Origin of the sequence: Enterobacter cloacae complex sp. P12RS (genome assembly GCF_014895875.1) — a bacterium.
Lineage (GTDB): Bacteria > Pseudomonadota > Gammaproteobacteria > Enterobacterales > Enterobacteriaceae > Enterobacter > Enterobacter bugandensis.
The window spans coordinates 286,142-343,491 of sequence record NZ_JADBQO010000009.1; the positions used below are offsets into that span (position 1 = coordinate 286,142).

The window sequence follows — 57,350 nt, forward strand, 5'->3', positions numbered from 1 at the left end:
CACCACCTCAGGATGTTTCTCGGCAAAGTCTTTGCGCACCACCCACACGTCGAGGGTCGGCGCGCCCCACTGGCCCACTTTCTCGGAGTCGGTCAGCACGGTGCCGTCTTTTTCCAGCTCGTTTACTGCCGGTGCCCACACGTAGGCCCCGTCAATATCCCCGCGCTGCCAGGCGGCGATAATCGCCGGCGGCTGAAGATTGATGATTTGCACCTGCCCCGGCTTGATGCCCCAGTGTTTGAGCGCCGCCAGCAGGCTGTAGTGGGTGGTGGAGATAAACGGCACGGCGATGCGTTTGCCGATCAGGTCTTCCGGTTTGGTGATGTTTTTCTTCACCACCAGCGCTTCGGAATTACCGAGCTGAGAGGCGAGGAGGAAAACCTCAATCGGCACCTGCTGGCTGGCCGCGACCGCCAGCGGGCTGGAGCCGATATTGCCAATCTGCACGTCGCCGGACGCTAACGCACGCACGACGGACGCGCCGCTATCGAACTTGCGCCAGTCGACTTTCGCGCCGCTCTCCTTCGCAAAGGTATTGTCCGCCTGCGCAACCTTCGCCGGCTCAGCCGAGGTTTGATACGCGACGGTAACGTCCACCGCCTGCGCCTGAAATGCCCACAGCGCCAGCGCGCCGAGAAGTGTGATTCGCGATGAAATTGCCATAGTGCCTGCTCCCCTGTTGTTATGAGGGCAGTATTTCCGGCGCGGGAATTTTGATAAAGGAATAAAAAAGAATCGCTAATGACGATTCGTTTTTAGAAAAAAAGCGGGAAAGGATAGTTGATTTTGTGCGGTTGGTTTGTGCCGGGTGGCGCCTGCGCCTTACCCGGCACAAACTCAGCGCTGCGCGTTCAGCTCTGCAATATCCTTCGGCGTGGTGCGACAACATCCGCCGATTAACTTCGCTCCAGCCGCCAGCCACTGCGGCAGATACCCCGCCAGCGTCTCGCACGCTTCGCCGTGGTGGTGCCAGGTTTTGGTTACCGCATCATAATGCTCGCCCGAGTTCGGGTAGACCACCAGCGGCAGCGGCGTCAGGCTATGCAACTGCTTCAGCGCCGCCGTGGTGTTTTCCAGCGCGATACAGTTGATGCCCAGCGCGACGATCTGCGGATAGTCCTCCAGAGAAGAAACCACCTCCCGCAGCGGCGTGCCGTCGCTCAGGTGCTCGCTGTTGCGCAGGGTGAAGGAGAACCACGCCCGTGCGCGGGGATACGCCGTCAGCAACGCGGCCAGCGCCTTTATTTCCGTGAACGACGGCAGCGTTTCGCAGGCCAGCAGGTCTGCCCCCGCGTCCAGCAGCGCTTCCACGCGCGGGCGATGGAATTCTGTGAATTCTTCGGCACTGCGCACGTAGTCGCCGCGATACTCTGAGCCATCTGCCAGATACGCGCCGTACGGCCCAACGGAGCCCGCTACCAGCAGCGTGCCCGCGTGCGGGTTTTCGGCCAGGTACGCTTCGCGCGCCTTACGCGCCAGCTCCACGCTTTTGCCAATCAGCGCGCGGGACTGCGCCTCATCCAGACCGCGTGCCGCAAAGCCCGCAGGCGTGGCCTGGTAGCTGGCGGTGATCGCCACCTGCGCGCCCGCGCGGTAGTAATCAAGATGCACTTTACGGATAAGATCCGGGTTTTCCACCAGCACTTTGGCCGACCAGAGGCTGTCAGCAAGGTTACAGCCGCGCGCTTCCAGCTCCGTTGCCATTGCGCCATCCAGCACTACAAACGGCTGTTTTTCAAGGATGGCGGTAAGCGGATTATTCTGCGACATGTTCAGGCTCCTGCGATGTCATATTTCGGGTCAGGTAGTAGGCACCATAACACAGGGCGACGAACGGAAGCCCGCAATAAAGGGCAATGCGCTGGCTGGGGTCAAACCACAGGCCGACGCAGGCCACCACGCAGAGGATAAAACCGAGCACCGGCACCAGCGGATACCACGGCGCGCGGTACTGCAGCGCAGAGAGCGGCTGGCCAGACTGCAGATGACGGCGACGGAAAACGAAGTGCGACGCGCAGATGCTGATCCACACCGCCACCACCGCAAAGCCAGAAATGGCCGAGAGTGCGACAAACACCGTGTCCGGGGCCACCACGCTTGAGAACAGCGCCAGCACGCCGCCGAGCATGGAAACCGAGAGCGCCGTCAGCGGCACGCCGTTTTTGTTCACGCGGGCAAAGCAGCGCGGGAGCGTTTTCTCATTCGAGAGCGACCACAGCATGCGCCCGGAGGCGTACAGCCCGGAGTTCGCCGCCGAGAGGATCGCCGTCAGGATCACGAAGTTAAAAATATCAGCGGCATAAGGAATACCGACCTTTTCAAACACCAGCACGAACGGGCTTTTTTCCACGCCCGCCTGCTGCATCGGGATCAGCGCCGCCAGCACAAACACGGTGCCGATAAAGAAGATGATCAGCCGCGCGATGGTGGTGCGGATCGCAACCGGAATGACCTTATGCGGATTTTCCGTTTCACCCGCTGCGATGCCGATAAGCTCGGTCCCGGAGAAGGCAAAGTTCACCGCCACCATGGTCATCAGGATCGGCAGGCCGCCGTGCGGGAACCAGCCCTCGGCGGTGAGGTTGCTTAAGCCCGGCGCGGGTGAACCGTCCTGCATCGGGATGAAACCAAAGACCGCCGCCCCGCCGAGGATGATAAAGGCGATGATGGTGATGACCTTCACCAGCGAGAACCAGAATTCCCCTTCGGCAAAGAAGCGCGTGGAGATGACGTTAAGGCCGAAAATCACTACGCAAAAGACCACGCACCACGCCCAGACGGGCACCTGCGGGAACCAGTACTGCATGCAGAACCCGGCGGCGGTAAAGCTCGAGCCGAGCGCCACCGTCCAGGTGAGCCAGTAGAGCCACGCCACGGTATAGCCCGTCGCCGGGCCGAGATAGCGGGCGGCATAGACGTGGAACGCGCCGGTTTCCGGCATCGCCACGGAGAGTTCGCCCAGACACTGCATCACCAGCCAGACCACAAGCGCGCCGATCAGGTACGCCAGCAGCGTGCCCGCCGCACCGGTGGTGGAAATGATGTATCCGGTATTGAAGAATAACCCTGTCCCAATCACGCCGCCCAGTGAGAGCATAATCAGGTGGCGTGTTTTCATGGTGCGCTTAAGCTGTCCATTTTCTTGTTGTGTTTGCATATTACCTTCTATACGTATGGACATCTAAACATCCAAAGAAGGTGTTATACCGCGATTGTTAATAAAAAGCTAGATGACCAGACGTAAACGGGCACGTCGCGCGCTGAGTCTGGGGTGGGTTGTGAGGATCACATAAAGAATGGGACGCCAGGCCATAAGCACCTCCGCAAGCAGATACTAACAGCATGGTGCGGGAACGTGCGATCTTCGGTCAGTCGAAAGTGCTATCCGTGAAGCGCAAATTCATACTGCGATATTGCTGAACTGGCCGCCGGGTTGGTAATTCTCGCAATCGGTTCTATAGTCGTCACAGTTTCTTAGTAACCAGGACTGACTGATGCGCTTTAACGGACTGACCAAAGGTTTCTTTATTTTCATTCTCGCCCTTGTGACCTGGGCCTTCTTCGACGTGCTGTCGCCCTACTTCTCCGCGATACTGTGGGCCGCTATTCTGACCGTCATTTTCAACCCGGTAAAAAACAAATTGCGCGCCGCGCTGGGGGATCGCAACGGGCTGGCCTCGCTGCTGACGATTGGCATTATCTGCCTGATCGTCTTCATCCCGCTGATGGTGATCCTCTCCTCGCTCGCCATTGAGCTGAACGTGGTTTACACGAAGCTTCAGGAGAACAACACCCAATTCCCGGAGGTAGTGGCGAGCATCTTCAACCACTTGCCGGACTGGGCCAGCGGCTTCCTGGCGGATCACAACCTGACCAACGCGGCGCAGATCCAGAAAAAACTCTCCGACGTTGCGCTGCAGGGCGGGCAGTATCTGGCAGGCAGCGCGTTCCTGATCGGCAAAGGCACGTTTGGCTTTGCGATTAGCTTCGGCATCATGCTTTATCTGCTGTTCTTCCTGCTGAAGGATGGACCGTATCTGGTACGCCAGATCCTCGACTCCCTGCCGCTGTCTGATTTTGTTAAACAGCACCTGTTCGCCAAGTTCGTCGGCGTCTCCCGGGCGACGGTGAAAGGGACGGCAGTGGTGGCCGTCGTTCAGGGCACGCTCGGCGGGATCGCGTTTGCCATCGTGGGCATCGACGGCAGCGTGCTCTGGGGCGCGCTGATGGCGTTCCTCTCGCTGGTTCCCGCCGTCGGCTCGGCGATTGTCTGGGTGCCAGCCGCCATTTACCTGTTCGCCACGCACCAGCTCTGGCAGGGGCTGTTTATTGTTGGCTTCTTCGTGATTATTGTCGGGCTGGTGGACAATATCCTGCGCCCGCTGCTGGTGGGGAAAGACACCAAAATGCCGGACTACCTGATTTTAATCACTACCCTCGGCGGTATGGAGCTGTACGGCATTAACGGCTTTGTGATTGGGCCGCTCATCGCCGCGCTGTTTATCGCCTGCTGGAACCTCTTCTCCGGCCGCGATCACGCGGGCAATGCCGAAGAGCTGGACGCCGAGTTCATCGAAGAGGGAAAAAACTCTCCAGATTTGTAGGGACGTGACGATAACGACCACATCAGGCGGCGCTGTGCCGCCTTTTTTTTCGCCTTAAATCATACGTTTTCTATAATTTGAAGAACGCCATCCTCTTTATGCGGTAAAAGGATCTCCAGGTGCGAATCGCGACAATAACCAACTGGGCCTACGGTGCCACGGTCTGCCTGACTATCGCCTCCGGCATTATCATGCTGATGGCCTCCGGTGCTGACACCGCCGAACGTCAGGCCATTGAACTACGTCAAAATTTTGATGAGCTTACAGAAAATATTGAAACCGACGCCTGGAAACAGTCCGATTTAGCGCGCCTGTATGTCATCAAAAAAAATCCGCAAATCCTGGATGAGTACAATGCGTCAGAGAAAAAACTGAAGAGCATCGAGCTGAAGCTGGAGAAACTGCAGGACACCGGCGCTTCAGATGACGAGCTGGCCCTGCTACATGATGGTTTAAAAATCATTGATGCACTGCAGGATGAGCAGCAGGCGGCACTGACGAGCGCGGCCCGGGGTGAAGATGCGCAGGCCGTTGCCCTGCTCTATGGCATGCCCTACGAGCAGGAGCTTGAGCGCGCACAAACCCAAATCGATCGCTTTCGCCAGATACTCGACAAACGTGTCATTGCCTCCGTGCGGGAGGCGACGAAAAAATCGAAAGCGCTGCGCACGGCTTCTGAAGTGATGGTTGGCCTGACCGCCCTGCTGTTCTTGTTTGTGCTCGGCTTTATATTAAAACGCCGCGTGCTGCGCCCGGTGGTACGCCTGAGCGACGTGGTTCACCGTCTGGCCTCTCAGGACTTCGCCGTTGAAACGCCCAACTTTAACCAGATTGATGAGATTGGCGATATGGCCCAGGCCATCCGCATCTTTCGTGAAAACGGCCTTGCGCGACAGCGTCTGGAAAAAGAGCGTGACGCCGACTGGGCCATCCGCGAGCTGCTGGCGCGCATGACGCAGCGGCTGCAGGGGTGTGAAAACTTTGACGATGTGATCAACGTGGCGGAGCTGTTTGCGCCCAATATCGCGCCGGGGATAGCGGGCCGGCTCTACGTTTTTGACCGCGATCCGTGGCAAATGCGCTGCGTCGCCCAGTGGCTTTCACCGGCAGATGATGAGGCCACGTTCCACCCCGATGCGTGCTGGGCCGTGCGTCGCGGTCAGAGCCACCCGCCGGTTAACGGTGAACCGGATGTCGCCTGCTATCATCTCCCGGAATCACAGGCGGAAAGCGCGCTGTGCGTACCGCTTATCGCCCAGGGCGAGGCCATTGGGTTGCTCTCGTTCCAGAACATCACCCCGGAAAATGCTCCTGCACGCGCGTATCTGGAACTGATGGCCGAGGCGCTCGGACTGGCGCTGGCGAATCAGCGCCTGCGCGACGCGCTGCTGGAAAAAGCCTTGTTTGACCCGCTTACCGCCCTGCGTAATCGTCATCATCTGGAAGACACCCTGCACACGCAAATGACGCAGGCCATGCGCAACGGCGAGCCGTTAAGCTGCATGATGATCGACATCGATCACTTTAAAAACATTAACGACCGCTTTGGTCACGAGGCCGGCGATCAGGTAATCAAAAACGTGGCGACGATTGTTCAGCGGGCCGCGCACGACGGCGGGCTGGCATTCCGCTACGGGGGCGAGGAGTTTCTGGTTCTGCTTCCCGGGGCCGGTGAAGCAGAAGCGCACGCCTGCGCGCAGAAGATTTACAACGGCGTGCATGCGCTATCGCTTCGCTATGGGCTGACCGAGATTGGGCCGGTGGATGTGTCGATTGGTATCGCCAGCTATCCAGAGCATGCTCAAAGTGACAACCTGCTGCGCGCCGCGGACGTGGCACTGTACCGGGCGAAAGAGCTGGGACGCTCGCGAATTGTGAGTTTTGGGATGCTGGAGGCGGGTTAAGAATAAGACACTTTTTTCATGACGGAGACACCCGCGTCATTGTTCCGTGGTCAGAAGATCGATCATGGCCCGGGTGGCAGCCGACTGACGCCGGTGAGGCGCATAAATCAGCGAGAAAGGCCGCGAACGTCCGCGCAGTTGCGGGAGCACCTCCACAAGCTGGCCGCGCTGTATCCGCTCACGAACGATAAATTCATAGCTCTGACAGATCCCCATCCCGCATTCAGCCAGCGATACCACGCCAAGAACATCATCTGACGTTTCGATGGTGGAAGCCGGCAGCCAGTCCACATCGCGTTCGCCCATGCGAAATACCCAGGGGGCAATACGGCCAGTACGCGGCATGATAAAAGGCAGACACATATGCTGCTGCAGTTCATCCAGCGTTTGCGGCATTCCCATCCGCTGAAGGTAAGCGGGTGAGGCGACCAAAAGCAGTGCCGCATCCTGCAGTTTACGCGCGACGAATCCACTATCAGGCATCTGACCCAGACGAATAGCCAGATCGAATCCTTCGGCGATCAGGTCTACGTTGCGATTGGTGATGTTCAACTCCACCTTAACGCGCGGATATTTTTGGGAAAAGCGAGCGAGCAAGGGCGGCAGACAATAGTGTCCGAACGTGGTCGGGACGCTGATCCGTACCCGTCCGGTCAGATCGCCCTCCTGCCCCCGGCCATCACGTTCAGCCTCATCAAGCAGGGAAAAAGCAGAACGCGCCTGCTCAAGATAAATCCGTCCGGCTTCCGTTAGCCCCACGCGACGTGTGGTGCGCTGTAATAGCTGTCGTCCAAGACGCACCTCAAGGCGGGACACCGCGCGGCTCAGGACTGAGGGGGTGGTTGAAAGAGCAACCGCAGCCGCGGTAAATGAGCCATGTTCAACGACAGTAATGAAGACTTCAACATCGCCGAGATAATCAAATTTTCTGCTCATTTTGCTCTTTCAGGAACAAATGTTTTTCAATTTCGCTAATTTATCTCCGATTGGGCGATGAGTAAAGTGACCGCACTTATCCCCAAAAGGCAAAAATTATGGATCTTCAACTCACTGGTAAGACCGCACTTGTCACTGGAGCTACCGCAGGAATTGGGCTGGCTATCGCCAGCACGCTGGCGCGCGAAGGCGTTGCCGTTACGATTACCGGACGCGATCGGGAAAAATTGCAAAATGCAGTATCGAAAATAACCCACGCGGCTCCCCAGGCGCAGGTATCCGCCGTTGTCGCCGATCTGGCGAGCGCTGAGGGTACAGAAGCGCTGTTCGAGGCCTGCCCGGATACCGATATCCTTATCAATAACCTGGGCTTTTATGAAGCCAGAGCCTTCGCCGACATAACCGACGAGGAGTGGCTGCGTATGTTCGACATTAACGTGATGTCCGGGGTTCGTCTTTCCCGCCATTACTTTCCACGCATGCTTGCCCGTAACTGGGGCCGGGTGATTTTTATGTCCAGCGAAGTGGGGGCTTTCACGCCGCCTGACATGGTGCATTACGGCGTCAGCAAATCGGCTCAACTGGCCGTATCGCGAGGAATGGCCGAGCTGACGAAGGGCACGGGCGTGACGGTCAACAGCGTACTTCCTTCCGCAACCCGCTCTGACGGCATCATTGATTACCTGCGCCAGACAGCCCCCAAACCGGGCATGACAGACCAGGAGATCGAAGCGCATTTCTTCCAGACCTACCGCCCCAGCTCGCTGATCGCACGAATGATCGAGGCTGACGAGATAGCCGCTATGGTCGCGCTGCTGGCAAGCCCACTCGGCGCAGCGTCTAACGGAGCTGCGGTACGCGTCGAGGGCGGCACGTTCCGCTCCATTCTTTGATACCGGATTAAGACGCCGTATCTTACTCTCTTCACCGGAGCATGTATGTCCCACTGTACCCGTACTTTCTCCGCCATTGCGATGGCGGCATTGTTCTCTTTCGCAAGCTGCGCCAGCGCGGCGAATCAGGTGCCTCTTGAACGCTGGCGCAGCTACTCAGGCGTAAGCTGGGATACACCTGAGAGCGGGCAGCCAGCGCCTTTTTCCGGGTCGGTTAACGCTCCTGTCGCCGGTATTCACTTTGATGCAAAGGGCCGCGCCTTTGTCAGCACGCCGCGACTGGTTTCGGCCAGCGCGCCCGCCACGTTAAGCATTCTGGATACCCGCACACAGTCGGGCCCGGCGCGCCTGACGGCATTTCCGTCCCGCCAGGGTAATGCGATAGATTCTGCTCCCGACCGACATCTGCGCAACGTGCTCGGCTTTTATGTTGATCGTAAGAACGGCTGGTTATGGGCGCTGGATATGGGGTTCGTCGCGGGAGAAGCGGAATCCCCCGTAGGTTCGCAGAAGCTGGTCGTGCTGGATCTCGACTCGGGCCGCACGGTTAAACGGATCCCCCTGGACAGCGTGGCTGACCGTAAGGCGAGCTTCCTCAATGATGTCGTTGTCGATGAGGATCGTCGTATCGCATACATTTCCGACAGCGGATCGCGAAGTGCGCCTGAAAACCGTGTTGGTCTGATCGTTGTGGATTTCAACACCGGTACAGCCCGACGCGTACTGGATCGCCACCCTGCCCTGCAGGTTGAACCCGGCGTAAAAGTCGTCTCCCACGGTGCGGAAGTGTGGCCGGGTAAACCGCTGCTGATTGGCATCAACGGCATTGCGCTTTCTCCCGATGCAGAGACCTTGTACTGGACGGTAACGACGGGAACACATGCGTACGCGCTCCCGACCGCCGTTCTGAAGCAACACGGCTCAACCGATGCGCAGATTGCCGGGCAAATCCAGAATCTGGGTACGGTAGGAGGCAACACGGACGGCCTGGTGACCGATGCAAGGGGCAACCTCTATATTACGGACGTCACCCGCAACGGCATTGTCCGGTATGATCCGAAGACCCGTACAATGTCGCTTATTGCTGCAAATGAAGCCGTACGCTGGCCAGACACGCCGGCTATACGTCCGGACGGTGACCTGATCTTCACCTCAAGCAGCCTCAATGACCACTTTGCTGGCGCGGTCAAACCCGGTCATGAACGCTACGAGCTATGGCGTTTGCCGCTCAGCGCTTCACCGGGCGCAAAAAAGTAACGGAGCACCGTGCTGAACAATCGCTAAATATGACGACGCCGTCCATTGGGTGGCGTTTTTTTTACCTGTCCATCACAGGTACATTCTTTGAGGTGAGGAAATAACGCTCAATTAAAGCGATCGTTTTTTAAACGTAAGAGAGTTTATTCAAGTAAGCGTAGCGTGCCTCAAAAAAAAGAGGTGTTGTATGTGATTGAAATCACTCTTCCGCAATCTCATAACCATTTGATTACCTTGCAATTACCCCTCATTCGCGTACAGAAGTAATAGCGACGCAATAAAATACATAAACTACTGTGATAACTAAATTATAATTCATATACTTCTGTGCAAAAGTGGAGGCCATAATGCGATTAATCCTAATGCTGGTATGCTGTCTGGTTCAGAGTTTAGCCTGGGCGGGTGAACTGCCGAAACCCGCCGGAAAACCCATTTTGACGATTTACGGGAATATAGAAAATACTAACGAAGATGGAAAAGCAGTGTTTGATCTCGCAAGCCTTGAAAAACTCGGGATGGTGAGTTTCGAGACGACATCTCCCTGGTATACGGGCAGGACGAAGTTTGAGGGTGTTCCAATGAACAAACTCATGGATTATGTTGGAGCAAAGGGTTCTGTCGTTAATGTTATTGCCCTTAATGATTACGCAACCGCTATTCCTCTCAGCGATTTTAAGAAATATAACGCTATTCTTGCCTTAAAGATTAATGGCGAATATATGCGTATCCGCGATAAAGGCCCATCATTCATTGTATACCCTTATGACAGTCTTCCTGAGTTGAATAATCAAATTTATTACTCGCGTTCAGCATGGCAGGTTAGCAAAATGAAGATTGAATAGCAGTTCAGGAGAACATAATGAACAGGATACTGGTTGGTATCATTTTTTCTCTTTTTATCACGACGGGATATATTGCATTTCTTGTTTACGATCGTCAGCAAGAGCTGCAAAAACTGACTCACTACACTGAGTCCTGGTCCGTGGCTCAACTGGTATCAGAGTATTACCGATTTGAATCATGGCTTGGTCTATACGCAACCGATACCGATGACGTTACGATAGACCAGGCCCGCATGCGGCTCGAAATTATGCTCAGCCAGGGCGAGTTACTGAACGGGGGAGACTTAGGCCGCTATATTGAGAGCGATAAAACGCATCAAGAGATCGCTGCACGCCTGAAAGAAATACTGGCGTATCTGGACAGTAACCTGGAAAAAATGAGCCATGAAGAATTAAAAAAGTACCTGGCAAATATGCACCTGCTCGACGCGCCGCTCAGTCAACTGTCTTCAAGCGCATTAACCAAAGATATTAACACAATTAATGAATCCAACCATAAAATACAGATCCTATATTATATTTACTCCGTACTTTCGTTACTTCTGGTGATATTAAGCTTTATTCTGGGGTTCTTAATGATCTATCAGAATAAAAATATTCTTAAAGCCCACATGCAGGTTAAAACCCTCGCTGACGAACTTCAGCGGTCAAAAGAAACGCTGCAAATACAGAATTCGAAACTGGAATATGATGTGTATCATGACTCCCTTACCGGCATGAAAAACCGTCTATTCTTCTGGGACGATCTCAATAAAATTACCCTTCAGGCAGATAAAAACCATACCCCTGTCACGGTGATGTTATTTGATTTAGACCGTTTCAAAGAGGTCAACGATACCTATGGCCATGACGCCGGCGATTTACTGTTGAATCAGGTATCCCGACGGCTTACCTCAATGAGTAACGCGACGGATACGTTTTACCGCCTGGGCGGTGACGAATTTGCACTTCTCTCCAGCGGCCTGACCGAGAACGCGGCGGTTTCGCGCGCCAAAGAGATCAGCGCTCACATCAGTCTGCCCTATACGATCAATAACCAGCTGATAAAAATTGCCACCTGTGTAGGTATCGTTTTATCTGATAATGAGCGGCGCTCGGATTATCTCTATAAATTTGCCGATCTGGCCCTCTACGAAGCCAAAAAAGAGGGCTCACAGCAGATAAAAGTCTTCCGTCAGTGGATGCTGCAGAAGCTGCAGGAAAGCAGAACCCTTGAGCATGATATGGCTCTCGCGATCAGCAACCATGAATTCGTTGTTTATTACCAGCCTATTGTCGATTCATTCAGCAATGAAATTTACGGCTATGAAGCGCTTATTCGCTGGATACACCCGGTAAAGGGGATTTTGTCGCCTGATTACTTTATTTCTGTTGCTGAAAAAACAGGGATGATTAATGAGATTGGCAAAAATGTGCTTGAACTTGCCTGCCGGGAGGCAGCTTCCTGGGCGGTTCCGGCCAGAATCTCGGTAAACGTCTCACCTGTTCAGCTGGGGACTAAATCATTTACTGCAATGGTTCAGTCCATCCTGAAAGAGACAGGCTTGCCGGCCAGCCGCCTTGAGCTGGAAGTTACGGAGTCTTCGCTCTTCAGTGACAGCAACACGCCGCTCACTATTCTCAAAAAGCTCAGATCGCTGGGGGTAAAAATTTCCATTGATGATTTCGGAACGGGTTATTCCTCGCTCTCGAGGCTGAGTGAACTCAATTTTGATAAAATTAAAATTGATAAATCCTTTGTGAATCCGATATCCACCCAAGACGATGCGCTTAATATCGTTAAACTGATAACCGGCATGGCGAAGAGCCTCAATATGCGGGTCATTGCAGAAGGTGTGGAAACCGAAGCGCAGCTTGAACGGCTTCAGGCGCTGGGCTGCGATCTCGTGCAGGGCTATCTGTTCGGAAAGCCACAGGCTGAAATCGATAAAAATATAAAAAACGGTACAGTGTGATCTTACCGGGATCACACTTTTCAACCCTGGGTATACACATACAATGACCGGGTGTTATCATTCACCCCGTAAATACCTTTCAACTCAATCCGAGGCTTTGATGCTGGAGAATGTAATCATCCGATAATCAGCTCCCCGACCTTTTCAGGCCGGACTGATTATCAATGCGCCGAAATCGAATGCGGACACCGCTGTGTGTTTGCACGTTTTGCACATGATGATTAAACAGGTTTTCCAGTATGAATTTATCCCGTCAGGAACAGCGTACCTTACACGTTCTCGCCAAAGGTGGCCGTATTGTGCACGTCCGCGATACGTCCGGCCGCGTCACCGCCGTTGAATGTTACAGCCGCGAAGGGCTATTGCTCAGCGACTGCACGCTCGCCGTCTTCAAAAAGCTCAAAACCAAAAAGCTGATCAAATCCGTTAACGGTCAGCCCTACCGTATCAATACTACCGGGCTGAACAACGTCCGTGCCCAGCCTGATAATCGTTAAGGAGAGGATGATGGATATCCCACGCATATTTACTGTTAGCGAAAGCGAACACCGCATTCATAACCCCTTCACGCCAGAAAAATATGCCACGCTGGGGCGCGTGTTACGCATGAAGCCAGGCGCGCGCCTTCTCGATCTCGGCAGCGGTTCGGGAGAGATGCTTTGCACCTGGGCACGCGATCACGGGATTACTGGTATTGGCATCGACATGAGCCCGCTCTTTACCGCGCAGGCAACGCGGCGCGCAGAGGCGCTCGGCGTCAGCGAACGCGTCCATTTTGTGCATAACGACGCGGCAGGCTACGTGGCTGATGAACAATGCGACGTGGCGGCCTGTGTTGGCGCCACGTGGATTGCGGGCGGCGTTGCCGGGACGATGGACCTGCTGGCACAAAGCCTTAAGCCCGGGGGAATCATGCTCATCGGTGAACCTTACTGGCGACAGGTTCCCGCAACGGAGGAGACGGCTCGGGCTTGCGGCGTCTCGTCCACCGCAGACTTTCTCACCCTGCCCGACCTTGTCGCGTCTTTCGATCGCCAGGGCTATGACCTGGTCGAAATGGTGCTGGCAGATCAGGAAGGCTGGGACAGATACGAAGCCGCGAAATGGATGACCCTGCGCCGCTGGCTGGAGCAAAACCCCGACGATGATTTTGCTCAGGAGGTGCGCGCGGAGCTGACGGCAGCGCCTAAGCGCCATGTGGCTTACACAAGGGAATATATTGGCTGGGGCGTGTTTGCGTTAATTGCACGATAGGAGGGAGTGGCGGTATAGCCTTTTGGGGCTATACCGGCCTTAAGCATGAAGCGCTCAGCATTGTGAACGCTGCGCTACGCCTGGCATGAAAAAACTTCTATCATTGCTTTTTCTGTTACCGCATTCACAGGCGCTTTATGGACACCCCTTCTTTTCTCTATTTATTGCTTTTCCCGGCCAAAAAGATGATGAAAGTGGGTAAAGCCAATAATATCTATAACCGCATTCAGTCGCTAAAACGGGTCTGGGGCGATGTGGATTATGCCCATTCTTACCGCATTGCGTTACCGCAGTCCGAGGTCTTTAAGCTGGAAAAAATGCTGCATTTTCTTTTGGCCAAATATCAAACGGGCATTGATGCCGGCGACGGCTATACCGAGCTGTTTTCCATTGAGGCGCTGGAGCCCGCCATTAAGCATATTCATTACGTCATTGAGCATGGGGTCATTGATGCTCAGCTCCTTCAGGGAATCGAAAAGCCACAGCTTCGGCCCGGCAAAAGCGCGGCGCATCGCCACGCGAAAATGAAAAAGCGGTCAAATACTATGATTAACAACGTTGTCAGGGTGACGGAACAGTTCAGCAGGATAAATCGTTTACTGCTTATCTTGCTATTTAAGCAGCACCGCCTTCGTTATCAATATGACATTGAAGGTAATACCATACTGTTTCGGATAGCAGACAACCGTACTGACCAACGCGATGCTCACAAAATAATGCGCATGTTCAGCTTTTTTATTGAAGACTTCAGATACTTGGGCGGGACCAACTACTGCTCGGGGGTCTTTGGTGAAGGCACGGTCACGCAATACAACGTGGAGTTGATTTCAGGCGACCCTGACGCACATCCTCTGGTGGCCTATCTCGCCTCGCAAACAGAGCGATTGTTTAATAAATTGCCATCGCGATCGGCGTTATTAATGGAAGATCTGCCGATACTGGAATCGAGCCGAATCCTGCGTAGGGTATTACAGAGTGATGACGAGGATTAAGTTGCTTATGCCGCGACACTTATTGCTATTCAAGGGCAAGACGACGTACTGTCATCAAGACAGATGCCCTCTGGTGAATCCTGTATCGCGCTGTGGGAAGTCATGGATTATCGGTACGCCAGTTATATCTGGTGCTAGAAATCGCCGCTGAGGGCTTCTGGTGAAGCGTAGGAGGGATTGATGGGACTGCATGCGCTGGTGTGGAAAAAGATACGCATCTATGACCGCCAGGACCGGAGAATTTCGCCAGGTGAGGGTAGACCTTCTACCCGTTGTGGTAACGTCGCCGTAGTGGCTTTGTATCTGCTGGTGAATAGAAAAATATGCTTTTATGGCGTTTAATGCTCTGGCAGGATCAAAGGCCTGAAACCTGAAGTTGTGGGGTGACCAGACAAACTCATCCAAAATCCTTGAACAAGTAAACTCACCTCAAATCCTCCCGAATGCTATCCTTCTGTTGATCAAATCGCTGTTGTATACCCCGCTTCACGCCAACGCGCCGAAAAGCAATACCTGACCAAAAAAGCCAATTTGGCGAAGAAAAGCGCTTTTCACCGAGGGCCTGGGCTGACGGCCTAGCAGCGGTCCAACAGAGGCGGGGATATTTTCAGCAGGAGAATGTAAACTGGAAGGATAAAACAACGGGACACCCACGGTGGCGGGTTGTGAAAGTATTTCCTGTTATCTTCAACTTTATTGCACGTAAAATGACCAGACACATTTTGGGAAGGAGTCTTTAATGGATATTGCGCTGCTCAACAGGGGCTGGAACAGAACATGGTCAGATACCATGGTAAATCTGGAAGCCCGGAAACTCGTCGAAACTGCAAATCGGCTATCAGCATTCTATTTGCAAGATGGGATAACACGTATCAAGTTTGTCGAAGAGATAAGGCAGGTCGTAGAGAAAGAATTTGAAACTGCACGACGGGCCAAAACCGATGAAGAATGCATTGCATGCATCAAAAATCTGCGTGCCGAAACAGATAATCTGAAAGAACAAGAACGCCTGTTAAGAACCAGAGCCGCCCAACTTTATGCAAAGGTCGAGTTTGTCAGGGAAAACAATAAAATCGTCGGATACGTTATTTCGGCAATCCATATAGTGGTATCTGGAGCAGCATTATTTGGTGGGATGGTTATGATGTCCACTATGACCCCTGTTGGAGTTCTTGCAGGAGCCGTTTTATTTGTTGATGGTATTAACGGTATAACAAAAGAAGCAAGCCATCTTCGCTATGGTGAACAATCCAAATCGGAAGGAATTTTTGCTGATGGCGCAATGGAGACCGCACAATTTATGGGGTTTAGCCCAAAAAGTGGATTAGCTCTTTATAATACGGTGACTCTAGGGGCGAGTGTCTATAGTATCTTCGGCTTAGCAAGGAAACCCGGAGCTTGGCGATTATTCCGTTGGCTGCCGCGTGATTACTACCGAAAAGTTGACACAATGAGCAAGCCTAAGCTAACGATGAAAATCGCTGGATATGGTGTCAAAGCGAAAGTCATTTTTGATCTTCTGGCTACTGATAACAGTACTAATTAAGATTTGTTCGCTCTACAGAATCGCCAAGATTTATAAGCAAGTACAGGCGGTTGTATAAAAATTGCAACCGCTGCGCCACAAGAAAGGCCAATAGCACCAGAGAAAACACTCTGCTCAGATGCGAACATCACAAGAAAAATGAATACAGCAAGGCAACCGGATACAACCCACACGGCTAGAATAAATCGCCTGGCCAGGTCCCTGATTGCATTCCCCAACGTTCCACCATAGCTTTCAACGTTGTTCTTTATCTTCTTCAAATCCGATGGTGTAAAGCCAGAACTCAACAAAGCCTCATCAGTAACATCCATATTGTCCTCTCCGCATTTCTTAACTGGCAATGGCACACATAATCATAATGATGAACTTTACAGTAATCCATATGATGTTTGTGCAATGTAGCAGATTTCAGACAATAGAAGCCATAAAGCCCCGTTAGTGGTAAGAAGACAAGCGGAGCGTAGCGACTTCATCTGGCCAACCTGGTTGGTTTCGCTTTGCGAAAGTCACCAGTGACCAAATCAGATTGTCAGAGGGATCACACCTTATCAGGGTGCTCATGTACCTTTCGGAGCGTGAGCGAAGCGCTGGCAGAGCCGGATCTGTAGCTACCGGAGCATTACCACTATTCACCTGTTTACGCAGCCACAAGGCCGCACATCGGGCTTAAATACGTGTGTTCAATCTGTTTCGGGAGGATTTAGAGACGTTGGCAGCGTCATCAGCTTCGAGTTGATAGCGGTTCGTGGGGACTGTTCACGCTTTGTACCTGTTCGAGCTTTACAACTACAGGCCGCTACGTGCTAACATCCCTGAGTAGCCACTGTTAACCATAGCGGCAACTGTTGGTCATAGAATCCCTTAAAAAAAGATTGTATCTTGAGAGCGATAATAGCCTTAAGTTATTGTTTTTAAAGGATTTTGTTGTGTGAGTGCCGATAATAGGAGTCGAACCTACGACCTTCGCATTACGAATGCGCTGCTCTACCAACTGAGCTATATCGGCCCTGAGAGGCCGGTTACGAGTGTAACCACGGGGCAAAAGGTTAGATCTAACCGGGTGATGCGTCAATGCCCTTTTGAATCAAACGGCTATTTTTGCATCACCCGTGACTATTTACGCACGAATCGTATCGTCACCGAAGCCGATCCACTTATAGGTGGTCAGCGCTTCAAGGCCCATCGGACCGCGCGCGTGCAGTTTCTGCGTGCTGACCGCCACTTCTGCGCCAAGTCCGAACTGGCCGCCGTCCGTGAAACGGGTGGAAGCGTTCACATATACCGCAGAGGAATCCACTTCATTCACAAAGCGATCGGCATTGCGCAGCGTACGCGTCAGGATCGCGTCAGAATGCTGCGTGCCGTGTTCACGAATGTGCGCAATAGCGTCGTCGAGATCCGCAACCACCTTTACGTTCAGATCCAGCGACAGGAACTCGTCGTCGTACTGCTCCGCTTTTACGGGAACCACGCTAGCCGGGCCACCCTGGAGCAGCGCGAGGGCATTGGGATCAGCGTGCAGCGTCACCCCGCTCTCCGCCATCTGTTTGCTCAGAGCAGGCAAGAAGGCGCTCGCAATCCCCTGGTGCACCAACAGCGTTTCCACGGTGTTACAGGTGCTTGGGCGCTGGGTTTTGGCGTTGACGATAATCTTCAGCGCTGGCTCAATTTCGGCGCTGTCGTCCACCACGATATGGCATACGCCGATGCCGCCCGTGATGACCGGAATGGTCGACTGCTCGCGGCACAGCTTGTGCAGGCCCGCGCCACCGCGTGGGATCAGCATGTCGATGTATTTGTCCATGCGCAGCATCTCGTTGACCAGCGCGCGGTCAGGGCTCTCAATCGCCTGCACGGCACCCGCCGGCAAGCCACACTCTTCCAGCGCCTGCTGGATGACTTTCACCGTCGCGGCGTTGGTGCGCCAGGTCTCTTTCCCGCCGCGCAGAATGGCGGCGTTACCGGTTTTCAGGCACAGGGAAGCGACGTCAACCGTCACGTTTGGACGGGCTTCATAAATCACGCCGATGACGCCGAGCGGCACGCGGCGACGCTCCAGACGCAAACCGCTGTCGAGCAGCCCACCGTCAATCACCTGCCCTACCGGGTCGGCCAGATTACAAACCTGACGAACATCGTCGGCGATACTTTTAAGACGCGCCGGGTTCAGCGCCAGGCGGTCGAGCATCGCTTCGCTCAGGCCGTTTCGACGCGCTTCCAGCAGATCCTGCTCGTTGGCAAGCAAAATGTCCTGAGACTGAGCTTCCAGATAATCAGCGATTTTTTCCAGCACGCGGTTTTTCTCGCGGCTGGAAAGGAGCGCCAGTTTGTAAGAGGCGGCCTTCGCGGCTGCGCCCATTTGTTCCAGCATGTTCTGGCTCCTTAACGAATAATCATGTCATCGCGATGCACGGCAACCGGGCCATATTCATAGCCCAGAATAGCGTCGATCTGCTGCGAGTGGTGGCCCGCAATGCGGCGCAGGGCATCGCTGTTATAGCGGCTTACGCCATGCGCGATGTCGCGACCTTCCAGGTTACGGATGCGGATCACTTCACCACGGGAGAAGTTGCCTGTCACGCTTTTAATTCCTTTAGGAAGCAATGAACTCCCTCGTTCCAGAATCGCCGCGGTTGCCCCTTCATCAACGGTGAGTTCACCGGCAGGCGGCGCGCCAAAGATCCAGCGCTTGCGGTTCTCCAGCGGGGATTCCTGGGCGTGGAAGCGGGTGCCAACGGAAATGCCTTCCATCACGTCGCCAATCACGCCAGGGCGGCTGCCCGCGGCAATGATGGTGTCGATACCGGCGCGGCACGCCACGTCGGCGGCCTGCAGCTTGGTCCCCATCCCGCCCGTTCCGAGGCCGGACACGCTGTCACCGGCGATGGCGCGCAGGGCATCGTCGATACCATGAACATCGGTTATCAGCTCGGCTTCCGGGTTGGAGCGCGGGTCGGCGGTGAACAGCCCCTGCTGATCGGTCAGAAGCAGGAGTTTATCGGCACCGGCCAGGATGGCAGCCAGCGCAGAGAGGTTATCGTTATCGCCCACTTTTATTTCAGCGGTGGCAACGGCATCGTTTTCGTTGATAACGGGAACAATATTGTTGTCCAGCAGCGCGCGCAGGGTATCGCGGGCGTTCAGGAAACGCTCCCGGTCTTCCATATCCGCACGCGTCAGCAGCATCTGCCCGACGTGAATACCGTAGATAGAGAACAGCTGTTCCCAGAGTTGAATGAGTCGGCTTTGTCCCACGGCGGCCAGCAGCTGTTTAGAGGCGATCGTCGCGGGGAGTTCGGGATAACCCAGGTGTTCACGCCCGGCGGCAATCGCCCCGGAGGTCACAATCACAATACGGTGCCCTGCGGCATGCAGCTGAGCGCACTGGCGTACAAGCTCAACAATGTGGGCGCGATTTAGGCGGCGCGATCCGCCTGTTAACACACTGGTACCGAGTTTTACCACCAGCGTCTGGCTGTCACTCATGATTCTCTGCCGTTCAACGATAAGGGAAAGTAATGTCGAACGAACGTTTTAACAGGAGTCAGCCCGGTTGCCAACTGCCTTAGTGCATCACCAGGCACTTTGTTGCGCGGGATCAGGAAGCGTAGCGGCAGAATTTGACAAATTTATTACCGTAATAATAAATCACAGTTTTTTAAAATTATTCTTAGTTTGTCATAAAAGTTTCATTCCAGAACGATAAAACCCTTCCTGTTTTTTCACGGGACTTAAGCATCAGCTTATCGTCCAGCGAATTTTTAAAGCGCGTTTATAAGACAGGATCGAAAATGAAAAAGAGCACTCTGGCATTAGTGGTTATGGGCGTGGTGGCTTCCGCATCTGTTCACGCAGCAGAAGTTTATAATAAAAACGGTAATAAACTGGACGTGTACGGCAAAGTGAAAGCTATGCACTATATCAGTGATGATGACACCAAAGATGGTGACCAGACTTACGTTCGTTTCGGTTTTAAAGGCGAAACCCAGATTAACGATCAGCTGACGGGCTACGGCCGTTGGGAAGCTGAATTCGCAGGTAACAAAGCTGAAAGCGACTCCTCGCAGAAAACACGTCTGGCGTTCGCCGGTATTAAACTGAAAGACTTTGGTTCACTGGATTACGGCCGTAACCTGGGCGCGCTTTATGACGTCGCGGCATACACCGATATGTTCCCTGAGTTCGGCGGTGACGGCCTGGCACAGACCGACAACTTCATGACGAAACGTGCCTCCGGACTGGCCACCTACCGCAATACCGACTTCTTTGGCATGGTAGACGGTCTTGATATGACCCTGCAGTACCAGGGCAAAAACGAAAACCGCGACGTGAAAAAGCAGAACGGTGACGGCTTTGGTACGTCTCTGGCCTATGACTTCGGCGGCAGCGATTTCTCCGTCATTGGTGCTTATGCCAGCTCCGATCGCACCAACGCGCAGAACCTGCAGGCGCGCGGTGAAGGTAAAAAAGCCGAGGGCTGGGCAACCGGTCTGAAATACGACGCGAACGATATTTACCTGGCCACTATTTATTCTGAAACCCGCAATATGGCCCCTATCTCCGGTGGTTTTGCAAATAAAGCGCAAAACTTCGAAGTGGTTGCACAATATCAGTTTGACTTTGGTCTGCGCCCATCCGTGGGTTATGTACAGTCCAAAGGCAAGGATATCGAAGGCATTGGCGACGAAGATATCGTGAAATATATTGACGTGGGCGCCACGTATTACTTCAACAAAAACATGTCCGCGTTTGTTGATTATAAAATCAACCAGATTGACGACGATAATAAGCTGGGCGTGAGCAGCGATGATATCGTTGCGCTGGGTGTGACGTATCAGTTCTAAGATTATCCAAATAAGAAAATCCCGGCATACAAGCCGGGATTTTTTTGCCCAGGGTAAATGCGGTCTGCTGCCCTCACTCCGGCCCTCTTCCACAGGAAGAGGGAAAAACCATTACGCGGTCAGCTTCACCGCTTCGCTGGAAAAGTCATCCGCAGGCTCGAACTTAAGGTCCAGGGTGGCCAGCAGCGCGCTCGCTTTGTCGTGGAACTCTTTCAGGGTGTATTCCAGGCGATCGATCACTTCCTGATCTTTGATGGTCGTGGCCTGCCAGTTACCGTCTTTGTTAAACAGGCCAAACTGATAGCTATACGTAAAACGTTTCTCCTCTGCTTCCATTTCCATCCACCAGCCCCAGAATTCACGTTTTTCGGGTGCAGGCTTCACGTTGACGCATACAGCCAGGCAGTCGAAAAAAAAGCGATTCTCTTCACACTGCTCTTCTCGAATATACGGGCCGAGAGCCATAAATTTCTTAATCAGCCTACTTTTCGGGTGTCCACTCGGTAACGTCATTGCGATCTCCTTTTGTGAAGCCACTGTTTTACCAAACCAGCGAAATTTAGCAATCTATTAACACACTCTCTGGGCGATCCAGCGCGTGATCTCTTTCAAGGCTTTGTCAAAATTCTGATACACCGGGCTGAACGGCACCTCAAGCAATTTGCCATCCGCAGATGACGAAGTGATTAAGCGTGACTCTTCCTCCGGGCTGAACGGATCGTTTTTCCAGAAACCGGACAGCATCGGCGTCGGGCAGCGGCGTCCCAGCAACCCTTGCGTTTTTAACGAGTAGCGATTGAGTTCGACGCGCAGCGCTTCGTCTGAGGCATCATGCATGCCAAGTCGACTGGCAAGGACGTCCAGATACATCTCCGGCACGCTGCCCTGACGGGCAGGATCGCTGAGCAGGGCGTGAACCACCGGGCCCAGGCAGGCGACGGCCTTCAGACGTGAAGATTCAAGGTAAGCCAGACGCACCGCAACGTTGGCACCAAAACGGAAGCCGAACGCCGCGACGCGGGTGTGGTCAACCCACGGAACATTTTCCAGCGCTTTAAGCGCATGCTGGTGCAGCAGGCTCGAATCCTGCGTTAACTTCCACTTTGATGAGAATCCAATAGAAGGCATATCGAGCGTCAGCATCGCGATCCCTTTTGGTGCGAAGTAGCGCTCATACAGGCTGTAATAGTCGATTTGCAGGGAATCCAGCCCGCCGCACATTAGCACGGTCGGGAACGGGCCGTCGCCTTCAGGCATGTGGAGGAACCCGGTGACGGGCGCACCGCCCGGAACGGCGAACTCAAGCTCGCGCATCTGACCCGGCAGACGTTGAGCAGCTTCCTCATAGGCACGATTCGCCAGCGCCTGAGCCTGCTCGGCCAGCTCATCCCCTTTCAAATGCGGATAGGCGGCGATGGCGTAGAGGTTGGCCGCATGCAGCCAGTGCTTGCCGCTTCGCGTGGCATCCTCTTCCTGGCTGGCTTTTTGCTGCCAGAGCATCGCCTGTTTAGACCATTCGTAGATCCAGTTCCCGCCCCGGTAGCCGACCACCGTGTCGTAGAGCTCGCTGTCGGTACGCTCCGACTCGCTCATTACGATACGCGCCTGCACGTCGAGGATTTCACGGGGATCGATACCGCGCCAGATCCACATCAGGCGGTTAATCATGCGATACCAGTGGGGCACGTTTTTACCGTCTAACGCAGACTGGACGGCAGGCATGGTTCCCGGATTAAACCGACGGACCAGCGTCGACGTTTCAGGGTGTTTGAAACGGGGTTTGAAGAGAGTCTCGGTGAGATTCGCCTGCGTCATTGCGTTGCCTCCATGGATACGTCATATAGTACCCATTGTAACGCGTGGCAGGCCAAAAAGAACAACGCCCGGCATAGCCGGGCGTGTAAAGTTACGTACTGAAATTAACGGCCTGAGATAGGCGGCACGAAGACCACGCCCATATCCCACGGCTGTTCAATCCAGGTATCCTGGGGGATATCAATGACGTAATCGTCAACCAGTGGGCGGCCCGCTGGCTTAGCGAAGATCGTCACGAAGTGCGCTTTTGGATACATTTCGCGAATAGCGACCGCGGTACCGCCGGTGTCCACCAGATCGTCGATAACGATGAAGCCTTCACCGTCGCCTTCAGCGCGTTTCAGCACTTTCAGCTCACGCTGGTTATCATGGTCATAGCTGGAGATGCAGACGGTATCGACATGACGAATACCCAGCTCACGTGCCAGCAGCGCCCCCGGTACCAGACCGCCACGGCTGACGGCAATAATGCCTTTCCACTGTTCGGAAGGCATCAGACGCGCAGCCAGTTTGCGTGCGTGAATCTGCAACATGTCCCAGGTGACGACGTATTTTTCGCTCATGTGAAGTGTCCCAGCCTGTTTTTATACGGCTTAAAAAGTGTTCGAGGGGGAAATAGGTTGCGCGAGATTATAGAGATCTGGCGCACTAAAAACCAGTGTTTAGCGCTCCCTGCCTGAGTTTTTACATGCTTTATGCTACCAGCCAGCAGAGAAAGTGGTATTCTCAGTTGCATCTCGCAAGCCTGTCTTGTGGTAACTATTAACCTGCTAACCCTGTGGCCTGCAACCCTGTTTGCAGCGCCTCGACAAGGAGACTTATCGTGTCTGAACTGTCTCAATTATCTCCGCAGCCGCTGTGGGATATTTTTGCCAAAATTTGCTCCATTCCACACCCTTCCTACCATGAAGAACAGCTTGCCGAACATATTATGGGTTGGGCGAAGGAAAAAGGTCTGCACGCAGAGCGCGACCAGGTTGGCAACATTCTGATCCGCAAACCGGCTACCGCAGGCATGGAAAACCGTAAACCGGTTGTACTGCAGGCGCACCTGGACATGGTGCCACAGAAAAACAACGACACCGTTCACGACTTCACTAAAGACCCAATCCAGCCGTACATCGATGGCGACTGGGTAAAAGCGCGCGGCACCACCCTGGGCGCGGACAACGGCATCGGTATGGCCTCTGCGCTGGCGGTGCTGGCTGACGACAGCGTTGAACACGGTCCGCTGGAAGTGCTGCTGACCATGACCGAAGAAGCGGGCATGGACGGCGCGTTCGGTCTGCAGGCGAACTGGCTGCAGGCAGATATCCTGATCAACACCGACTCCGAAGAAGAAGGTGAGATCTACATGGGCTGCGCGGGCGGGATTGATTTCATCTCCACCCTGCCGCTGTCACGCGAAGCGATTCCTGCGGGCTTCCAGACCTTCAAGCTGACGCTGAAAGGGCTGAAAGGCGGTCACTCCGGCGGTGATATTCACCTGGGCCTGGGTAACGCCAACAAACTGCTGGCACGCTTCCTGGCGGGCCACGCGGCCGAGCTGGACCTGCGTCTGGTGGACTTCAACGGCGGCACCCTGCGCAACGCGATCCCACGCGAAGCCTTTGCCACCGTGGCGGTGCCAGCGGCGAAAGCGGACGAGCTGAAAAAACTCTCCAGCGTCTACCTGGATATCCTGAAAAACGAACTGTCGGCGAAAGAGAAGAACCTGACCGTGGTGCTGGAATCCGTGTCTACGGATAAAGCCGCCCTGACCGCGCAGTCTCGCGACAGCTTCGTTCAGCTGCTGAACGCGACGCCAAACGGCGTGATTCGCAACTCTGACGTGGCGAAAGGCGTGGTGGAAACCTCTCTGAACGTGGGCGTGGTGACCATGAACGACGACAGCGCGGAAATTATCTGCCTGATTCGCTCCCTGATCGACAGCGGTAAAGAGTATGTAGTAAGCATGCTGGAATCTCTGGGTGCGCTGGCGGGCGCGAAAACCTCCGCCAAAGGCAGCTACCCTGGCTGGCAGCCGGATGCAAGCTCTCCGGTGATGGCGCTGGTGCGTGAAACTTATCAGCGTCTGTTCAACAGCACCCCGAACATCCAGGTGATCCACGCGGGTCTGGAATGTGGTCTGTTTAAGAAGCCGTATCCGGACATGGACATGGTTTCCATCGGGCCAACCATTACCGGTCCACACTCGCCAGATGAGCAGGTTCATATTGAAAGCGTCGGTCATTACTGGACGCTGTTGACGGAACTGCTGAAGGCGATCCCTGCGAAGTAATTTGTCGTCTGTTGCCCGGCGGCGCTACGCTTGCCGGGCCTACGATGAGTGCAATCTACAATCCCAAAACCAGCTGACGCTCCAGCTGCGGATCCAGCAGCGTGACGTGCAGTCCCACCAGCCTCACCCCTCGTCCGCCTCGTCGTTCTTCCCACGCCTTTTTCGCCGTTGCGATAAGATCTTCTTTGTTCAGGCGCGGCCAGACGTGCTCCTGCGTCGTCTGCTGAAAGTCGTTAAATTTCAGCTTGATGCCCTGTCGGGCAATCAGTAAATCAGGCTTTACTTTGATCAGGCGTCGCTCCAGCTCTGGATAGAGCTGTTCCGTAATAATGGTTTCGCATTCCGACCAGTCATGGATGTCTTCGCTCAGCGTGCGCTCAACCCCGACCGATTTACGAAGCCGTTCGTTGTTTACATCGCGGTCGTCAATGCCCTGACTGCGCTCCCACAGCACGCGGCCAAACTTCCCAAAGCGCTTGAGCAGCATAGCCAGGTCGCTTCGCTGCACGTCTTCGCAGGTGCGTAACCCCATACTTTCCAGCTTCGCGGCGGAGACTTTGCCTACGCCGGGGATTTTGCCAAGCGGCAGCGTTTTTAAAAACGCCGGGACCTCTTCAGGGGTGATGACGTACTGGCCGTTGGGTTTATTTAAATCGGAAGCAATTTTGGCGAGAAATTTTACCGGCGCGACACCTGCCGACGCGGTGAGATTCAGCTCGTTGAAAATGGTCTGGCGGATCTCCTGCGCCATCAGGGTAGCGGAGCCGTGACAGTGCAGGCTGTCGGTGACGTCCAGATAGGCTTCGTCCAGCGAAAGCGGTTCAATCAGTGAGGTGTAGCGGGAGAAGATTTCGCGTATATGGTTTGAGGCTTCTTTATAGGCGTCAAAGCGCCCTGGCAAAAGAGTAAGGTGCGGACACAGTTTCAGCGCCATCGCCGTCGGCATGGCGCTGCGCACGCCAAATTTGCGTGCAGGATAGTTGGCGGTGCTGATCACACCGCGCTGAACGCGGCTGCCGCCAATGGCGATGGGAATATCCCGCAGCGCCGGGTTGTCACGCATCTCCACTGCGGCAAAAAAGCAGTCCATATCGACATGGATTATTTTGCGCATCGGTCATACCACACATGTATTTATATACAGTATAACAAAAGGCAAAAAATGCGTCAGCTATTTTCCTTACTCACGATTGTCATATAAACGTGTTACAAACATTCGTAATAAAACCTTTATATACATACATTTAGAAAATCAATGGAGCGTAATTATTCATGAAGAAAATTCTCCCGATTTCGTTACTGTTTCTGGCGAGTGCTGCATCTGCTAGCCCTGCGATCGTTGCCCACCGGGGCGGGACTGCGGATGCACCTGAAAATACCCTGCCAGCCATTGAGCTCGCCCTCGAAAACAAAGCAGATATCGTCTGGATAACCGTGCAGTTAAGTCGGGATGGCGTACCGGTTCTCTATCGACCTGCCGATCTGAAAGCGTTAACCAATTTGCAGGGAAAGGTGTCACAGTATACCGCTGAAGAACTGGCAAAGGCGGATGCCAGCGTGAAGTGGAAAGATAAGGGCCTGCCGGAAAACCTGCTTAATTCCCCGATACCGAGGCTGAAGTCGGTGCTGAGCGCCTGGCCAAATACGCGTTTGTTCATTGACATCAAATCGCCGGATGCCGATCCGGCGACCATGGGCAACGCGCTGCTTAACGTATTGAAAGAGACCAACAGCCTGAATCGTGTTCGCGTTTATTCAACCGAAGATCGCTATATGGAAGCATTGCCTGTCGAAATCCCCCGCTTTGTCACGCGCAGCGAAACCCGCACGCGTCTGGCCACGATTTCGTTGAGCCATGAATGTCTGCCTCCTTCACAAAAAATGGACGATTACTGGTATGGGCTTGAGTTAAACCGAAAAGTAGAAGTGGTCGAGAAATTCACCTTAGGCGAAGGTGTCTCTCCTGCAACATTAACGTGGGACAAAGAGGCCGTTGACTGCTTCCGCTCTCAGGGCAATGCCCATCTTATTTTTATCGGCGTGAACTCTGAAGAGGATTACCAGAAGGCGAAAACACTGGGTGCCGAAGGGGTTCTTGTAGACTCACCAGCCAAAGCCAAAAGCTGGGCAAAATAAATGATAAAGGCCGCACGAAGCGGCCTTTTCCTAGATGATCCTCTGCTGATCCCGGGCCATCCGTTTTTTACGGGCATCACAGGGCTCCGGGCAGTCGCACACCTTTTCCATTCCGATGGAAGAGATACCTCCACAGCTGCCCTGAATGCTTTTACGCTTGATGATCCAGCCTAAAGACATACCGAACACCACCAGCAAAAACACCGCAAAGGTTGCCAGAAAGGTCAACATTATTAGCCCCCGAAATCATCAAGGAGGATGTTTTCATCTTCCACGCCGAGATCTTTGAGCATCTTGATCACGGCGGCGTTCATCATTGGCGGACCACACATATAGAACTCGCAGTCTTCCGGTGCCGGGTGCTGTTTGAGGTAGTTTTCATACAGCACGTTGTGAATGAATCCCGTATAGCCCGTCCAGTTATCTTCCGGCTGCGGATCGGAGAGCGCCACGTGGAAGGTAAAGTTCGGATTCTCACGCGCCAGCTGTTCGAACTCATCGTCGTAGAACATTTCGCGCAGCGAGCGCGCACCGTACCAGAAGCTGATTTTACGCTTGCTGCCGAGACGCTTGAGCTGGTCAAAGATGTGCGAGCGCATAGGGGCCATACCCGCACCGCCGCCGATAAAGACCATTTCGGCGTCGGTATCTTTAGCAAAAAACTCGCCGAACGGACCGGAGATCGTCACCTTGTCGCCTGGCTTAAGGGACCAGATATACGACGACATCACGCCCGGCGGCGCGTCAGGCACGTTTGGCGGCGGCGTGGCGATACGCACGTTGAGCATGATAATGCCCTTCTCTTCCGGGTAGTTAGCCATGGAATAGGCGCGCAGCGCGGGCTCTTTTACCTCGGAAACAAAGCGGAAGAGATTAAATTTATCCCAGTCGGCCCGGTACTCATCGGGCACGTCGAAGTCCGCATACGCCACGGTGTGCGCCGGACAATCAATCTGGATATACCCGCCTGCACGGAACGGGACGCTCTCCCCTTCAGGGACACGTAGCTTAAGCTCTTTAATGAACGTGGCTTTGTTATCGTTCGAGATAACCTCGCACTCCCATTTTTTCACGCCGAAAATCTCTTCCGGCAGCTCAATCTTCATGTTCTGACGCACCGCGACCTGGCACGCCAGGCGGCACCCCTCTTTCGCTTCACGCTTCGTGATATGCGACAGTTCAGTAGGCAGAATATCACCGCCCCCCTCTTTCACAGTCACACGGCACTGCCCGCATGAGCCGCCTCCACCGCAGGCTGACGAGACAAAAATCCCGTTGCCCGAGAGCGTATTAAGCAGCTTGTCCCCTGCCGGAGTGCGGATCTGGTTCTGCGGATCGTCATTGATATCAATGATCACATCCCCGGAATTAACCAGCTTTGCGCGCGCCGCCAGAATCAGCCCTGACAGCACCAGTACTATCAGCGTGAACATCACCACGCCAAGAATAATTTCCATCTGTTAGCCCTTATAGCTGCACACCGGAGAAGGACATAAAGCCCAACGCCATCAGGCCGGTGGTGATAAAGGTGATCCCTAAGCCCCGCAGCCCCGCAGGCACGTTGGCATATTTCATTTTTTCACGGATCCCCGCCATGGTGACAATCGCCAGCATCCAGCCGATACCGGAACCGAAGCCGTACACCACCGATTCACTGAAGTTGTAATCGCGCTGAACCATAAACGAGACGCCACCGAAGATGGCGCAGTTCACCGCGATCAGCGGCAGGAAGATCCCCAGCGCGTTGTACAGCGACGGGAAATACTTATCGAGGATCATCTCCAGGATTTGTACCAGCGCCGCAATCACCCCGATGAAGGTGATGAAGTTCAGGAAGCTAAGATCGACGCCTTCCACCAGCGCGCCGTCCCGCAGCACGAAGTTGAACACCAGGTTGTTAATCGGAACCGAAAGCCCCAGCACAACGGTGACCGCCACGCCCAGGCCAAATGCCGTCGAGACCTTTTTAGAAACGGCAAGGAACGTACACATGCCCAGGAAGAAAGCGAGCGCCATGTTTTCAACAAACACCGCGCGCACAAATAAACTCAGGTAATGAGCCATTGTCGGTTACTCCTTTTCCTGCTGTTCAGGCTTCAGCGTACGAATCAGCCAGATCAGCAAACCGATAATGAAAAACGCGCTTGGGGCCAGCAGGAACAGGCCGTTCGGCAGATACCAGCCGCCGTTCTGTACCGTATCCAGCACCTGAACGCCAAACAGCTTGCCGCTGCCAATCAGCTCGCGCAGGAAACCGACCGTCAGGAGGATCACGCCGTAGCCCAGGCCGTTGCCGATACCGTCCATAAAGCTCGCCAGCGGCGGCATTTTCATGGCGTAGGCTTCAGCGCGCCCCATCACGATGCAGTTGGTGATAATCAGGCCGACAAACACCGAAAGCTGTTTGGAGGTTTCGTAGGCGAACGCGCGCAGCAGCTGATCGACCACGATCACCAGCGAGGCGATGATCGCCATCTGCACGATGATCCTCACGCTGTTGGGGATGTGGTGGCGGATCATCGAGATAAACATGCTGGAAAACGCCGTCACCAGCGTTACCGCCAGCGTCATCACCACCGCCGTTTCCAGCTTGGTCGTTACCGCCAGAGCCGAGCACACACCCAGCACCTGCAGGGTTATCGGGTTATTGGCTAAAAGTGGGCCAATCAGCACCTTTTTAACTTCTTTCAGTTCACCCGTATCAGCCATTGTTCAGCGCTCCTTCACGTACGTTCTTCAGGAAGGGACCAAAGCCCAGTTCACCCATCCAGAAATCAAAACTGTGCTGCACCCCGTTAGAGGTGAGTGTGGCGCCGGAAAGACCGTCAACGGCGAACTCATCCCCAGGACGCGCGCCTCCTTTCACCACCTTCAGCGCAGGCTGACCGTTATCATTGAGCACTTTTTTACCGATAAACTGCGCACGCCAGTTAGGGTTTTCCACTTCGCCACCCAGCCCCGGCGTTTCGCCCTGATCGTAATAAGTAATACCTTTGACCGTGCGGCCATCGGTATCCAGTGCCACAAACGCATACATCATTGACCATAAGCCGTTGCCGTAGATGGGCAACACGATTTCCTGTATGCGCTTCTGCTCGTCACGAACGAGGTAAATCTCCGCGACATTGCTGCGGCGCTTAATGCCAGCCGGATCCTGCGAGGCGTCAAGCACGGTGCTCATCTGCGGATCCTTTAATGCCAGCGCCTGGTTATATTTCGCCGGGTCTTTATCCATCAGCTCGCCGGTTTTTAAATCCACCAGCCGTGCGGTAATGCGTTCAGCAAACACGGCCGCGACGTCGTCCTTCGTCATGCCTTCCTGCATCAGCCCGGCAACGGCCAGGATGTTACGCTGTTTATCCAGCGCGCGCTGTTCCTGCTGCAGCGGTTTCAACCCTACGGCGGAACCGGCAACCACGATGGAACAGACCAGACACAGTACCAAAACCACCAGCAGCGTTTTGCTGATGCTGTCGTTATTTTTAACCTCAGCCACGCGCCTTCCTCCGCTTAATGTTGGCGCGCACGACCAGGTAGTCGAACAGCGGCGCAAACAGGTTGGCAAACAGAATGGCCAACATCATCCCTTCCGGATAGGCCGGGTTGACCACGCGAATAAGTACACACATCACGCCAATGAGCGCGCCGTAACACCATTTCCCCCTGTCGGTAAAGGAGGCCGAGACGGGATCGGTGGCCATGAACATCATGCCAAACGCAAAGCCTCCCAGTACCAGGTGCCAGTACCACGGCATGGAGAACATCGGGTTCGTGTCTGAACCAATGAGGTTGAACAGCGTGGCGGTAAGCACCATGCCGAGCATAACGCCCGCGACGATGCGCCAGGACGCCACGCGGCCAAAGAGGATGATGGCCCCGCCGATTAAAATCATCAGGGTAGACACTTCACCAATGGAGCCCGGAATGTTGCCAAGAAACGCGTCGAACCAGGTTACGGGCTGGCCGGTAGCATTGTTGACCAGCGTTTCGCCGCCGCCTGCCGCCCACTGTGAAAGTGGCGTCGCGCCGGAGAATCCGTCTGCTGCCGTCCACACCAGGTCGCCCGAAATCTGCGCCGGGTAAGCAAAGAACAGGAACGCACGCCCCGCCAGCGCCGGGTTGAGGAAGTTACGTCCGGTGCCGCCGAAAATCTCTTTGGCAATCACCACGCCAAAGCTGATCCCCATCGCCGCCTGCCAGAGCGGCAGAGTCGGCGGAACAATCAGCGCAAACAGAATGGAGGTCACGAAGAAGCCTTCGTTGATCTCGTGTTTGCGGATGATGGCGAACAGCACTTCCCAGAAGCCGCCCACGATAAAGACGGTCATGTAGATCGGCAGGAAGAAGACGGCCCCCAGCGTCATCATGCTGACCCAGCCTGCATCAGCCGCAAAGCTCACGCCCAGCGACTGCGCCAGACGATAGTGCCAGTCAGACTGGATCACCTGCGCCAGCTGCTGAGCGTCGTACATATGATGCAGCGCCGGAATGGTTTGCAGACCAACGTTGTACATGCCCCAGAACATGGCCGGGAAGACCGCAAACCACACCAGGATCATCATGCGTTTCAGATCGATGGCATCCCGAACGTGCGCTGCCCCTTTCGTCACCAGACCCGGAGTGTAGAAAATAGTCGTCGTCGCTTCATACAGCGGGTAGTACTTTTTGAGCTTCCCTTCGGTAAAGTGCGGCTCAATTTTTTCAAAGAGGTGTTTTAATCCCATGGTTATCCTTCCTGCTCGATGCGGGTTAACACCTCGCGCAATACGGGTCCATATTCGTATTTACCCGGACACACATAGGTACAGAGCGCCAGATCTTCTTCATCCAGTTCCAGGCAACCGAGCGCCTGCGCGCCGTCGGTATCGCCTGCCAGAAGATCGCGCAGCAGCACGGTAGGCAGAATATCCAGCGGCATTACACGTTCGTAGTTGCCAATCGGAACCATCGCGCGCTCGCCGCCGTTCGTGCTGGTAGAGAAGTTAAAGAGCTTATGACGCAGAAAGTGGCCAAGCGTGGTGCGGGTGACGGAGTATTTTTCTGCGCCAGGCAGAACCCAGCCGAACAGCTCTTTCTCACGCCCTTCCAGAACGACGCTCACCTGAAGATGGAAACGTCCCAGGTACGCGTGCGCATTGACAGCGCGGCGGCCGCTGAGTACCGAACCGGAAATGAGGCGGTTTTCACCCTCTTTCGTTTCCCCTGCCAGCAGTTCATTAATGTCTGCTCCCAGAAGCGTCTTAACCAGACGCGGGTTTGCGGCCTGCGGCCCGCCGATGGCGATAATCCGTTCAGCGCAGAGTTCACCCGTCGTAAAGAGCTTACCGATGGCAATGACATCCTGATAATTAAGGTGCCAGACCTGTTTTTTAAGGCTCACCGGCTCAAGGAAGTGGATATGGGTCCCGACCAGACCCGCCGGATGCGGGCCGGAAAATTCATTAAACGTAACCAGCCCCTGCGGATGGCCGCCAAGCTTGCCGCCGCTGGCCTGGCAAACGTGCACTTTTCCGGGCGTCAGGCGAGTCAGAACGGTCAGCCCGGCATCAAAGGCTTTACGCTGCGCCAGGATAATGGGCTGCGGGTCTGCGCTGAGCGGGTTGGTGTCGATGGCCGTCACGAAAATGGCAGCCGGGGCGGTATCAGGAACTGGTGATTTGCTGAAAGGACGCGTACGCAGCGCCGTCCACAGGCCGGACGCGAGCAGCTGAGCCAGCACATCTTCGCGGCTAAGCGTCGCGAGGTCTGCCGCATCATAACGAGCAAACTCACGCTGTTCATCGCCTTCAATGCGGATTACCACCGACTGCAGCACGCGACGCTCGCCGCGGTTGATCGCTACCACGGTGCCGCTGGCGGGGGCCGTGAACATGACGCCGGGATTTTTTTTGTCTTCAAAGAGCGCTTGCCCTTTGATCACGCGATCGCCCTCCTGCACCAGCATTGAAGGACGCATTCCCAGATAATCGTCACCTAAAATTGCGACATGACGAACGCTTGCGCCACACGAGACGTGCTGCTCAGGCACGCCTGCAATCGGCAAATTAAGTCCTTTTTTTATTTTAAACATGTGGTTAGCAGGTTTCCATAAACAACAATCCAGTGGGCGCAAAGTGTAACATTTTCCCCTTCTCTCGGGCAGGGGATCCACGGTCGGGCGCGCCAAAATGCGAGCTATTACGCAAAGTTCCTGGAGCCAGCGCAGTTTTGATGGTTTATAAAGTAAAACTAATTTGTAAACTCACCGCCCGGCTCTTGCGAAAATCTATAGCGGTGCTAATGTGAGCGCACCTAACAGAATAATCTGATTTCGGGTCTCTTTTGCCGTCCTGGCAAGTTAGTCCAGGTTTTATCAAGGAATTTGTAGTATGCGTAAAATCGCATTGTTCATTGCGATGCTTCTGATTCCGTGCATGTCGTTTGCCGGGCTGCTCAGCAGCAACAGCTCCACCACGCCGATCAGCAAAGAATATAAACAGCAGTTAATGGGATCCCCGGTTTATATTCAAATCTTCAAGGAAGAGCGCACGCTCGATCTGTTTGTAAAAATGGGCGAAACATATCAGCTGCTTGATAGCTACAAAATTTGTAACTATTCCGGCGGGCTGGGCCCGAAACAGCGTCAGGGCGATTTCAAAAGCCCGGAAGGTTTTTACAACGTTCAGCGTAACCAGTTAAAACCGGATAGCCGCTTCTATAAAGCCATCAACATCGGTTTCCCGAACGCCTATGACCGTGCTCACGGTTATGAAGGTAAATACCTGATGATCCACGGTGCCTGCGTGTCTGTCGGCTGCTACGCGATGACCGACTCCGGCATTGATGAGATTTTCCAGTTCGTAACCGGCGCACTGGTCTTTGGGCAGCCTAACGTTCAGGTCAGCATCTATCCGTTCCGCATGACCGATGCCAATATGGCGCGCCATAAGTACTCTTACTACGCCGATTTCTGGAAACAGCTCAAGCCGGGTTATGACTACTTTGAGCAGACCCACAAGCCGCCGGTAGTCTCTATCGTTGATGGCCGTTACGTGGTCAGCAAACCGCTGAGCCACGAAGTCGTCCACCCGCAGCTGGCGTCAAATTACACGGTCCCCGAGACAAAATAGCACCCACTCGCCTGGCATAATCTTTTGCCAGGTTTCGTTGCCCGTCAGCGGCTGCGTTGCAATAACGGTGACCACATCGTTCGGTGTGGTCTCTTTCTGAAAATCTATCTCCACATCCTGATCGAGCAGCGTAGCAACGCCAAACGGCGCGCGGCGCGTGATCCAGAAGAGATTCGTCGAGCAGAACGCCATCACGTAGCGCCCGTCAGACAACAGCATGTTAAATACGCCTTTTTCACGCAATTCAGCTGCCAGCGTCGCGATGTATTTGAATACGGCGGCCATATTGCCGGGCGTGCGCGGATAACGTTCCGTCAGCTTATGCAGCAGCCAGCAGAAGGCCTTCTCGCTGTCCGTTTCGCCCACCGGGCGGAAGTTGCCCGTTTCCAGAGATTTATAGCCCGTAAGCTGCCCGTTGTGCGCGTAGGTCCAGTTACGGCCCCACAGCTCGCGGGTAAAGGGATGGGTATTTTCCAGCGCAACTTCGCCGCGGTTTGCCTGGCGAATATGCGCGATCACCGAACAGGATTTAATGGGATAGTCCTGCACCAGTTTGGCAATCGGTGAGTTAAAGCTGGGCTGTGGATCTTTGAACGTGCGACACCCTTTGCCTTCATAGAAGGTGATGCCCCAGCCGTCTTTATGCGGCCCGGTTCCCCCACCGCGCTGAACCAGCCCGGTGAAGCTAAAGCAGATATCGGTTGGCACATTGGCGCTCATCCCGAGCAGTTCGCACATACATCACCTCCACAACAGCGGGGGGCACCGGTGCCCCCAGCGAAGTCTTACTTAACCATCTCTTTTTCGATCAGCTGGATCAGGATGTGGATCACTTTGATGTGAATTTCCTGAACGCGATCTGCATACCCGAAGTGCGGAACGCGAATTTCGATATCCGCCGTACCGTCCATCTTACCGCCATCTTTCCCGGTCAGGGTGATCACCTTCATCCCTTTTTCGCGCGCGGCGGCGATCGCTTTGATCACGTTCGCGGAGTTACCGGAAGTAGAGATACCCAGCAGCACGTCGCCTTCACGGCCTACTGCCTCAACGTAGCGGGAAAAGATGTGGTCGTAACCGAAGTCGTTGCCTACGCAGGAGATGTGGCTCACGTCGGAAATCGCAATCGCCGGGTAGCCCGGACGGTTTTCGCGATAGCGTCCGGTCAGCTCTTCGGCGAAGTGCATGGCGTCACAGTGGGAACCGCCGTTACCGCAGGAGAGCACTTTGCCACCGGCCTTAAAACTGTCGGCCAGCAGGACCGCCGCGCGCTGAATAGCGTGAATATTGGCATCATCTTTCAGAAAGTTCGCCAGCGTTTCCGCCGCTTCGTTCAGTTCGTTACGAATAAGATCCTGGTACATGAGGATAATCCTTCAGTATTGATGAAATAACACAGTGGAGTGTACCGGATAGCGGGAAAAGCGAGAAGCTAAAGCCATGCGAATCGTCCGGCGTTTTGATTTTTTGTGCCGGCGAAAACGCGAACAATGTGAACCAGGTTGTAATTATTTTGTAAACACATTGCTAAAGGAATTCACATCAACTACAACCATATCATCACAAGTGGTCAGACCTCCTACAAGCAAGGGAGCTTTTCTTTATGATGATTTTGAGCATTCTCGCAACCGTTGTACTGCTCGGTGTGTTGTTCTATCACCGCGTCAGTTTATTCCTGAGCAGCCTGATTCTTCTGGCCTGGACGGCTGCGCTTGGCGTCGCAGGTCTCTGGAATATCTGGATTTTGGTCCCTCTTGCCATCATTCTGCTGCCGTTTAACCTGGCCCCGATGCGTAAGTCGATGATCTCCGCGCCGGTATTTAAAGGCTTCCGCAAAGTGATGCCGCCGATGTCGCGCACCGAGAAAGAAGCGATTGATGCGGGCACCACCTGGTGGGAAGGCGACCTGTTCCAGGGTAACCCGGACTGGAAAAAGCTGCACAACTATCCGCAGCCGCGCCTGACCGCCGAAGAACAGGCCTTTATTGACGGCCCGGTGGAAGAAGCGTGCCGCATGGCGAACGACTTTGCTATCACCCACGAAATGGCCGACCTGCCGCCGGAGCTGTGGGCGTACCTGAAAGAGCATCGCTTCTTCGCGATGATCATTAAGAAAGAGTACGGCGGTCTTGAGTTCTCCGCTTACGCGCAGGCTCGCGTGCTGCAAAAGCTGGCGGGCGTTTCCGGGATCCTGGCGATTACCGTCGGCGTACCGAACTCCTTAGGCCCGGGCGAACTGCTGCAGCATTACGGTACGGAAGAGCAGAAAGATCACTATCTGCCGCGACTGGCGCGCGGTCAGGAAATCCCGTGCTTCGCGCTGACCAGCCCGGAAGCAGGCTCCGATGCAGGCGCAATCCCGGATACCGGCGTGGTCTGTATGGGCGAGTGGCAGGGCCAGCAGGTGCTGGGCATGCGCCTGACCTGGAACAAACGCTATATCACCCTGGCGCCTATCGCCACCGTGCTCGGCCTGGCCTTTAAGCTCTCCGACCCGGAAAAACTGCTGGGCGGTGAAGAAGATCTGGGCATTACCTGTGCGCTGATCCCAACCTCGACGCCGGGTGTGGAAATTGGCCGTCGTCACTTCCCGCTGAACGTGCCGTTCCAGAACGGTCCGACCCGCGGCCAGGATATCTTTGTGCCGATTGACTACATCATCGGCGGCCCGAAAATGGCCGGTCAGGGCTGGCGCATGCTGGTGGAATGTCTGTCGGTGGGTCGCGGTATTACTCTGCCGTCGAACTCAACCGGCGGCCTGAAGTCCGTCGCGATGGGAATTGGCGCTTATGCCCACATTCGCCGTCAGTTCAAAATCTCCATCGGCAAGATGGAAGGTATCGAAGAGCCGCTGGCTCGCATCGCGGGCAACGCCTACGTGATGGACGCCGCTGCATCCCTGATTACCTACGGCATCATGCTGGGCGAAAAACCGGCCGTTCTGTCCGCGATTGTGAAGTACCACTGTACCCACCGCGCTCAGCAGTCGATCATTGACGCGATGGATATCGCGGGCGGTAAAGGCATTATGCTCGGCGAAGGCAACTTCCTGGCGCGCGGCTATCAGGGCGCACCGATTGCCATCACCGTGGAAGGGGCTAACATCCTGACCCGCAGCATGATGATCTTCGGCCAGGGTGCGATTCGCTGCCATCCGTACGTGCTGGAAGAGATGGCCGCTGCGCAGAATAACGACGTGGACGCCTTCGACAAGCTGCTGTTCAAACATATCGGCCACGTGGGCAGCAACAAGGTGCGGAGCTTCTGGCTGGGCCTGACGCGCGGCCTGACCAGTGCGACGCCAACCGGCGATGCGACCAAACGTTACTACCAGCATCTGAACCGTCTGAGCGCCAACCTGGCTCTGCTGTCCGACGTTTCCATGGCGGTGCTGGGCGGTAGCCTGAAGCGTCGCGAGCGTATCTCCGCCCGTCTGGGCGACGTGCTGAGCCAGATATTCCTGGCCTCTGCGGTGCTGAAACGCTACGACGACGAAGGCCGTCAGGAAGCGGATCTGCCGCTGGTGCACTGGGGCGTGCAGGATGCGATGTATCAGGCGGAACAGGCGATTGACGACCTGCTGGCGAACTTCCCGAACCGCTTTGTGGCTGGCGCTCTTCGCGTGGTGATCTTCCCGACCGGTCGTCATCATCTGGCGCCGTCCGACAAGCTGGACCACAAAGTGGCGAAGATCCTGCAGGTTCCGAGCGCCACCCGCTCCCGCATTGGCCGCGGTCAGTATCTGGCGCCAACGCCGCATAACCCGGTGGGCCTGCTGGAAGAGGCGCTGCTGGACGTGATGGCCGCCGACCCGATTCACCAGAAAATCTGCAAACAGCTGGGTAAAAACCTGCCGTTTACTCGTCTGGACGAACTGGCGAAACAGGCGCTGGCCGGTGGCATTATCAATAACGACGAAGCTGCGCTGCTGGTGAAAGCTGAAGAGAGCCGTCTGCGCAGTATTAACGTGGATGATTTCGAACCGGAAGAGCTGGCGACGCAGCCGGTAAAGTTGCCGGAGAAGCACCGCAAACCTGAAGCGGCATAACCCGCTTCGCTCTGACAAACCCCGCCCGGTGCGGGGTTTTTTATTGCCACATTTTCTCGTAATGACGTGCTACAGTGTCAAAAAGGGGTCGTTTGAGGAGTCTGTATCGTGCCTGGTTTGAAGATTTCGATTTTGCAGCAGCCTTTAGTGTGGATGGATGGCCCTGCCAACCTGCGCCACTTTGATCGTCAACTGGAAGAGATTACCGGGCGAGATGTGATTGTCCTGCCGGAGATGTTTACCACCGGCTTCGCGATGGAAGCGGCGAAACAGTCGATGCCCCAGGAAGAGGTGGTCGCCTGGATGCATGCCAAAGCGCAGCAAACCAACGCGCTGATCGCCGGGAGCGCCGCACTGCAGACGGAACGCGGCCCGGTGAACCGCTTCCTGCTGGTTGAGCCGGAAGGGAAGGTGCATTTTTACGATAAACGCCACCTGTTCCGCATGGCCGATGAACATCATCATTATGAAGCCGGTAACGAGCGCGTGGTGTTCGAGTGGCGCGGCTGGCGTATTCTGCCGCTGGTCTGCTACGACCTGCGCTTCCCGGTGTGGTCGCGCAACCGCAACGATTACGACCTGGCGCTGTACGTCGCCAACTGGCCCGCGCCGCGCTCGCTGCACTGGCAGGCGCTGCTGGTGGCTCGCGCGATTGAAAACCAGGCGTACGTGGTGGGCTGTAACCGCGTGGGGACGGACGGCAACGGCCACCACTACCGCGGCGACAGCCGGGTGGTGAACCCTCAGGGCGAGATTATTGCCACCGCCGAACCGCATCAGGCGACGCGCATTGATGCGGAGCTGTCGTTAACGGCGCTGAAGGAGTATCGGGAGAAGTTTCCGGCCTGGCAGGATGCGGATCCGTTTAGCATTGGGTGAAAAAATGCCGGGTGGCGGCTACGCCTTACCCGGCCTACCAATGTTGCTCGCTTCTTTTAACTCACTAACGCCTGCCCGTCTTTGCGGCTCTCCGTCGCGGCCACGTAGTGCCCCTCCGGCATACGATAGATCACCTGCGCACCGCCGAAGTTGTAATCCTGGAGCGGATCTTCCACCACGATCTGATGCCCGCGCTCGCGCAGCGCGGCAATGGTGTTGCGATCGAACGTCGATTCAACAATCACTTCCCTGCCCTGCACCACGCGCCAGCGCGGCGCGTCGATGGCCGCCTGCGGGTTTTGCCCGTGCAGCATGATGCGCAGCGCCATCTGCATATGCCCCTGCGCCTGCATCGGGCCGCCCATCACGCCGAAGGACATCAGCGGCTGGCCGTTGCCGTCCATCGCAAAGCCCGGAATGATGGTGTGGAAAGGACGCTTGCTGCCCGCCAGCGCGTTCGGGTGTTTGGGATCGAGCACAAAGCCGCAGCCGCGGTTTTGCAGGCTGATTCCGGTATCCGGCACCACAATGCCTGAACCGAATCCCATAAAGTTGGACTGGATAAACGAAACCATCATCCCGCTGGCGTCCGCAGTGCTGATGTAGACCGTGCCGCTCTGCGTCGGTGATCCGTACACAAAGTCAGAGGCGTTATCGCGATCGATAAGCGCCGCACGCGACTTCAGATAGTGGTCGCTCAGCAGCTCTTTTGCTGCGAACTCCATATGTTCTTCATCCGCCACGTAGCGGTCGAGATCCGCCAGCGCCAGCTTCATGGCTTCAATGGATAAGTGCAGAGACTGCACGGAGTCCGGATGATGTTTCTCAATGCCGCACTGCTCCAGAATACCGAGCGCAATCAGCGTGGCGATCCCCTGCCCGTTTGGCGGCAGCTCCTGTACCGAGCCGCCCGCGAAGTCGCGCGACAGCAGGTCAACCCAGTCCACGCGATGGTTTGCCAGATCTTCCGCTGACAGGTGCGCGCCGTGCTCCTGGGCGAAGGCGGCGATTTTCTGCGCCAGCTCACCACGGTAAAAGGCTTCACCGTTGGTTTTGGCAATCAGCTCCAGCGAATGAGCCTGCGCCGGGTTACGGAAGATCTCCCCCACGCGCGGGGCGCGGCCTTCCGGCGCAAAGCAGGCGCTAAAGCCCGGCTGATCTTTCAGCTTGTTATAGCCGCGCTGCCAGAGATGACCAATCAGCGGCGAGACCGGGAAGCCGTTGCGCGCGTAGTCAATCGCGGGCTGCGCCAGCGTGGTCAGCGGTAGCGTGCCGAAGCGTTCCGCCAGGGCCACCCAGCCCGACACCGCACCCGGCACCGTCACCGCGTCCCAGCCGATTTCCGGCACTGCGCTTTTACCGGCAAACAGATCCGCATGCCAGCTGGCCGGCGAGCGCCCGGACGCGTTCAGGCCGTGAAGTTTTTCACCGTCCCAGACGATGGCAAAGGCGTCGCTGCCGATGCCGTTGCCGGTCGGCTCGACAACGGTCAGCGCCATGGCGGTGGCAATGGCCGCATCGACGGCATTACCACCCAGCTGCAGCATTTTCATTCCCGCCTGCGCCGCCAGCGGCTGCGAAGTGGCAACGGCGTTGTGGCCCATCATCGGCGGGCGGCGTGAAGCGTAACCGGATGTAAAATCAAGCGCTTTGGTCATCATGACTCCTTAGTCGTGGCGCGGATCGAGCGCATCGCGCAGCCCGTCACCAAGTAAATTAAAGCCCTGCACGGCAAGGAAAATCGCCACGCCGGGGAAAACGGACATCCACGGCGCCTGCTCAAGGAAACCTTTCGCGGTATTGAGCATGGACCCCCAGGACGGATTGGGCGGCTGCTGCCCCAGCCCTAAAAACGACAGGCTGGCTTCGGCAATAATCGCCGAGGCAATGGCCAGCGTGGCCTGAACCAGGATCGGCGACATCACGTTTGGCAGAACGTATTTAATGATGATCCAGCGATCCGGCAGGCCAATCGCCCGCGCGCCGTCGATGTACTCTTCGTTGCGAATGGCGATCACCTGCCCGCGCGTCAGGCGGGCGAAGATCGGCATCGCCGAAAGACCGATGGCGATCATCGCATTGGTCAGGCTCGGGCCTAAAAATGCCCCCAGCGCGATCGCCATGATCAGGAACGGACAGGCCAGCAGCGCCTCGATAAAGCGCGAGATGACGCCGTCCCACATCTTCTGGAAGTAGCCCGCCACCAGCCCCAGCGGCACGCCGATGACCACCGCGATAACCACCGACATACAGCCCGCCATCAGCGAGGTTCGCGCTCCCCAGATAATGCGGGACAAAATGTCGCGCCCCAGCTCGTCGGTGCCGAACCAGTACATCGCTGACGGCGCTTTGCGCACCGCGAGGAAGTTGGCTTTAACCGGGTCAAACGGGGCGATCCACGGCGCCAGCAGCGCCACCAGCACAAAGAAACCCACCACAAGCGCGCCAATCACCGCGCTTTTATTGGCAAGGAATTTCTTCAGCACCCGGTTCTGCGCGCGCGGCAGCGCGGGGGCTACGGTTTGCGTCGTCAGTTCCGCCATCGTTAACCTCGCATTTTCGGGTTGATAAGGACGTAAAGCACGTCGGCCAGCAGGTTGAGCAGCAGGAAGCCGATCGCCACGATCAGCACCACGCCCTGCACCACCGCGTAGTCACGGTTGAACACCGAGTCGACGATCATCTTGCCAAAGCCCGGAATGGTGAACACCTGCTCAGTCAGCACCGCGCCGCCCAGCAGCTCGCCGAACAGCAGCGTGGTGAGGGTGATCACCGGTACCAGCGCGTTGCGAAACGCGTGCTTTAGAATGACCGCCTTCGGCAGCAGCCCCTTGGCGCGTGCGGTACGGATATAATCCGCTTTCAGCACCGCAATCATCGACGCGCGGGTATGGCGCATCAGCGTCGCCGCCAGCCCGGTTCCGAGCACGGACGCGGGCAGCAGCAGCGTGCGCAGGTTCTGAAGCGGATCTTCACTGAACGGCACGTAGCCGGACGCGGGCAGCCACTGCAGGTTCACCGAGAAGACCAGAATCAGCAGGATCCCCAGCCAGAAGTGGGGAATAGAGATCCCTGAGATCGCCACGAAGTTCGCCCCGTGATCGACCCAGCTGTTTTTATTCACCGCCGCAAGGATCCCCATGCTGATGCCAAACACCAGCGCAATAATCATCGCCAGCAGCGACAGCTCCAGCGTAACCGGCAGCTTGCTGGCGATAAGCTCGGTCACCGGCTCGTGCGTGCGCAAGGAGACGCCCAGATCGCCCTGTAGCGCCCGCGTCAGCCAGTGGAAATACTGAACCGGGATCGGCGCATCCAGGTTCAGCTCCGCGCGCAGCTGGGCGATAACCGCCGGATCGCGTTCCTCACCGGCCATCGCAATCAGCGGGTCGCCGGGCAGCAGCTTTTGCAGCCCGAACACCATCATGCTCACCAGCAGTAGCGTCGGGACGGCCAGCAGCAGACGTTTGCAAATCAGTTCCAGCATGGGTTCTCCTCAGGACGTTTATTTGGCCAGCGTCAAACCCGCCAGACGCACGATGCCGTCCGGGTAAGGCTTAAAGCCCTGCACGCGCTTGTTCAGGCCAAAAATGCGCGGCTCGAAGTAGAGGTAGGCAATCGGCATATCGGTTTGCAGCTGCTTCACCACCTTGTCATACAGCGGCTGGCGTGCGGCCTGGTCGGTGCTCTGGCGCGCCTGCGTCAGCCACTCATCGACCTGCGCGTTGCTGTAACGGCCATCGTTAAGCGTGCCTTTGCTGTGGATAAAGCCGTAGATGCTGCCGTCCGGATCCGGGCGACCCGACCAGCCGGAGAAGCTCATCTGATAATCACCGCTCTGCTGGCGATCCAGCAGCGTGGCAAATTCGGTCATCTGCAGGTTCAGCGTGAAGCCGGCCTCGGCGACCATCGCCTGCAATACCTGACCCACCTGCTGCGAGGTTGGGTTGTTCGGCACCAGCAGGTTGACGGTCAGCGGCGTGGTGATGCCTGCCGCTTTGAGCAGCGCTTTGGCTTTATCAACGTCGCGCGGCGGAACCGGCAGATTCACGTGATACGGGCTCACCGTCGAAAACGCCTGGTTTGCCGGGGTGTAGAGGCCTTCGAAGACCACCTGGTTTAACGCTTCACGGTCGATGGCCTGAGAAAACGCCTCGCGCACGCGGGCATCTTTGAACGGATCGTTCGCCGGGACCTTGCCGTTGTTAATATTGAAGGTGATCCCCTGATAGCCCAGGCCGGTGACCTTCGCCAGCGCCAGCTTGCTGTCGGCTTCGACGGTTTTGACGTCGCTGGCGGCGATGCCTTCGGTCAGATCAAGATCGCCCGCGCGCAGGTTCGCGAGGCGCACGGAGGCATCCGGGATCGGCAGATAGATAATTTTGTCGAAGTGGTAGGCGCCTTTGTTCCAGTAGTTGTCGAAGCGGGTCAGAACGATGCGGTCCTGCGACACGCGGCTGTCGAACTTGTACGGGCCGGAACAGACCGGATGGGCGGCAAAGTCAGGCTTTTTCGCGGCCTCGGGTGCCATCATCGCGCCCGCGCGGTCGGTAAGCTGCATCAGCAGCGCGGCGTCTGGCGTTTTCAGGTGCAGCGCTATCTGCATCGGGCCGGTGACCTCTACCGATTCCACGGAGGAGATCTCGCTTTTCCGCAGGGAGCCTTTGAGGGTCAGGGCGCGGTCCAGGTTGTATTTCGCGGCGGCGGCATCGAATTTCTCTCCGTCATGGAAGGTCACGCCTTCGCGCAGATCCATGGTCAGCGTTTTGCCGTCGGCGCTCCAGGCCCACGATTTCGCGAGACCTGGCACGACCTTCAGATGCTCGTCGACGTCCACCAGCCTGTCGCACAGTGAGGCAAACACGAAGCGGCCATAGTAGGTGCGCGCCAGGTGCGGGTCAAGCATGTCCGGGTCTGCTCCCAGACCGATTCGCAGCACGCTTTCAGAATGGGCGGGCAGCGCCGCGCCAAGCAACATAACACTTCCCAGTACGGTCAAAAGAGAATTACGCATTGTCATTATCATGAGTTCCTTGAAGGAAGGGAGGAGTGAGTGGCCGCGTGTTCAAACAGCGCGCGGCGGCGCAGAAAGGCTGCGGATGGCGGTGCGATCTGGATAACGCTGCGATCGCGGTTAATTTCCTGCCAGCGGTGGCAGGCAACCTGACGCCCGCCGTCGAGCACCTGATTAATCGGCTCGACCTGGCGGCATTCGTCGGTGACGTACGGGCAGCGGGTGTGGAAGCGACAGCCCGACGGCGGGTCAGCCGGGTTCGGCAGATCCCCCTGCAGCAGCGGCGCGTCGCGCTCAATACCCGGCTGCATCTGCGGCGCCGAGGCGATCAGCGCCTGGGTGTAAGGGTGCAGCGGTGCGTCAAAGATCTCGTCGACGGTGGCAAGCTCAACGATCTGCCCAAGGTACATCACCGCCACGCGGTCGCTCATGTGGCGAATCACCGCCAGACCGTGGGCGACGATCACCATCGTCAGCCCCAGCTGGTGCTTCAGGCTCTCCAGCAAATTAACCACCTGCGCCTGCACCGACACATCCAGCGCGGAAACCGGCTCGTCGCCCAGCAGCAGCTTTGGCCCCGAAGCCAGCGCGCGGGCAATGCCGATACGCTGGCGCTGCCCGCCGGAAAACTCGTGCGGATAGCGCCCGGCCCAGGCGGCAGGCAGGCCAACGGTCTTGAGCAGCTCCGCGACGCGGTACTGACGATCCGCTTTCTTCATGTTCTGGTGCAGCCACAGCGGCTCACCGACGATTTGCTCCACCGTCATGCGCGGGTTCAGCGAGGCAAAAGGATCCTGAAAAATAATCTGCAGTTCGCGCCGGAGCTGGTTCAGACGGGCGCCTGTGGCGTGGGTAATCTCCTCCCCCTGATAAAACACGCGTCCTTCGCTGGCGGCCAGCAGACGCAGCAGCAGACGGCCAAGGGTGGATTTCCCGGAACCGGACTCGCCGACAATCGCCAGCGTTTCGCCCGGCATCACGGCAAGCGAAACGCGATCGACCGCTGTGACAAACCGGGCCGGGGAAAAGAGTTTTTTCGGACCGGGGAAAAGCTTGCTGAGGTCCCGGGCTTCAAGAATGGGCGTGGTCATGCGGTCTCTCCCAGGGCAATGTGGTGTTCGAGCGGCACGCGGAAGCAGGCGACCTGATGGCCCGCGCCGAGCGTGGTGAGCTGCGGTTTTTCATCATGACAGCGCGACTGCGCAAACGGGCAGCGCGTCGCGAAACGGCAGCCTTTCGGCATGGACTCCGGCAGCGGGACCGATCCGGGAATGGTGGAGAGCTGGCCTTTGCGTGCGCCCAGCGAAGGGATCGAGCCCATCAGGCCGATGGTGTACGGGTGCTGCGGGTCAGCGAATATTGCCTCAACGCTCCCCTGCTCCACCACCTGCCCGGCGTACATCACCGCCACCTGCTGGGCGACTTCGGCCACCACGCCCAAATCGTGGGTGATCATCAGCACCGCCGTGCCGGTTTCCTCTTTTAGAGTGTTCAGCAGGGTCAGGATTTGTGCCTGGATGGTGACGTCGAGCGCGGTGGTCGGTTCATCGGCAATCAGCAGTTTAGGGTGGTTGATCAGCGCCATGGCAATCATCACGCGCTGGCGCATGCCGCCGGAAAGCTGGTGCGGATACGCCTTGAGGCGCATCTCCGCCGCCGGGATCTGCACCTTTTCAAGGATCTGCAGCGCGACCTTCATCGCCTCCGGGCGCGTAACGTTCTGATGACGCATGACCGCTTCACTGAGCTGATCGCCTAACGTGAAGGCCGGATTAAGCGAGGTCATCGGCTCCTGGAAAATCATCGCCAGCTCGCTCCCGCGCAGATCGGCATACTCCCGCGGCGAGAGCTTGCGCAGGTCGTGGCGGCGAAACTGCATCTCGCCGCTGACAATCTGCGCGCTGGCGGGCAGTAAACCCATCAGCGCCAGTGAGGTGATACTTTTCCCGCAGCCGGACTCCCCCACCAGCGCCAGCGTTTCGCCCGCTTTGACCGTCAGGGAAATGCCGTCCAGGACGCTGACCGGCGAGCCGGAAAACTTAACGTTGAGATTATTCAGCCGGAGTACAGGCGTGGAGTCCTTAAACGGGATCGTCGTCATAGCGTGAAATCGTCCTCAAGGTGGATCGCCTGAATCAGGGCGTTTTGCAGGCTGAGCAGGTGTTCGCGCATGGCGGCCGCTGCTTCATTAGGCTGGCGATGGATAATCGCGGACATGATCTTGTGATGGTGGTCGTTGTAGCTGTCGACACGTTCGGGCGTGCGGGCTAATTCACGCAGATGCTGCCAGCCGGGTTCGCGCCGCACGGCGTCAATGGCGTCAAACAGGCCGAGCATCAGGCGATTGCCCGCCGCCTCGGCAATGGCGCGGTGAAAGGCGCTATCCCAGAGTTCATTGAGATCGCGGTCATCCGGGCTGACCTTGTCGATGCGTTCCAGCATGCGCTGCATGAGCGCGAGGTTTTCCCTGGTGGCACGCAGTGCCGCAAGCCGGGCTAAGCCGGGTTCGATCTGTATACGAGCTTCCATCACTTCCAGCAGATTGGTCTGCTGAACCAATCCCTGAAGGGCCAGCGGTTCAACAGGGGCAGCCGGACCAATAAAGGTGCCTTTGCCCTGTTTACGCCAGATCCGCCCTTCTTCTTCCAGCACGTCCAGCGCGCGACGCACTTCGCGTCGTCCTACGCCGAGTGTTTCCGACAGCTCACGTTCCGTGGGCAGCGGAGTGCCTGGTGTTGACTCATGCTGGTTGATTAGCCCGCGCAGTTGCTCAAGCGCGGTGCTGGAATTGGCCAGAAACCGTGACGGTTTTTCCATATTGGTTCGCTCACTATCATCATTATTTTCTTTTTATGAACGATAAGTTATTGATATGGCGTGCTACTTATCGTGCTAATGATTAAGCAATAAACGAACCAATTTTTTAATGGTTCAAAAGAGATTTAAAAAAGCGGTAGTAAATGAAGGGGTTACAGCAACGTATTGTTACAGATGCAAGCGGCATCCTGAGACGATAAAGGCCAGAAAAGAACATGAAACGCACAAAAACAGTGCAAATAGCGCACTACAATAGTGCCATTGTTAATTTTTTGCACTATAAATGATAATAATAAGTTAACAAAAAGTAATAAATAAGGCGTGCTTACGCCTGAAAATGGCCCCCTTGCGAGGGCCGCGAAAGATTAAGGAACAGGCTGCCAAAGCGTCGCAGCCGCAGTCGGCGCCCAGTCAGACTGAGAGGTATGCCCCTGCACGCAGCGATACTGTGTGCCGTTATACGTGACAATTTCTCCAGTCTTATAGCGCGTACCGACTTTCCACTCGCCTTCCGGCTCAGGCGTTACAGACCCCTCTTTCGTCGTGGCTTTAAGAGGTGTACTGGCGAGAGACTGATGACCTTTGGCATTTTCGGCGATCACCTGGTAGCTGTAGGTTGTTCCCGCGCGCAGGCCGCTGTCGAAGATCTGCGTTCCGCTTACGGTGAGTAACTCCGCCCCATCGCGTAGTACGTGGTATTTCACCGCGTTGTCTACCGCATTCCATTTCACCGTCAGGCTGTTTTCCGTCGAAGAAACCAGGGCCAGGCCGCCTGGCGCGTCAGGACGTCCCTCTTCGACCTGTACGGTTTCTACCTTAACCACGTTGCTGCTTTCAGAGATATTATTCGCTGCATCACGTGCTTTCACGCTGTAGTGGTACACCACACCGCCGGTCTCTACTGCATTATCGGTCCACTGGGTGTCCGTTGAAGACCCGACTTTGATGTCATTACGGTAGATGTCATATCCCACTACGCCACGGTCATCGGTGGAGGGCTGCCAGGCAAGGGAGATAGTCAAGCCATTGTTCAGCACCTTCAGTCCTGCTGGCGCAGTTGGCGCGACGGTGTCCTGAGGGCGTTCAGGCGACATCAGGTCCGCGCGCTCTTTCATTTCATTGAAATAGTCAACCTGCTGCGGGATGGACAGCTGCTGATCGTTTGAACCCAACGTCCAGATAAAGAACCCACCATAGCCGTTTTCCGCCTGCCAGCCCGCACGGTTTACGTTGTTCTGTCGGTTTTCAACAAAGCGACCTTCTGGCCCCCACTGGGAGTTGATGGTCTGACCGAGAACGATTTTGCTCTTATCACCCACCGCCCGGGCGTAGTTAGCCATCGCCACGTCATACTTAAAGCGTGGGCCGGCGTCATAGGCCATGACGTTGAAGAAATCGAAAACGTTTTTCCCCTGCGTCAGCAGCGGCAGAACTTCGCCATGGTGTGAAGAGCGAGCCGCCTCAACGAAGGAACAATTCTCGGTTACCGCGCTGTTGGCGCAGTTCTCCGGGTCAGCACCAACGTGATAGGTGGTCAGGCTCAGCAGCTTTTTGCTGCCGGACGCATTGAGCTTGCTACGAACCCGTTCAGCCAGATCCAGCAGGTTTGCATTTTCCTCTGGCGTGACGCGATCGGGCTTTTCAAAGTCAAAATCGATGCCGTCAAGCTGAACGGTACCCGCCTTCTGGTAGTTCGCCATATTACATTTGCCTTGCCAGTCGGCGCTCAGGCATTCGCCAACCATCTCTTCCGGCTTCAGGTTCTTTTTATATACCGGGAAGTTGGTATTCAGCAGATTCACCAGATTCTGCGCCAGCGTTTCTCGCGTTTGCGCGTTATTCAGATAAGACCACATCGCGGAGTACGTCTCGCCGCCGAGCGCCAGCATCATTTTTTTCTCCGGGTGCGCCAGCTTCAGCTGACTCCACACGACATAGGCTGGCGCATTAATGTACCAGGGATCATATTGTGGTACTGCAACAATATTATCGGAACTGGACAGCTTACCGCTTGCATCCCAGCCACCAAATGAAAGCAGGAACGTATCCGCTTTCACCTCTTTCATATCCTCAACGGACTCGACCGGAACGCCCCAGGAGGTCAGATAGGTGACCGCTCGCGGTGCCTGCGCCGCGAAAGCCGACTGCGCCATTAGTGCGCTACCAATTAACAGAGATAATGTAAGTTTTTTCATCAAAGTTCCTTATTGCTTTGTGATGATAGTCCTGTGGATTACCTCGCAAATTGTCTTTTTTTTTAGCGCCGAGATCGTTGGGGATAATAGAGTGGTGAATCAGGAAACCCTCCGCATTAAATAAGAAATATCTCTCGCATTTATAATAAATACTTCAACGACAGCGCGGGAGAATTCTCGCATCCTGTAAGACGCTTCTTTATTTAATTTTCCCATCTTCACCAATTAAAAAAGATGGCATACCTGTGTTCCCGCTCTTTTATCAGGGAAAATTCAGGAATTAATCACAACTATTATCCAACTAGGAACGCTCTCAATGAAATATGCAACAAACGTGATGCGAAAACAGGGTGGTTTCACCCTGCTTGAACTGCTGGTCGTGCTGATGATTATTGCGCTGCTGGCAGGATTTGTCGGGCCAAAAGTCTTCTCAAATGTCGACTCGGCTAAGGAGAAAACCGCCATGCGCCAGATGCGCTCGCTTGCTGAGGCACTCGGGCAATATCGCCTCGACACCGGCAGTTATCCAACTGAAACACAAGGTCTGAAAGCGCTGACTGAAAAGCCTTCCAACGCGCAAAACTGGAATGGCCCTTATCTTAGCCAGCATGTGCCGTTAGACCCCTGGGGCAATCCGTACCAGTGGCATAACCCCGCCCGGACAAAAGACGCCATTAATGAAGTCGAAATAACCGCCGGCGGTAAAGACGGTAAGCCTGTCACTTACGGGTTCTGACTATGCTGCGCCTGTCCATATATTCGCTGTTTATCTTCAGCGTATTTTCCTGCCGGGCCGATTGCTGGCAACTGGCGGGAGAACGTTACGGCATTGAGCCAGAGCTATTACAGGCGATAGCGATAGTGGAATCCAACGGTAATACCCGGGCCATCAACAAAAATCGTGATGGCTCAATGGATGTCGGTCTGATGCAGATCAATAGCATTCACTTCGATGCGCTGCGTAAATTTCGTATTAGTCAAAAAGATCTGCTAACCGACCCTTGCCAAAGTGTCATGACCGGCGCCTGGATCCTGGCAGGTCAAATCCAGCGCTTTGGTTATACCTGGGACGCGGTGGGAGCGTATAACGCCGGAACGGCAAATACCCCCCAGCGCCGCGCGCTTCGTCAACAATACATAAAAAAAGTGGCTCCGCATTATGCCCGCCTTAAAAGGCAGAGCCATACACTGTCGCCAAAATGAAACCATATACCGTCACCATCCTCCAGGGGGGGAAACGCGTCAGTCAGACCGTACTTGCCGCGTCGCCTGATGATGCCAGCGCCCGCATTATTGCCGGCGGCGGCATCGTTTTGCAGGTACAGGAACGCCCCGCCCGCAAGGAGAAACGCTTTCCACTGAATCTGTTCTTGCAGGAGCTTATCGCTCTGCTGGAAGCCGGGCTGGTCGTGGTCGAGGCCGTCGAAGCACTGCGCGAAAGCAGCCGCGACGGCGGCACCTCGCTGGTTCTGGATACGCTGATTAAAAAGCTCTACGAAGGAGCGCAACTCTCCCAGGCGATGATGGCGTTACCAGCACTGTTTCCGCCTCTGCTGATTAACACCGTTGCCTCTTCTGAGCAAACCGGACACTTACCCGAAGCGCTAAAGCGTTTTCAGTTTTACGAATCAAGAATGGAAATTCTGCGCAAGCGGATTAAATCAACCCTGCTCTATCCGACGATTGTCATTGCCGCCGGCGGGATAATTCTGTTCTTTCTGCTCGGCTTTATTATTCCGCGTTTTTCCGTGGTGTTTGACGGGATGAAGAACCCGTCCGCCAGCGCACAGCTTATCCTCTGGTGGGGACGCCTGACGCAAACCCATGGCTCGCTGCTGCTGGCCGGTTGCGCGGCAGCGGTCGCAGGCATCGTGATGGCGGTGCGCAGCCCGCGCCTGCGCCAGCGCGCGCTCGGTTTGTTGCTGCGCATTCCCGCCTTACGCCAGCAGCACCAGCTTTCTGTGCTGGTGCGTTTTTACCGCACGCTGGGCCTGCTGCTGCAGGGCGGCCTTCCCGCGCCAGATGCGCTAATGCTGAGCCGGGAGATCCTGCCCGCCACGCATCGTCAGCAGGTTGAACAGGTTATCCGCGACGTCGCCGCCGGCGAGTCGCTCTCCCGCATGCTGGAAGCCCAGCAGATGACGACTCCTGTCGCCAGCCGCCTGCTGCAGGTCGGCGAGCGCAGCGGCGAACTGCCTGCCATGTGCGAGCGGATCGCCGCTTTTTATGATGAATCGCTGGAACGCGCGATTGAAACCTTTAGCAAAATTTTTGAACCGATTCTGATGATGGTCGTTGGCGGCATCGTTGGGCTCGTCGTGTTTTTACTGTACATGCCCATTTTTGAACTGGCAGGAGGATTGCAATAATGTCTCACTCACCGTCTGTAGAACCCCTTTTCGACCTGCCAGACGAGCAGCGCTGTCAGGCGCTGGCGGAACTGCTGGACAGTTTCCCCGGCGCGTTAGAAGAAGCCGCCGGTTCCCTGGGGCTCACGCCGCTCTCACCCACACAGCTCGCCGACAGCGAAGAGGATTTCGAAGCCGTGCCGCTGACCGAATCGCTCAGCCAGCGAGCATTGCCGCTGCGCGTTAACGGTCAGCTCCACGTTGCGCTGGGCGATCCGTTTTCACTGGCCCTGCGCCAGTGGGCCTATAACGTGAATGCGCTCCCCGCGCTCGCCCCGCTCTCTCAGCTTAATGCCCGCCTTGATGAACTGGCAAAACAGCAGCGCACGCTCGATCAGCTGGAGCAGCAGCAGAGTGAAGAGAATAAAGAGGCCCGGTGGCTGGAGATCACCCCAGCAGCCATCGCCAGTGAACCCCACGCCGTCATTAAGCTGGTTAACGCCACGCTGTTTGATGCCCTGCAGAGCCGCGCCAGCGATATTCATCTTTGCGCCGTCGCGGATGGGTTGATGGTGAAGTACCGCATCGATGGCGTTCTGCACAGCATTCGCCACTGCGCCGGGCTTCAGCAAGCGGAGCAGGTGATCTCCCGTCTCAAAGTATTAAGCTGCATGGACATTTCCGAACGACGCACGCCTCAGGACGGGCGCTTTAAGGCGTTGATTCTCCAGCGTCCTGTTGATTTTCGCGTGTCCATCATGCCGGGCGTCTATGGCGAGGATGCCGTACTGCGCGTGCTGGATAAATCTCACGATCAAAACCTGCGCCTGGAGACGCTCGGCTTTGATGAGCACACGCTGAGCGCGATTCGCCAGTTAACCCATCTGCCCCACGGTATGGTGCTCGTCACCGGGCCAACGGGGAGCGGGAAATCCACCACTCTCTATTCAGCACTCAGCGAACTCAACAGCGGTGAATGCAAAATTATCACCATTGAAGATCCCGTGGAGTACCAGCTCAACAGCGTGCTGCAAATTCCGGTCAACGATAAAAAAGGGCTCACCTTCGCCCGCGGCCTGCGCGCCATTTTGCGTCACGACCCGGACATCATCCTGGTGGGTGAGATCCGCGACGGTGAAACCGCCGGCATTGCCGTGCAGGCGGCGCTCACCGGCCACGTGGTGCTCTCCTCGGTTCACGCCAATGACGTCTTTAGCGTACTGGAACGTTTTTTATATATGCAGGTAGAGCCCGCCAGCCTGATCACCGCCCTTAACGGCGTCGTGGCGCAACGGCTGGTGCGCCAGATTTGCCCGGACTGTATTGATGACACCACGCCCACAGATGACCTTCTCGCGGCGTGGCAATCCGGACCGCTGCAGCAGCTCACGCCCCGCTGGCGTCGAGGGCGAGGCTGCGATACCTGCCGCGACAGCGGTTTTCGCGGCAGGCTGGCGCTGGCGGAAGTGCTGCATTTCAGCGATGCGATGAAAGAGGCAATGCTGGCGCGATCGCCCCGGCGCAAGCTAAAGGAAGTGGCGCTGAATGACGGTTTTGTTCCGCTCTCGACCATCGCGCTGCGCGCCGTGGTCGAAGGCAAAACCACCTGGGAGGAGGTGAACCGTGTTATCACTCACTAACACCTGGCAGTGCGACATCTGGCCTCATGCCGTGCGGTTGCGCCGCAACAACGTGGTTCTCGCCACCCATGAACGCCGGCCAGATGAGTCTCTTGAAGCCGCGCTCGAAACGCTGCTGCGCCTGCGCCCTTCCGTCTTACCGTGGCGTGATGCGGTGGAGTTTCACCTCGATACCGACGATCTGACGTTTTTAATTCAGCCCTGGCATGACGGCGTGACCACACCGCAGGAACTGCTCCAGCTCGCCCGACAGCAGGCGATTCTTCGCGCGAGTCCGCCCGTCGACTGGCAGGTGCGCTTCGAGACCCTTAACTGGCAGCAGTCAGCGCTGGCCGCGTGCCTGAAGCAACCATGCTGGCACCTGCTTGTCGCGCTGGCGCGTCGGGAGCGGCTGCGGTTTCGCGGTGTTGTCACGCCGTTTCAAAAGCTGTTTAGCCACTTCGCCCGCGCCCTGCCGGAAAACGGCCTGTTTGTGGCGATGAGCCCCCACCATAGCCGGATTGCCAGCCGTCAGCACCACAGCTGGCGCGACGTCTGGACACTCACCCTGCCACAGCAGGAGATGGACGCCCAGCTGCGGGTTATCGCCCGGCTAAGCGGAATGCAGGACTGTCCTGGCTACGTCATTCATACCGACGGTGAGCATCACCAGGAAGTCGCGCTACAGGAGAGTCCTCATGACGCCGCTGTTTACGCGTAGTTCCCCGTGGGCCGCACGCACGCTGCTGTTAACCGGACTCCTCTGCTTACCGCTCACCGGTGCCGTGATGTATGGCCTGTTTGAGCACCAGCGCCTTGAGCTGGAGACGTCGCAGGTACAGCAGCAGCTCGCCCAACGGCAGCAGGTGCTGCGCAAGCTGCGTGAAGCGGAGCAGCGCCGGTTGCGCCAGGCTCAGCAACTGCAGGCCGTCCCGCCGGCCATCAAGCTGCTGGACAACATCGGCAGCGTACTGACGCCTGATATTGCGCTCCTGAATATTGACGTCATTGCCAGTAAAGGCGATGCGCGGCTTACGGTGAATGCAGGCAATCTTGACGCCCTGCTCGCCTTTAGCGAGCGGCTACAGCAGTTGCCGGCGCATGTGGTGCTTGAGAACCATCGCCAGTCGGCGCAGGGCGATCCTGCCTGGCCGATTAACGCGGTACTCGACGTCAAGGTGACGACGGAGGCGCACCATGCGGCTTCAGAATAAACCCGCCGTGCTGCGCTGGCAGGCGGCGTTATTTGCCGGGCGCATCGGAACGGTTCCGCTCGTGCTCGCCGGGCTGCCCGCAGGACTGCTGCTGTTATGGCTTGGCGGCGTGCGGCCGCATACCATCCATTTGCAGGAGAACCTTGCCCGGATCCAGGCGCAGCTACAAACCGCGCTGCCGCTGGATAAACAGCAGCCGGAACTGCAAAGCCGCATCAGCCTCGGAGAATATCAGCAGGTCAGGCTCATTTTTGAGCAGTTCAGGAGCCGAGGAATGAAGGTCGACGCCAGCCGCTATCAGCTGGAAAACGACGACGGCAAAACCGCGCTACGGCTGGATATTCCGCTGCGCGGTGAATATCTGCCGCTGATGGACGCCCTGGAAACGCTCAGCCGCACTTTGCCGTTACGCATTGAGCAGCTAAGCCTGCGGCGCGCCGGGCCATCGGAAAGCCAGCTCAGCGCCACCGTGCAGCTTCGCCTGTTGAAGGAGTCGCCATGAAACTGCCGCGCTATTTACAGCTGGCGCTGGTGCTGACCGCCGGTGCTGTTTTCTGGAGCCAGTTTGCCGATGACGAGATATCGCAAGCGCCGCTTGAGGCGCAGCCGGTCTCACGCCCGCGCCCCGCGCCAGCAAAGCCGGAGACGGCTCACGCAACGCGCATCGATCTCTTTTCAACGCCACATAGCAGGGCACAAGACGCAGCAGAAAAGCCGCCGGAAAACGATCGGCCTGAAGAGGCGACACCAACCGCACCGCCGCTACCGCTTCAGCTCCTCGGTGCCTGGTGGGAAAACCGTCAAAGGATCGTTGTGCTGACGGATGGCAAAGAGACCTGGCCGGTCTGCGAGCGCTGCAGGGCGGACGGCAGGATCTGGATCGGCAGTTCGCCGGTCAACAACTGGATTTTAAAAGCGGTGGCGAACGACCACCTCCTGTTTGAATGGCAGCCCACCCATAGCCAGCAGCGGCTGGAACTGGATGAGCTGCAATCGGAACCGACACATTAATCATGAAAAAAACTATTGCTCTCACTTTTTTGTTGTCATGCGCGCTACTGAGCGGCTGTGCACAACGTGCGGCGCCTCCGGTCCGGGAATCAGTGACCGCCTCGCCGCAGGTGCTGGTTAAGCGGCTTAAGGAGATAGACCAACAGCGCATCGCCAGCCCACAGGATATTGCGCTTCGCGCCGAGCAGGCTGACATCAGCAAAAAGCTGGTCAATGACTACCTGAAAAATGCCGATCTCGCGGTGCGTCAGAACAATTACACCCTGGCGACGCAAATGTGGCGCGATGCGCTTACCTATGAGCCCGGCAACCTGCGCGCCCTGCAGGGCTTACGCAAACTCGATGCCCGTAGAGCGCTGGACGCATTGTATAAGGAGGCGGTGGCTAACAGCACCCGCGACCCGGCACGCGCGCTGCACAAAATCCAGCAGGTACTGGAAGAAGATCCCAACTGGCCCCAGGCGCGCGCGCTGCGCGATCACCTGATGCGTGAGGTGTCGCGGATCAACCAGCCGGAGCAGCGTCTGAACCGGGAACTGCAAAAAACGATAGCGCTTAATTTTCGCGAGCACAGCCTGATGGCCATCTTTAACACCATCAGCCAGATGACCGGGGTCAATATCATTTTTGACAAAGATATTTCCTCCAGCACAACCGGCAGCCTGATAGCCAAACGCACCACTGCGGAAGATGCTATCAACGTGCTGCTGTTGTCGAATAACCTGCGGAAGAAGGTGCTGAACAGCAATACATTGCTGATCTACCCCGCCACCGCGCAAAAAGAGAAGATCTATCGCGACGTGGTCGTCAAAACCATCTTCCTGGGTTATGCGAAAGCAAAAGAGGTCAACGTCGCCCTGCGCAATATGGTCAAGCTGAAGGATGTGCACGTTGATGAGCGAACCAACTCCGTCACCCTGCGCGGGCCAAAAGAGAACGTGGAAAAAGCGGAGCGCCTGTTAGTGACGCTCGACCGGCCTGAAGCGGAGGTCACGCTGGCCGTTGAAGTGCTGGAAGTAAACACCAACGATCTCGAAGCGCTTGGCGTGAAGCTGCCGCAAACCATCAGTGCGGGTTTTGCGAAAAGTAAAGAAGGTGATTTAAAGGGAAGCGGGATCCCGCTGGGCGACCTGAGCGCCAAAAATATCATGGTCGATATCGACAATATGACCATTGACATGAAAAAGGTGTTGAGCAACGCCAGAGTGCTGGCCAACCCGCGGATCCGGGTGAAAAACAATAAAAAAGCGCTGGTTGATATTGGTCAAACGATCCCGGTACTGACCACAACCGTCAATGACGGGATTTCGCAACAGAAAGTGGATTATCAGGACGTCGGCCTGAAGCTGGAAGTCACCCCGGAAGTCAGTATGGATGACAATATCTCAATGGAGGTGAAGTTCACGCTCAGTGCCCTGGGCGCCGAAGAACCCGGTGAGAACGGAGCAAAGTATTACCGCACCACGAAACGCGAAGCCAATACCACGCTCAGCAGTATGAACGGCGAGACCCAGATGCTGGCAGGGCTGATCAAGCAGGATGAAACCACGACCCAAAAAGGAACGCCATTATTAAGTGACATCCCGGGGCTGGGCCGCCTGTTTAGCAGCAATTCCGACAACAAAGAGCGCACGGAGGTGGTGCTGTTAATTACGCCGACCATTGAGCGCAACCTCGATTTACCGGGAAGCCACGTCAGTACCATTGAGATGGGCAGCGACGATTTAACGGGCGACAGCATTCAACTGCGCGACCTGCAGCGCGACGAGCCGGGCAGCGGGTTTACCGCACCGGCGCTAGCGCCGCCAGCCCATTTCCCTGACCGGGCGGCCACGCT

General features: G+C 56.1%; 53 protein-coding genes and 1 tRNA gene (2 of these 54 running past the window's edge). 25 read left to right on the plus strand and 29 right to left on the minus strand.

Features of this window, described 5'->3' with window-relative positions; translation table 11 throughout:
- The 3 genes from tauA to mmuP form a co-directional block, all read right to left on the minus strand.
- Positions 1-663, minus strand: partial view of a taurine ABC transporter substrate-binding protein gene (tauA, locus tag IM284_RS08000; RefSeq protein WP_028012107.1) — the 5' portion only. It extends 300 nt beyond the left edge of the window; only the first 663 of its 963 coding nucleotides appear in the window; its start codon is at positions 661-663; its stop codon lies off the left edge, out of view.
- Positions 664-837: 174 nt separating this feature from the next.
- A complete protein-coding gene (gene mmuM / locus IM284_RS08005; protein WP_047367584.1) occupies positions 838-1,770 on the minus strand; it encodes a homocysteine S-methyltransferase in 933 nt (310 codons plus the stop codon).
- Entirely contained in the window at positions 1,757-3,157 is a 1,401-nt protein-coding gene (gene mmuP, locus IM284_RS08010) for an S-methylmethionine permease (RefSeq protein ID WP_041911121.1), read from the minus strand. Before mmuP ends, mmuM begins: the two co-directional genes overlap by 14 nt.
- 337 nt (positions 3,158-3,494) lie before the next feature.
- Here mmuP and IM284_RS08015 point away from each other — a divergent pair, with 337 nt between their 5' ends.
- Both IM284_RS08015 and IM284_RS08020 read left to right on the plus strand, forming a co-directional pair.
- Positions 3,495-4,604: an AI-2E family transporter gene (locus IM284_RS08015; protein WP_047367583.1), complete on the plus strand. Its 1,110-nt coding sequence runs from the start codon at positions 3,495-3,497 to the stop codon at positions 4,602-4,604.
- 119 nt (positions 4,605-4,723) lie between these two features.
- On the plus strand, positions 4,724-6,508 hold the full coding sequence (locus IM284_RS08020) for a diguanylate cyclase (RefSeq protein ID WP_047367582.1): 1,785 nt from the start codon (positions 4,724-4,726) through the stop codon (positions 6,506-6,508).
- A gap of 36 nt (positions 6,509-6,544) precedes the next feature.
- Here the strand turns inward: IM284_RS08020 and IM284_RS08025 are convergent, their stop codons facing one another.
- Positions 6,545-7,444, minus strand: coding sequence for a LysR family transcriptional regulator (locus tag IM284_RS08025; RefSeq protein WP_047367581.1), 900 nt, complete (start codon positions 7,442-7,444; stop codon positions 6,545-6,547).
- Between the two features lie 98 nt (positions 7,445-7,542).
- Between IM284_RS08025 and IM284_RS08030 the strand changes: the two genes are divergently transcribed.
- From IM284_RS08030 to IM284_RS08065, 8 genes are all read left to right on the plus strand, one after another.
- Positions 7,543-8,337, plus strand: coding sequence for an SDR family NAD(P)-dependent oxidoreductase (locus IM284_RS08030; RefSeq protein WP_047367580.1), 795 nt, complete (start codon positions 7,543-7,545; stop codon positions 8,335-8,337).
- 45 nt (positions 8,338-8,382) lie between these two features.
- Positions 8,383-9,594: an L-dopachrome tautomerase-related protein gene (locus IM284_RS08035; protein WP_047367579.1), complete on the plus strand. Its 1,212-nt coding sequence runs from the start codon at positions 8,383-8,385 to the stop codon at positions 9,592-9,594.
- 347 nt (positions 9,595-9,941) lie between these two features.
- Positions 9,942-10,436 carry a molybdopterin-dependent oxidoreductase gene (locus IM284_RS08040; RefSeq protein ID WP_028012099.1) on the plus strand — a complete coding sequence of 165 codons (495 nt, stop codon included), beginning with the start codon at positions 9,942-9,944 and terminating at the stop codon, positions 10,434-10,436.
- A 17-nt stretch (positions 10,437-10,453) separates the two neighbouring features.
- Complete coding sequence (locus IM284_RS08045) at positions 10,454-12,391, plus strand: bifunctional diguanylate cyclase/phosphodiesterase (protein WP_047367578.1); 1,938 nt, start codon at positions 10,454-10,456, stop codon at positions 12,389-12,391.
- A 239-nt stretch (positions 12,392-12,630) separates the two neighbouring features.
- The gene (locus IM284_RS08050; protein WP_028012097.1) at positions 12,631-12,888 is read left to right on the plus strand and encodes a YjhX family toxin; all 258 of its coding nucleotides are present in this window, start codon (positions 12,631-12,633) and stop codon (positions 12,886-12,888) included.
- Positions 12,889-12,898: 10 nt separating this feature from the next.
- On the plus strand, positions 12,899-13,645 hold the full coding sequence (locus tag IM284_RS08055) for a cyclopropane-fatty-acyl-phospholipid synthase family protein (RefSeq protein WP_047367577.1): 747 nt from the start codon (positions 12,899-12,901) through the stop codon (positions 13,643-13,645).
- 137 nt (positions 13,646-13,782) lie between these two features.
- On the plus strand, positions 13,783-14,637 hold the full coding sequence (locus IM284_RS08060; protein WP_047367576.1) for a GIY-YIG nuclease family protein: 855 nt from the start codon (positions 13,783-13,785) through the stop codon (positions 14,635-14,637).
- A 739-nt stretch (positions 14,638-15,376) separates the two neighbouring features.
- A complete protein-coding gene (locus IM284_RS08065; protein WP_047367575.1) occupies positions 15,377-16,183 on the plus strand; it encodes a DUF4225 domain-containing protein in 807 nt (268 codons plus the stop codon).
- On the opposite strand, the gene IM284_RS08070 is transcribed toward IM284_RS08065, so the two are convergent.
- The 4 genes from IM284_RS08070 to proB all read right to left on the minus strand — a co-directional run bounded on the left by IM284_RS08070 (position 16,180) and on the right by proB (position 19,669).
- On the minus strand, positions 16,180-16,494 hold the full coding sequence (locus IM284_RS08070; protein ID WP_015673660.1) for a hypothetical protein: 315 nt from the start codon (positions 16,492-16,494) through the stop codon (positions 16,180-16,182). The genes IM284_RS08065 and IM284_RS08070 overlap by 4 nt on opposite strands.
- 622 nt (positions 16,495-17,116) lie before the next feature.
- Positions 17,117-17,189 (minus strand) — tRNA-Thr (locus tag IM284_RS08075).
- Positions 17,190-17,300: 111 nt separating this feature from the next.
- Complete coding sequence (proA, locus tag IM284_RS08080) at positions 17,301-18,554, minus strand: glutamate-5-semialdehyde dehydrogenase (RefSeq protein ID WP_047367570.1); 1,254 nt, start codon at positions 18,552-18,554, stop codon at positions 17,301-17,303.
- A gap of 11 nt (positions 18,555-18,565) precedes the next feature.
- Positions 18,566-19,669 carry a glutamate 5-kinase gene (gene proB, locus IM284_RS08085; RefSeq protein WP_014882684.1) on the minus strand — a complete coding sequence of 368 codons (1,104 nt, stop codon included), beginning with the start codon at positions 19,667-19,669 and terminating at the stop codon, positions 18,566-18,568.
- A gap of 305 nt (positions 19,670-19,974) precedes the next feature.
- Between proB and phoE the strand changes: the two genes are divergently transcribed.
- The gene (gene phoE, locus IM284_RS08090; RefSeq protein ID WP_028012086.1) at positions 19,975-21,027 is read left to right on the plus strand and encodes a phosphoporin PhoE; all 1,053 of its coding nucleotides are present in this window, start codon (positions 19,975-19,977) and stop codon (positions 21,025-21,027) included.
- A 111-nt stretch (positions 21,028-21,138) separates the two neighbouring features.
- Here phoE and crl read toward each other — a convergent pair whose 3' ends face one another.
- The 3 genes from crl to gpt form a co-directional block, all read right to left on the minus strand.
- Positions 21,139-21,540: a sigma factor-binding protein Crl gene (gene crl, locus IM284_RS08095; protein WP_008500249.1), complete on the minus strand. Its 402-nt coding sequence runs from the start codon at positions 21,538-21,540 to the stop codon at positions 21,139-21,141.
- A gap of 57 nt (positions 21,541-21,597) precedes the next feature.
- Positions 21,598-22,842, minus strand: a complete 1,245-nt coding sequence (frsA, locus tag IM284_RS08100) for an esterase FrsA (protein ID WP_028012084.1) — start codon at positions 22,840-22,842, stop codon at positions 21,598-21,600.
- 104 nt (positions 22,843-22,946) lie between these two features.
- On the minus strand, positions 22,947-23,405 hold the full coding sequence (gpt, locus tag IM284_RS08105; protein WP_003863205.1) for a xanthine phosphoribosyltransferase: 459 nt from the start codon (positions 23,403-23,405) through the stop codon (positions 22,947-22,949).
- A gap of 260 nt (positions 23,406-23,665) precedes the next feature.
- Between gpt and pepD the strand changes: the two genes are divergently transcribed.
- On the plus strand, positions 23,666-25,123 hold the full coding sequence (pepD, locus tag IM284_RS08110) for a cytosol nonspecific dipeptidase (protein WP_047367569.1): 1,458 nt from the start codon (positions 23,666-23,668) through the stop codon (positions 25,121-25,123).
- Between the two features lie 55 nt (positions 25,124-25,178).
- Here the strand turns inward: pepD and dinB are convergent, their stop codons facing one another.
- Positions 25,179-26,237 (minus strand): DNA polymerase IV, encoded by a 1,059-nt coding sequence (gene dinB / locus IM284_RS08115; RefSeq protein ID WP_041911133.1) that lies wholly within the window; start codon positions 26,235-26,237, stop codon positions 25,179-25,181.
- A gap of 158 nt (positions 26,238-26,395) precedes the next feature.
- Here dinB and IM284_RS08120 point away from each other — a divergent pair, with 158 nt between their 5' ends.
- Positions 26,396-27,259 carry a glycerophosphodiester phosphodiesterase family protein gene (locus IM284_RS08120; RefSeq protein ID WP_047367567.1) on the plus strand — a complete coding sequence of 288 codons (864 nt, stop codon included), beginning with the start codon at positions 26,396-26,398 and terminating at the stop codon, positions 27,257-27,259.
- Between the two features lie 30 nt (positions 27,260-27,289).
- Here IM284_RS08120 and nqrM read toward each other — a convergent pair whose 3' ends face one another.
- The 7 genes from nqrM to IM284_RS08155 are packed head-to-tail and all read right to left on the minus strand — an operon-like array spanning position 27,290 to position 33,329.
- Positions 27,290-27,490, minus strand: coding sequence for a (Na+)-NQR maturation NqrM (gene nqrM, locus IM284_RS08125; protein ID WP_041911135.1), 201 nt, complete (start codon positions 27,488-27,490; stop codon positions 27,290-27,292).
- A gap of 2 nt (positions 27,491-27,492) precedes the next feature.
- Positions 27,493-28,716 (minus strand): NADH:ubiquinone reductase (Na(+)-transporting) subunit F, encoded by a 1,224-nt coding sequence (gene nqrF, locus IM284_RS08130; RefSeq protein ID WP_045630674.1) that lies wholly within the window; start codon positions 28,714-28,716, stop codon positions 27,493-27,495.
- Between the two features lie 10 nt (positions 28,717-28,726).
- On the minus strand, positions 28,727-29,323 hold the full coding sequence (nqrE, locus tag IM284_RS08135; RefSeq protein ID WP_003863217.1) for an NADH:ubiquinone reductase (Na(+)-transporting) subunit E: 597 nt from the start codon (positions 29,321-29,323) through the stop codon (positions 28,727-28,729).
- A 6-nt stretch (positions 29,324-29,329) separates the two neighbouring features.
- Positions 29,330-29,968 (minus strand): NADH:ubiquinone reductase (Na(+)-transporting) subunit D, encoded by a 639-nt coding sequence (locus tag IM284_RS08140; RefSeq protein ID WP_028012078.1) that lies wholly within the window; start codon positions 29,966-29,968, stop codon positions 29,330-29,332.
- Positions 29,961-30,755 (minus strand): Na(+)-translocating NADH-quinone reductase subunit C, encoded by a 795-nt coding sequence (locus IM284_RS08145; protein WP_041911137.1) that lies wholly within the window; start codon positions 30,753-30,755, stop codon positions 29,961-29,963. Before IM284_RS08145 ends, IM284_RS08140 begins: the two co-directional genes overlap by 8 nt.
- On the minus strand, positions 30,748-31,983 hold the full coding sequence (locus tag IM284_RS08150; RefSeq protein WP_028012076.1) for an NADH:ubiquinone reductase (Na(+)-transporting) subunit B: 1,236 nt from the start codon (positions 31,981-31,983) through the stop codon (positions 30,748-30,750). The genes IM284_RS08145 and IM284_RS08150 overlap by 8 nt, the downstream gene beginning before the upstream one ends.
- Before the next feature lie 2 nt (positions 31,984-31,985).
- A complete protein-coding gene (locus IM284_RS08155) occupies positions 31,986-33,329 on the minus strand; it encodes a Na(+)-translocating NADH-quinone reductase subunit A (RefSeq protein WP_047367566.1) in 1,344 nt (447 codons plus the stop codon).
- A gap of 298 nt (positions 33,330-33,627) precedes the next feature.
- Here IM284_RS08155 and dpaA point away from each other — a divergent pair, with 298 nt between their 5' ends.
- Positions 33,628-34,368 (plus strand): peptidoglycan meso-diaminopimelic acid protein amidase, encoded by a 741-nt coding sequence (gene dpaA, locus IM284_RS08160; RefSeq protein WP_041911140.1) that lies wholly within the window; start codon positions 33,628-33,630, stop codon positions 34,366-34,368.
- Here the strand turns inward: dpaA and IM284_RS08165 are convergent.
- Positions 34,339-35,106 carry a class II glutamine amidotransferase gene (locus IM284_RS08165; protein WP_028012073.1) on the minus strand — a complete coding sequence of 256 codons (768 nt, stop codon included), beginning with the start codon at positions 35,104-35,106 and terminating at the stop codon, positions 34,339-34,341. The genes dpaA and IM284_RS08165 overlap by 30 nt on opposite strands.
- Before the next feature lie 47 nt (positions 35,107-35,153).
- The gene (gene lpcA / locus IM284_RS08170) at positions 35,154-35,732 is read right to left on the minus strand and encodes a D-sedoheptulose 7-phosphate isomerase (protein ID WP_003863232.1); all 579 of its coding nucleotides are present in this window, start codon (positions 35,730-35,732) and stop codon (positions 35,154-35,156) included.
- Positions 35,733-35,971: 239 nt separating this feature from the next.
- On the opposite strand from lpcA, the gene fadE reads away from it, so the two are divergent.
- On the plus strand, positions 35,972-38,416 hold the full coding sequence (fadE, locus tag IM284_RS08175; RefSeq protein WP_028012072.1) for an acyl-CoA dehydrogenase FadE: 2,445 nt from the start codon (positions 35,972-35,974) through the stop codon (positions 38,414-38,416).
- Between the two features lie 108 nt (positions 38,417-38,524).
- Positions 38,525-39,295, plus strand: coding sequence for an amidohydrolase (locus IM284_RS08180; RefSeq protein ID WP_041911141.1), 771 nt, complete (start codon positions 38,525-38,527; stop codon positions 39,293-39,295).
- 56 nt (positions 39,296-39,351) lie between these two features.
- On the opposite strand, the gene IM284_RS08185 is transcribed toward IM284_RS08180, so the two are convergent.
- The 8 genes from IM284_RS08185 to IM284_RS08220 all read right to left on the minus strand — a co-directional run bounded on the left by IM284_RS08185 (position 39,352) and on the right by IM284_RS08220 (position 49,321).
- Entirely contained in the window at positions 39,352-40,953 is a 1,602-nt protein-coding gene (locus IM284_RS08185; RefSeq protein ID WP_047367565.1) for a gamma-glutamyltransferase family protein, read from the minus strand.
- A gap of 9 nt (positions 40,954-40,962) precedes the next feature.
- Positions 40,963-41,838 carry an ABC transporter permease gene (locus IM284_RS08190; RefSeq protein WP_028012069.1) on the minus strand — a complete coding sequence of 292 codons (876 nt, stop codon included), beginning with the start codon at positions 41,836-41,838 and terminating at the stop codon, positions 40,963-40,965.
- Between the two features lie 2 nt (positions 41,839-41,840).
- Positions 41,841-42,782, minus strand: coding sequence for an ABC transporter permease (locus IM284_RS08195; protein ID WP_028012068.1), 942 nt, complete (start codon positions 42,780-42,782; stop codon positions 41,841-41,843).
- A gap of 18 nt (positions 42,783-42,800) precedes the next feature.
- Positions 42,801-44,315: an ABC transporter substrate-binding protein gene (locus IM284_RS08200; RefSeq protein WP_193055762.1), complete on the minus strand. Its 1,515-nt coding sequence runs from the start codon at positions 44,313-44,315 to the stop codon at positions 42,801-42,803.
- Positions 44,316-44,317: 2 nt separating this feature from the next.
- The gene (locus IM284_RS08205; protein WP_047367563.1) at positions 44,318-45,400 is read right to left on the minus strand and encodes an ABC transporter ATP-binding protein; all 1,083 of its coding nucleotides are present in this window, start codon (positions 45,398-45,400) and stop codon (positions 44,318-44,320) included.
- Positions 45,397-46,410 (minus strand): ABC transporter ATP-binding protein, encoded by a 1,014-nt coding sequence (locus IM284_RS08210; RefSeq protein ID WP_047367562.1) that lies wholly within the window; start codon positions 46,408-46,410, stop codon positions 45,397-45,399. The genes IM284_RS08205 and IM284_RS08210 overlap by 4 nt, the downstream gene beginning before the upstream one ends.
- Entirely contained in the window at positions 46,407-47,126 is a 720-nt protein-coding gene (locus IM284_RS08215) for a FadR/GntR family transcriptional regulator (protein ID WP_028012064.1), read from the minus strand. The genes IM284_RS08210 and IM284_RS08215 overlap by 4 nt, the downstream gene beginning before the upstream one ends.
- 365 nt (positions 47,127-47,491) lie before the next feature.
- Positions 47,492-49,321: a glycosyl hydrolase family 18 protein gene (locus IM284_RS08220; protein ID WP_047367561.1), complete on the minus strand. Its 1,830-nt coding sequence runs from the start codon at positions 49,319-49,321 to the stop codon at positions 47,492-47,494.
- A 316-nt stretch (positions 49,322-49,637) separates the two neighbouring features.
- On the opposite strand from IM284_RS08220, the gene gspG reads away from it, so the two are divergent.
- The 9 genes from gspG to IM284_RS08265 form a co-directional block, all read left to right on the plus strand.
- Positions 49,638-50,057, plus strand: a complete 420-nt coding sequence (gene gspG, locus IM284_RS08225) for a type II secretion system major pseudopilin GspG (protein WP_047367560.1) — start codon at positions 49,638-49,640, stop codon at positions 50,055-50,057.
- 2 nt (positions 50,058-50,059) lie between these two features.
- The gene (locus tag IM284_RS08230; RefSeq protein WP_032644836.1) at positions 50,060-50,524 is read left to right on the plus strand and encodes a lytic transglycosylase domain-containing protein; all 465 of its coding nucleotides are present in this window, start codon (positions 50,060-50,062) and stop codon (positions 50,522-50,524) included.
- Complete coding sequence (locus IM284_RS08235; protein WP_047367559.1) at positions 50,521-51,690, plus strand: type II secretion system F family protein; 1,170 nt, start codon at positions 50,521-50,523, stop codon at positions 51,688-51,690. The genes IM284_RS08230 and IM284_RS08235 overlap by 4 nt, the downstream gene beginning before the upstream one ends.
- On the plus strand, positions 51,690-53,309 hold the full coding sequence (locus IM284_RS08240; RefSeq protein WP_052954309.1) for a GspE/PulE family protein: 1,620 nt from the start codon (positions 51,690-51,692) through the stop codon (positions 53,307-53,309). Before IM284_RS08235 ends, IM284_RS08240 begins: the two co-directional genes overlap by 1 nt.
- Positions 53,293-54,009 carry a hypothetical protein gene (locus IM284_RS08245; protein WP_047367558.1) on the plus strand — a complete coding sequence of 239 codons (717 nt, stop codon included), beginning with the start codon at positions 53,293-53,295 and terminating at the stop codon, positions 54,007-54,009. Before IM284_RS08240 ends, IM284_RS08245 begins: the two co-directional genes overlap by 17 nt.
- Positions 53,987-54,502, plus strand: a complete 516-nt coding sequence (locus tag IM284_RS08250) for a hypothetical protein (RefSeq protein WP_047367557.1) — start codon at positions 53,987-53,989, stop codon at positions 54,500-54,502. The genes IM284_RS08245 and IM284_RS08250 overlap by 23 nt, the downstream gene beginning before the upstream one ends.
- The gene (locus IM284_RS08255; protein ID WP_028012056.1) at positions 54,486-55,004 is read left to right on the plus strand and encodes a hypothetical protein; all 519 of its coding nucleotides are present in this window, start codon (positions 54,486-54,488) and stop codon (positions 55,002-55,004) included. The genes IM284_RS08250 and IM284_RS08255 overlap by 17 nt, the downstream gene beginning before the upstream one ends.
- On the plus strand, positions 55,001-55,513 hold the full coding sequence (locus IM284_RS08260) for a hypothetical protein (protein WP_028012055.1): 513 nt from the start codon (positions 55,001-55,003) through the stop codon (positions 55,511-55,513). Before IM284_RS08255 ends, IM284_RS08260 begins: the two co-directional genes overlap by 4 nt.
- A gap of 92 nt (positions 55,514-55,605) precedes the next feature.
- Positions 55,606-57,350: the 5' portion of a secretin N-terminal domain-containing protein gene (locus IM284_RS08265; RefSeq protein ID WP_232948720.1), read on the plus strand. The gene runs 49 nt beyond the window's last position; 1,745 of the gene's 1,794 nt are visible here — the first part of the coding sequence; its start codon is at positions 55,606-55,608; its stop codon lies beyond the right edge, outside the window.

What these genes read in the sequence shown, in the direction of transcription:
- IM284_RS08150 (WP_028012076.1), bottom strand. Translation starts at nt 31,983, where the DNA reads ATGGGATTAAAACACCTCTTTGAAAAAATTGAGCCGCACTTTACCGAA.
- frsA (WP_028012084.1), bottom strand. Translation starts at nt 22,842, where the DNA reads ATGACGCAGGCGAATCTCACCGAGACTCTCTTCAAACCCCGTTTCAAA.
- IM284_RS08185 (WP_047367565.1), bottom strand. Translation starts at nt 40,953, where the DNA reads ATGACCAAAGCGCTTGATTTTACATCCGGTTACGCTTCACGCCGCCCG.
- crl (WP_008500249.1), bottom strand. Translation starts at nt 21,540, where the DNA reads ATGACGTTACCGAGTGGACACCCGAAAAGTAGGCTGATTAAGAAATTT.
- proB (WP_014882684.1), bottom strand. Translation starts at nt 19,669, where the DNA reads ATGAGTGACAGCCAGACGCTGGTGGTAAAACTCGGTACCAGTGTGTTA.
- IM284_RS08255 (WP_028012056.1), top strand. Translation starts at nt 54,486, where the DNA reads ATGCGGCTTCAGAATAAACCCGCCGTGCTGCGCTGGCAGGCGGCGTTA.
- IM284_RS08030 (WP_047367580.1), top strand. Translation starts at nt 7,543, where the DNA reads ATGGATCTTCAACTCACTGGTAAGACCGCACTTGTCACTGGAGCTACC.
- IM284_RS08035 (WP_047367579.1), top strand. Translation starts at nt 8,383, where the DNA reads ATGTCCCACTGTACCCGTACTTTCTCCGCCATTGCGATGGCGGCATTG.
- IM284_RS08250 (WP_047367557.1), top strand. Translation starts at nt 53,987, where the DNA reads ATGACGCCGCTGTTTACGCGTAGTTCCCCGTGGGCCGCACGCACGCTG.
- gpt (WP_003863205.1), bottom strand. Translation starts at nt 23,405, where the DNA reads ATGAGCGAAAAATACGTCGTCACCTGGGACATGTTGCAGATTCACGCA.
- IM284_RS08065 (WP_047367575.1), top strand. Translation starts at nt 15,377, where the DNA reads ATGGATATTGCGCTGCTCAACAGGGGCTGGAACAGAACATGGTCAGAT.
- IM284_RS08045 (WP_047367578.1), top strand. Translation starts at nt 10,454, where the DNA reads ATGAACAGGATACTGGTTGGTATCATTTTTTCTCTTTTTATCACGACG.
- IM284_RS08215 (WP_028012064.1), bottom strand. Translation starts at nt 47,126, where the DNA reads ATGGAAAAACCGTCACGGTTTCTGGCCAATTCCAGCACCGCGCTTGAG.
- lpcA (WP_003863232.1), bottom strand. Translation starts at nt 35,732, where the DNA reads ATGTACCAGGATCTTATTCGTAACGAACTGAACGAAGCGGCGGAAACG.
- IM284_RS08195 (WP_028012068.1), bottom strand. Translation starts at nt 42,782, where the DNA reads ATGCTGGAACTGATTTGCAAACGTCTGCTGCTGGCCGTCCCGACGCTA.
- IM284_RS08070 (WP_015673660.1), bottom strand. Translation starts at nt 16,494, where the DNA reads ATGGATGTTACTGATGAGGCTTTGTTGAGTTCTGGCTTTACACCATCG.
- IM284_RS08235 (WP_047367559.1), top strand. Translation starts at nt 50,521, where the DNA reads ATGAAACCATATACCGTCACCATCCTCCAGGGGGGGAAACGCGTCAGT.
- dinB (WP_041911133.1), bottom strand. Translation starts at nt 26,237, where the DNA reads ATGCGCAAAATAATCCATGTCGATATGGACTGCTTTTTTGCCGCAGTG.
- fadE (WP_028012072.1), top strand. Translation starts at nt 35,972, where the DNA reads ATGATGATTTTGAGCATTCTCGCAACCGTTGTACTGCTCGGTGTGTTG.
- nqrM (WP_041911135.1), bottom strand. Translation starts at nt 27,490, where the DNA reads ATGTTGACCTTTCTGGCAACCTTTGCGGTGTTTTTGCTGGTGGTGTTC.
- IM284_RS08140 (WP_028012078.1), bottom strand. Translation starts at nt 29,968, where the DNA reads ATGGCTGATACGGGTGAACTGAAAGAAGTTAAAAAGGTGCTGATTGGC.
- IM284_RS08055 (WP_047367577.1), top strand. Translation starts at nt 12,899, where the DNA reads ATGGATATCCCACGCATATTTACTGTTAGCGAAAGCGAACACCGCATT.
- IM284_RS08200 (WP_193055762.1), bottom strand. Translation starts at nt 44,315, where the DNA reads ATGACAATGCGTAATTCTCTTTTGACCGTACTGGGAAGTGTTATGTTG.
- IM284_RS08190 (WP_028012069.1), bottom strand. Translation starts at nt 41,838, where the DNA reads ATGGCGGAACTGACGACGCAAACCGTAGCCCCCGCGCTGCCGCGCGCG.
- IM284_RS08210 (WP_047367562.1), bottom strand. Translation starts at nt 46,410, where the DNA reads ATGACGACGATCCCGTTTAAGGACTCCACGCCTGTACTCCGGCTGAAT.
- nqrF (WP_045630674.1), bottom strand. Translation starts at nt 28,716, where the DNA reads ATGGAAATTATTCTTGGCGTGGTGATGTTCACGCTGATAGTACTGGTG.
- IM284_RS08240 (WP_052954309.1), top strand. Translation starts at nt 51,690, where the DNA reads ATGTCTCACTCACCGTCTGTAGAACCCCTTTTCGACCTGCCAGACGAG.
- phoE (WP_028012086.1), top strand. Translation starts at nt 19,975, where the DNA reads ATGAAAAAGAGCACTCTGGCATTAGTGGTTATGGGCGTGGTGGCTTCC.
- IM284_RS08230 (WP_032644836.1), top strand. Translation starts at nt 50,060, where the DNA reads ATGCTGCGCCTGTCCATATATTCGCTGTTTATCTTCAGCGTATTTTCC.
- IM284_RS08025 (WP_047367581.1), bottom strand. Translation starts at nt 7,444, where the DNA reads ATGAGCAGAAAATTTGATTATCTCGGCGATGTTGAAGTCTTCATTACT.
- IM284_RS08015 (WP_047367583.1), top strand. Translation starts at nt 3,495, where the DNA reads ATGCGCTTTAACGGACTGACCAAAGGTTTCTTTATTTTCATTCTCGCC.
- proA (WP_047367570.1), bottom strand. Translation starts at nt 18,554, where the DNA reads ATGCTGGAACAAATGGGCGCAGCCGCGAAGGCCGCCTCTTACAAACTG.
- mmuP (WP_041911121.1), bottom strand. Translation starts at nt 3,157, where the DNA reads ATGCAAACACAACAAGAAAATGGACAGCTTAAGCGCACCATGAAAACA.
- IM284_RS08040 (WP_028012099.1), top strand. Translation starts at nt 9,942, where the DNA reads ATGCGATTAATCCTAATGCTGGTATGCTGTCTGGTTCAGAGTTTAGCC.
- dpaA (WP_041911140.1), top strand. Translation starts at nt 33,628, where the DNA reads ATGCGTAAAATCGCATTGTTCATTGCGATGCTTCTGATTCCGTGCATG.
- IM284_RS08120 (WP_047367567.1), top strand. Translation starts at nt 26,396, where the DNA reads ATGAAGAAAATTCTCCCGATTTCGTTACTGTTTCTGGCGAGTGCTGCA.
- IM284_RS08220 (WP_047367561.1), bottom strand. Translation starts at nt 49,321, where the DNA reads ATGAAAAAACTTACATTATCTCTGTTAATTGGTAGCGCACTAATGGCG.
- mmuM (WP_047367584.1), bottom strand. Translation starts at nt 1,770, where the DNA reads ATGTCGCAGAATAATCCGCTTACCGCCATCCTTGAAAAACAGCCGTTT.
- gspG (WP_047367560.1), top strand. Translation starts at nt 49,638, where the DNA reads ATGAAATATGCAACAAACGTGATGCGAAAACAGGGTGGTTTCACCCTG.
- IM284_RS08050 (WP_028012097.1), top strand. Translation starts at nt 12,631, where the DNA reads ATGAATTTATCCCGTCAGGAACAGCGTACCTTACACGTTCTCGCCAAA.
- IM284_RS08155 (WP_047367566.1), bottom strand. Translation starts at nt 33,329, where the DNA reads ATGTTTAAAATAAAAAAAGGACTTAATTTGCCGATTGCAGGCGTGCCT.
- IM284_RS08260 (WP_028012055.1), top strand. Translation starts at nt 55,001, where the DNA reads ATGAAACTGCCGCGCTATTTACAGCTGGCGCTGGTGCTGACCGCCGGT.
- IM284_RS08060 (WP_047367576.1), top strand. Translation starts at nt 13,783, where the DNA reads ATGGACACCCCTTCTTTTCTCTATTTATTGCTTTTCCCGGCCAAAAAG.
- IM284_RS08165 (WP_028012073.1), bottom strand. Translation starts at nt 35,106, where the DNA reads ATGTGCGAACTGCTCGGGATGAGCGCCAATGTGCCAACCGATATCTGC.
- IM284_RS08205 (WP_047367563.1), bottom strand. Translation starts at nt 45,400, where the DNA reads ATGACCACGCCCATTCTTGAAGCCCGGGACCTCAGCAAGCTTTTCCCC.
- nqrE (WP_003863217.1), bottom strand. Translation starts at nt 29,323, where the DNA reads ATGGCTCATTACCTGAGTTTATTTGTGCGCGCGGTGTTTGTTGAAAAC.